Source organism: Gluconobacter frateurii, assembly GCF_002723955.1.
GTDB lineage: Bacteria > Pseudomonadota > Alphaproteobacteria > Acetobacterales > Acetobacteraceae > Gluconobacter > Gluconobacter frateurii.
In genome coordinates this window covers 1-55414 of record NZ_BEWN01000002.1, presented here as the reverse complement: position 1 = coordinate 55414, position 55414 = coordinate 1, and the positions used below count along the sequence as shown (strand labels likewise).

The window sequence follows — 55414 nt, the reverse complement described above, 5'->3', positions numbered from 1 at the left end:
GCGGTCAAGAACTCCTGCGAGTTCCTGACACACCGGGAGTATATTCTCCGCCTCGTTTAATACCGCCATGACAATGGAAAGAGTCACGGACGTCTGCGATGGACGGAGGGCTGTCATAGGCTCAGGCCGCGGAACGGCGCAGAGCTTCCGGAAGGTTCTGAATGCTCTGCTCAATCAACTGGGCAGCAACGTCCGGGCTTTCGGAAAGGCGGGAAGCCACAACGTCACGTGCTGCGGAAATAGCGATTGCCGTTGCACGTTCCTGAACTTCGCGGATGGCAGCACGTTCAGCTGCTTCAATGCGATCGTGAGCCATTTTCTCGTAACGAGCAGCAGCAGCTTCCGCTTCGTGACGGGCGCGTTCTGCAAGAGCAGCAGCTTCCGTCTCGGAGCGGGCGATCATGGCCTGCGTTTCAGCAAGCGTCTTTTCGCGTTCGCGGGTTGCATCTTCCAGCATCTGCTCGGCTTCACGACGAAGGCGTGCTGCTTCGTCGAGATCGCGACGGACGCCTTCTGCGCGGGCATCAAGATGGCTCGTGATGACGGCCCAGAGCTTGCGACCGAAGATCACAAAGAACAGGACGAAAGCCAGGGCGGTCCAGAAACGGGGTTCTTGGAACATCGTCGTCTCCTTAAGCGCTGACGCGTTTGACGGCGCTGGCGATAGTCTGCTCGTCCTGCTCCCCGATCAGACGGGAAACGAGGTTCTGGGCGGTACCGGTAGCGATGGCGGGCAGGCTGGACAGTGCCTGTTCGCGGGACTGGGCGATCCGTGCTTCGGCATTCGCAATATCAGCTTCAAGACGCTTTGCGGTTTCCCGTGCGTGCGTTTCGGCGCTGAGGCGAGCCTCGTTCTGGATGCGCTCCACATTGGCCCGGGCCTGTGCGGCCGCTTCATGGCGGGTGCTCAGAAGTTCGGCGCTTGCGCGGTCGGACTCTGCTTTCGCACGGCGGGCAATATCGAGGTCATTTTGGATGCGGGTGCGTCGGTTGGACAGCACGCGCTCGATCCGCGGCAGAGCGGAGCGGCTGAGGACAATGTAGAAGCCGGCAAAGATGACGGCTCCCCAGACGACCTGTCCGATCAGCAGCGGATCATGGACGTTCAGCTGGGGCATGCCCGCAGCCACAGCTCGGCCCGGCACAGCCGCCAGCGGAGCGGCGAACAGGAAAAGACGTGGCGTGCGGTGCATGTTCGACCTCAGGCGAACAGGATCAGGAAGGCGATCAGCAGCGCGAACAGAGCAACAGCTTCTGTCAGCGCGAAGCCGAGCATGCCGAGGCCGAAAACGTGCGGGCGGGAAGCCGGGTTGCGAGCGATGGAGCTCACGAGCGTCGAGAAGATGTTGCCGAGGCCGATGCCGACGCCTGCGAGGGCGATTACTGCAATACCGGCGCCGATGTCACGAGCGGCTTGAACGTCCATGGTCAGGTTCCTTTAGGGTCGATACAGGGGTTGTGCAAAACCGCGCTCAGTGAGCGACGGCCTCGCGCAGATAGATGCAGGTGAGGATGGCGAAGACGTATGCCTGAAGCACACCCACCAGCAATTCCAGAGCCGTCAGTGCGATGTTGATCGCGATCGGGGCAACGGCCAGGATATGACCGAAGAAGCCCAGACCGGCGAGCATGATCGTGAAGCCGGCAAACACCTCGAGCAGAACGTGACCGGCCACCATATTGGCGAACAGACGGATCGACAGGCTGACGGGGCGAGAAAGGAAAGACAGGATCTCGATCGGCACGAGCAGCGGCGACAGCCATACAGGGGCGCCAGCTGGCATGAAGTGCTTGAAGAAGCCCAGACCCTGGAAACGCAGGGAGGCCAGGATCGAGATCAGGAACACCGTGACGGCCAGTGCAAGGGTGACTGCAATGTGGCTCGTGTAGGTGAAGGAGAAGGGAAGGAGGCCGAGATAGTTACCGGCGAGAATGAAGAAGAACAGAGCGAACACGAACGGGAAGAAAGCGGTGCCTTCTTCGCCCATCGTGCCGATGGCAAGGTCGTGAATGAAGTCGTAGCCGATTTCGGCTGCAGCCTGGAGACGGCCTGGAACGACGGAGGCCGGGCGCATTCCGATGAAGAGGAATGCGAGCACCAGCACAACGGCGATCAGCATGAACAGTGGAGACTGTGAGAACCGCAGAGCTTCGCCCAGAGATCCGAGAACCGGATGGAGCTCGAACTGTCCGAGCGCGTCAATCGTCGATCCGGCTGCCACGCTGGCTTCTCCCGTCATCTTTTGGCTCGGGTACCATGCCCGGCCCATTCAACACCCGCCAGACATTCATCATGCCGGCACCAAAACCCAACAGGGCAAAAATCAGCAGGAACAAGACCCTGTAACCCAGCCAGCGGTCAAGAGCGTAACCTAACGCCACACCCACCGCCAGACCAGCTACGAGCTCTGTTCCGACCCGGATCGCAACACCGAAAGAAGCAATGGAACTGCTGTCTTCTTCGGTGGACTTTGTAGAAAACTCTTCCGAATGGGGGTTAAGCTTCTTCCTTGCGCGGTTAAGGCGCTCATCGAAGTTGCCATCCTCATTGGAAGGGGCGTTTCCCACGCTGTCTGATCCCTTACCCTGTGCGCATCCTTCTTATCCGGGCGAAATGTCCGGATTCCTTCTCAGCGCAGGCGCTAGCTACCGACGAGTCCGCGGGCTGTCAATGTATTCCAGCCACACGGAGGTCTGTAGACGCCATTTCTTCATCAACTGACCAGTCTGAGGCGCCGACCGCGTGGGGTGTCGCCAGAAGAGTGATCGAACGGCAGCATGGGAGATGGATCTTCCGAGCTGGGTTCGATCTGGGGAGCGTCTGGCATGTGCTGCCCGAGATAGGCTTCGGACAGCGTGCGGAACGCGTAATCCAGCATCGACGACGCATATGCGGTGCCTGGATCGCCCTCGACCGTTCCGGCGGGGCCGAAGCGGGTGTAGGCGAATCGCTCCACAAAAACTTCCAGTGGCGCGCCAAACTGCAGCCCAATGCTGACGGCCTGCCCCAGGCAATCCATCAGGCCACGCGCCATCGGACTTTCGCGCGTTGGAATGATGCTGATTTCGCCCAGTGTGCCGTCTTCAAATTCACTTGTGCGCATGAACAGGTTGTGTCCACCGACGGCCGTTCTCTGCGTGAAGCCGGTCTGCCGCATAGGAAGGGGACGACGGACGCCACGCTCTAGCTTTGCCCTGAGATTCGCTAGCTCTGGTTCTGGAAGTTCCGGCAGGAAGTCAACGGAGCGTTCCAGCGCACGGTGCATTGCGGTGTGTGCCTCGGGGCGCGTAGGCGGCAAAGGCGTTTCACCTGCAAGCGCCATGGCGAGAGCAGATTCGGGGGTCAGGCCGCGATGGGCGAGGCGGGCAAGCGTCGAGGGGCGAAGGTGCCCATCTTCCCGTAATGGGGAAAAAACAGGAGCCAGTCCGCAGGATTCTACACCAAGGAGGGCATCTATGGGCCCGGGCGCAGAAAAGCCTGTTTCAATGGGAGAGAGACGTCGCCCTTCCAGAGAAGCGCATGCCTGAGCGGCCAGACCGCGAAGGTCGGGAAGTGCGGGGCATGCAGGAATTGGGGGCAGCGACAGATCTGTGCCTGCGCGGGCTATGCTTGTTGCGAGCGCTGCAATGGCCTTGGCGGCATTGCGTCCTTCGTCGCTGTCATAGTCCAGACCCATGGATGCAAGGCAGGCATCCAGATCCGTAAGCAGAATGAGACCGGCGGGTTCATCCGAGGGGTCAACGGGCAGGTCGAACAGTGGAAGTTCGCCGGTGCGCTCAATGCGGGTTGCAGCATGCAGACGACGCAGAGAATCACAGGCCAGCTTCAGGCAGGCGACAAAGTGCTCTGGTGCGAAGCCGTCATCCTGAACAAAGCCGGACAGGCGAATAATAAAGCCAGGTGTTTCGTCCGGATGGCATTCCCAAAGCGCGATATTGGGAGCGAGCTGCCTCATGAGCAGCAGACATGACAGGCTTCGCCCCGGTGCCGGGGTGTTGGCTGGCGTACCTGGAAGTGGCGGACACGCATCGATCATGTCGACCCAGTGTGCAGCTTCCGTCGAGAGGCGAAGGGGGCCACCGTTCTGTGTGATCTGGGCCAGAGCCTGGGCGGCATCATCCTCCCAGGCAGCCGGAAGGGTGACGGAGCGCGTGGCGCTGTCGTCCGGATCGGTCGTGACCCGAAGCGTTCTCATCCGAACGCCGGTCCAATGAAGACGGGCTGTCATGCTGCGAATCTACGCTTCGTATCCGGCGCCCGGAAGCCGGAAAACAGGTCTTTTTGTCCCGTTAATGGGTGGGAACATGGGGATATGGGGGATAACATTTTCAGAGGGGGATAATCTCTGTTTCTCAAGGGAGGGTTGGACGGACGCCACGGAGTCCGCTAGTGCAGGAAAATGATTTTTTCGAAGGTGACGTCATGAGCGCAGCCATGGGAACAGCGCGTCCCGCCGCTCGTCAGGACCGGCTGGAACTGCTTGCCGGACTGCTGGTGCTGGTTTTTCTGGCCGGAATGCTTGTTCTGGCCATGCTGGGGCATCATCAGAGCAATGATGGTGGCTATCAGGTCCATGCGTCTTTCAGCCAGATTGATGGTCTGAATGTGGGCTCGGATGTGCGTCTTGCCGGTATTACGGTCGGGCATGTGACGTCGGAAGTCGTCGATCCGAAGACCTTTCAGGCGAAGGTGACGTTTACATTGTCTCCGGACGTGAAACTGCCGACGGATTCTGCTGCGATCGTCACGTCTGACAGCCTGCTGGGGGGCAAATATATTGCTCTGTCTCCTGGTGGAGCGGATGCGACGGTCAAGGCTGGTGGTGCTCTGACAGAGACGCAGGGGTCCATCAGTCTGGAGCAGCTTCTGAGCAAGTTCATCTTCTCCGTGACAGATACGCTTCAGAAGGCCCAGAAGACCCAGGGTGCCCAAACTCAAAAGCCTGCTGGCAGCCTGTCGGACGAGCCGTGACATCGGGTAATTTCCCTTGGCTGGATCACCAAGGGCAGCCGGTGGCCTGTGTTGAGAAGGTGCGTGTTCTGAGGGAAAACGATGCCGAATTGCGGCAGGCTCTTCAGGATGCGTTTGAGGATGGGATTCTGATGGGGGTTTCGCCGGAGGCCATGCGTCGTTCCTTTGCAGCGATGCTGGCAGATCTGACGGATCCGACGGCCAAAGGAAAAGAGTGATTATGGCTAAGCGTTCTTTTTCCCTTGGCGTGGTTCTTCTGGCTCTAAGTGCGCCTTCTTTTGCGCAGGCGGCAGTCGGAGTTGCGCCTCCCGCAATGTATCCCGCCAATCTCTGGCAGGGGCGTACCCAGGCGATCATTCGCGTGCTGGATCGTCTGGATGCGCATATTGAGACGTTGACTGTTCCGGTTGGGGGCACGGCGAATTACGGTACGCTTTCCGTGGCTGTTGAAGCCTGTGTCAGCCGGCCTGAGTCCTTGCCTGCGGATGCAGGTGCTCTTCTCCATCTTCGTGATACGAGAGATTCGGCGCGCGCGCCGTTCGATGGGTGGATGCTGCAGAATGAGCCCTCTGTCGCGACTTATGGCAGCCCCCTGTATGATGTGCGTGTTGTGTCTTGTGCCGGGGACAAGGTTGCGCCGGATGCTGGTCCGCTCCCAGCCACAAAAACGCCGCAACTGAATGACACAAATGCACCAGAGGAAGAGGGAGGGGACGATCAGTCTCATTCCGCGCCCTCGTCTGAGGGTGGTCCGGTGCCATTGGCTCCGGATACTCATGCTCCCATTCCTCTCGCACCTCCGAGCGGCGGGGCACAGTCTCTTGTGCCGTCTGCGCCGCAGGCTCCGCCTTCCGGGCAACCGTTGCCCCCTCCTGAGGCTGATCCCGGTCTCGAGTAAAGGGAGACGGGCGGAGCAGGGATAATCCTGACACTGGAAAGAGATAACTGACTCATGATCCAGGTTCCTTTTCCGCCCTCCAGAGCAGCCTTGCTGCTGGATTTTGACGGAACGCTTGTCGATATTGCTCCGACGCCGGAGAGCGTCACGGTTCCCTCCGGTCTGAAAGAGGATCTGCTTCGGCTTAAGGATCTTCTGGGTGGGGCTTTGGCGATTGTGACAGGGCGCCCAATTGCCCAGATCGATCATTTTCTTCCGGGAGTTCCGCACGCTGTTGCCGGTGAGCACGGTGTAGCCGTGCGCAAGTCACCGGTGCACGACGTTGATCATCGGGTTCTGCCTGCTGTTCCCGCTGATTGGCTGAGCGGTGCGGAAGAGATTGTGGCGCGGTATCCAGGTGCCAGTGTTGAGCGCAAAAGAGCGGGTATGGTCCTGCATTATCGGCAGAATCAGGACGCGGAACCGGCTTTTCGGTCTCTGGTTGGGGATTGGGTGGCTGAGCCGAATGGTTTTCGGCTTCAGGATGCGCATATGGCCATCGAGTTGCGCCCGCTGGGGGTGGATAAGGGCGGAGCGGTCCGCGAACTGATGGCTGAAAATCCTTTTCGGGGTCGGCTGCCACTCTTTGTTGGTGATGACGTTACTGACATGGATGGAGTGAGGGCTGCCCGCCAGATGGGGGGAGATGGCTGGCTCATTCCTGATGATTTTCCTGATGCAGCCACATTCCGCCGATGGCTGCATGATTTGTCGGAGGGACATGGATGGGGCGCCTGATTGTTGTTTCCAATCGTACACCAGCGCCCGGAGAGCGGACACAGCCTGCTGGTGGTCTGACCGTCGGGCTGTATGATGCCGTTCAGACACGTGACAGCCTGTGGTTTGGCTGGTCCGGAGAGCAGCGCGAGGATGCGCTTGAGCATCCTGTCACGGAGGAGCGTGTAGGGAATGTGACTTACGCCACATTCGACATGACGCCGCGGCAGTATGACCGGTTTTATCTGAACTTCTCAAACGGAGTTCTCTGGCCGCTCTGTCATTATCGGACGCAGCTCATCCGCTATACGCGTGAGGACTGTGAGGCGTATTACGAGGCTAATGCCGTATTCGCTGACCGTCTCGTCCCTCTGTTGAAAGAGGACGATACGATCTGGATTCACGATTATCATCTCTTTCCGCTAGGGCGGATGCTGAGAGATCGTGGAGTGACAGGGCGGATTGGTTTTTTCCTGCATATTCCGTTCCCGCCATGGAGCGTGGCGCGTCTTCTCCCACAGCTGAAGCGGTTGCTTGAAGGATTGGCCGGATGTGACCGGATTGGTGTTCAGACACCCGAGGACGCTCAGAATCTTCGGGGTTGCTTTGATGCCTACGGTTTGGAAGCGGATGTGGAAGCTGTGCCGATTGGTATTGATCCGATCCGGTTCAGGCAGCAGGCTATCGAGAGTGCCGCCGCGGAGGACGTCGAGCAGATTGTCGACAGTCTGGTTGGCAAGCGTCTGATCATTGGCGTGGACCGTCTGGATTATTCCAAGGGGCTGCCGGAGCGGATGCGCGGCTATGAGATGCTTCTGAAGAACTATCCGGAGTATCGGGGGAAGGTCACGTTCCTTCAGATTACGCCGGTCTCACGCACGGGGGTCGAAAGTTATCGGCTGCTCAAGGAAGAGCTGGACGGTCTCGTCGGAACAATTAATGGCGCGTACGGGACACCGGACTGGGTACCGATCCGCTATACGACGTGGCCAATTTCCCGGAATGTTCTGGCGGGGCTCTATCGGGTTTCGGATGTCGGGTACATCACGCCGCTGCGTGATGGCATGAATCTGGTCGCCAAGGAATTTGTGGCGGCGCAGGATTCCAAGGACCCCGGGGTTCTTGTGCTGTCACGTTTTGCGGGGGCTGCGCCTGAGATGCCGGAGGCGTTGCAGGTGAATCCGCTGGATGCTGAAGGGATGGCGGATGCGCTTCATGCGGCACTGACCATGGACGTGGAGACCCGTCATAAGGCATGGTCCGCACTCTATGGCGAAGTGTCCCGCAATACGGCGGGAAGCTGGGCCAAACAGTTTCTTGATAGCCTGGAGGCTTCCCGACCATGACGCTGACTGGAACAAAACAGCCCGATATGACCAGGATTTTGGGAGGGTTGTTTGTTCTGGCTGGTCTGGCTGCTCTGGGGACCGCATGGTTCGCAGAGCACAAGCTTTTGCTTGCGCCCTGTGAGCTTTGTCTTTGGGAACGCCGCCCTTGGCGCGTTTTGATTGCGATTGGGGTTCTGACGTTAGCAGTGCCGCGACGTTATGCGCGCTACCCGGTTTTGGCCGGGTTAGTGTGTGTAGCTGTCAGTATCGGTCTGGCAGTTCTACATGCCGGAGTAGAGCACAAGTTTTGGCCAAGCCCGGCTCCCGAATGCCGTGCGCCGGTTTTTCATGGGGGAAGTTTCAAGGACTGGATGGCCAGTATGCCAGCTCGTCCAAACAAGCCCTGTGACTCACCCGATTATCTGTTCGGGCTTCCTGTTTCCATGACGGAACTGGGTGGGCTGTATGCGATCGGTGTTTTTCTGTTGGGTAGTCTCGGGACCGTGCGACTGCTTCGGTCCCGAGACTGAGCTCCTTAGAGTCTTGTCCGTCCACGGCCGAAGATCAGGCTGATGATCAGTAGGACGAGGAAGATGAAGAACAGGATCTTGCCGATATAGGCGAAATCTGCCGAAATCCCCCCAAAGCCGAGAACGGCTGCACACAGGGCAAGGATGAGGAAGACAATCGTCCAGCGAAGCAGGTCCATGGGTAGTGTCTCCTGTGTCATGATGTTCTGCCATCTGGAAGAACGGGGATGAGGAACGCAGAACGGCACAGGACCGCTCCGGTTCAATTTCGCAACGGCTCTTTCGTGATACAGGCAATAAAATACGAAACCCGGCGATCGGGTTTTTCTGTTCCGAGAGGATCATCATGACCAGATTCCGCTCTCTCTATCATCAGGGCTTTGCGCGGATTGCGGCCTGTACGCTGCCTGTTTCTCTGGCCGAAGCACGGGTCAATGCCGAGCGGATTCTGGGCGTTCTGAAGGCCTGTGACCAGCAACGGGTCGCTGCTGTTGTTTTTCCGGAACTTGGACTGACCGGGTACACGCTTGATGATCTCCGCTTTCAGGATGTGGTGCTGGAGGAGGCGCAGGCCGCCCTGATCTGGCTGGCGGAGCAGACGGTATCTCTTATGAGCGTGGCTGTTGTTGGGGTTCCGCTGTGTCGGGGGGATTTGCTCTATAACTGTGCAGTTGTGTTGCATCGTGGGCGTATTCTTGGTGTGGTTCCAAAATCCTATTTGCCCCGGTATCGGGAGTTCTATGAACCGCGCCAGTTTACATCCGGGTTGGGGACGACGGGCAATATCCGGATTGATGGGACGGAAGTGCCGTTCGGGGCTGATCTTCTGTTTGCAGCAGAAGATCAGGCTGGGCTGACACTGGGTGTTGAGATCTGTGAGGATCTGTGGGTGGCCAATCCGCCGAGTGGTCGGCTGGCGCAGGCGGGTGCGAGCATCATTCTGAATCCATCTGCGTCTCCGGTGACGATCGGGCGGACGGATGATCGATCGCTCCTGTGTCAGGCGCAGTCCATGCGGACGTTGACGGCTTATGCTTATGCGGCTGCTGGCGAAGGGGAATCCACGACGGATCTTGCTTGGGACGGGCAGGTCTCCATCCATGAGAATGGGCGCCTTATGGCGCAGTCAGACCGTTTTCCTCAGGGCGAGCGGTTGGTTGTTGCTGATGTTGATCTGGATCTGTTGCGGCAGGAGCGTTTGCGGACCGGGCAGTTCGGGGTGGGATGTGAGAGCATCCGCACAATTGGTTTCGAACTGGGAGCGCCGGTTGAGGATCTTGGACTGAAGCGGGACGTTCCTCGTTTTCCGTTTGTGCCTTCTGATACGAAGACGCTGGCCCGTGATTGTTATGAGGCCTGGACCATTCAGGTCAGTGCGCTGCGTCAGCGTCTGAAAGCCAGTGGCGCGCAACGGGCTGTTATCGGTGTTTCGGGTGGTTTGGATAGTACGCTGGCCCTTCTGGTCGCTGCCAGGGCCGCCGATGAGCTGGGTTGGCCTCGAACCCATGTGCTGGCGTATACGATGCCCGGTTTTGCAACAGGCAGTGAAAGTCGTGGGCTGGCTCATGCTTTGATGGATGCGCTGGGCGTAGAGGCCCATGAGCTGGACATCCGACCGGCTGCGGAGACCATGCTCGCGGGTATTGGCCATCCGTATGCAGAGGGTAAACCCGTTCATGATATTACCTTTGAGAATGTTCAGGCAGGATTACGAACCGATTTTCTGTTCAGGTTGGCCAACCATCGGAATGGGATTGTGATTGGTACGGGAGATCTGTCTGAGTTGGCGCTGGGCTGGTGTACCTACGGTGTGGGGGATCAGATGTCCCACTACAACGTCAATGCCGGGATGCCGAAGACGCTGATTCAGCATGTTATCCGGTGGCTGGCGCGGGAAGGGGCGTTGGGGAGTGGCACGGCTGAGGTTCTGGAGAAGATCGTCAGTGCCGAAATCTCGCCGGAACTGGTGCCCGATACGGGGCAGGGCATTCAGAGCACGGAGCAGATGATTGGCCCGTATGCCCTTCAGGATTTTACGCTCTTTTATGTTCTGAGATACGGTTTCCGTCCGTCACGTATCGCCTTTCTGGCCGAAAAGGCGTGGGGTGATGTTACAATTGGCTCCTGGCCTGCGCATTACCCTGAAGATCGGCGGATTTCCTATGATCTGAAGGAGATCTGTCACTGGCTGGAAGTGTTTATCCGTCGGTTTTATGGCACCAGTCAGTTCAAGCGTTCAGCCATGCCGAACGGCCCGAAAATCGTTGCTGGTGGCTCGCTTTCGCCGCGGGGGGACTGGCGGGCTCCATCGGATGGTAACGCACGATCCTGGCTAAAAGAGCTGAAACAGAACACGGCTATGTGAACTTTCAAACTTTTCGGGGGTTGGGGGTTCCGTACCGTGGCTTTCATGCCAATATGTTGAAGTACCATTTTATCTAACGGAGATTTGTCCGTCATGGCTTACGCTACGACCAACCCTTATACGGGTGAGACGCTGAAGACTTTCCCGGAAGCAACCGATCAGGAAGTTCAGCAGGCGATTACCGACGCGTATGAGGCCTTCAAAAGCTGGCGTGATGTGTCTTTCGCGGAGCGCGCCAAGGTCATGAGCGCTGCTGGTGCCATCCTGCGTCGCGATATCGACAAGTATGCCAAGCTTCTGACCCTTGAAATGGGCAAGCTCTATGAAGAGGCCAAGCTGGAGACGATCCTCTCCGCTGAAATCTTCGAATATTATGCCAAGAATGCTGAAGAGCTTCTGAAACCGGAGAAGCTTCCGGTTGCTGATCCGAAGGAAGGCGAAGCCATCCTGATCCATCAGCCGCAGGGTATCGTCTTTGCGATTGAGCCGTGGAACTTCCCATATTATCAGATCGCCCGCATCATTGCGCCGCAGCTTTCTGCTGGTAACACGGTTCTGCTGAAGCATGCTTCGAACGTCCCGCAGTGTGCGGCGATCTTCGACGACCTGATGATCGAAGCCGGCTTGCCGAAGGGTGCGTTCAAGAACCTTTATGCGGCTCGTCATCATACGGCGGTCATCCTGAACGACCCACGCGTTTGTGGTGTTGCTCTGACGGGTTCCGAAGGGGCTGGTGCCATTGTTGCCAGCACGGCAGGTCAGGCCCTTAAGAAGGCCACCATGGAACTCGGTGGTGCCGATGCTTTTGTGGTTCTGGAAGATGCTGACGTTGAGAAGGCTGCGAAGTGGGCGGCATTTGGTCGTCACTGGAATGCTGGTCAGGTTTGCGTGTCGTCCAAGCGTCTGATCGTTGTGGATTCGATCTACGACCAGTTCCTTGAGATCTACAAGGCTGAGGTTGCCAAGCTGAAGGCCGGCGATCCGATGGATCCGTCCACGACGCTGGCTCCGCTGTCTTCGCAGAAGGCTGCTGACGATCTGAAGGCTCAGGTTGAAGAAGCCAAGAAGCATGGCGCTGTTGTTGAAGTGATCGGTGCACCGGTTCCAGAGAAGGGTGCATTCTTCCAGCCGCTTCTGATGACGAACCTGCATGGTGATAACGAAGCCCGTCACTGGGAATTCTTCGGTCCGGTCACGCAGCTTTATCGTGTGAAGGATGAGGCTGAGGCGATCCGTGTTGCCAATGACTCCCCATTTGGTCTGGGTGGCTCCGTCTTCACGAAGGATACGGCTCGCGGCGTGAAGGTTGCCGAGAAGATCTACACGGGCATGGTCTATGTGAACCATCCGACGATGGTGAAGGCTGATCTGCCGTTCGGTGGCGTGGCCCGTTCTGGCTATGGGCGTGAACTGATCGGTCTGGGCATCAAGGAATTCGTCAATCATAAGCTGATTGACGTCGTTGATATCGACGCTCCGTTCTGAGGTTGTGCGGCTAGAGTTTTCTCTGGCTTCTCAATTATGGAAAAACCCCGGGCAGATTATCTGTCCGGGGTTTTTTTATTGTTTTCGTGGATAAGCGTTTACAGACGTTGCACTGGGGCTTCGGCTGTCAGATTGATCCAGGGGTGACGCGCTTTCACATATTCGACGACGCGCGCTTTGTGAGCGGCCCGTTCCGTGGACATGTTGGTCATGGAATGGCCGTGTTGTCGGTAATCAGCCAGAATTGCTGGAACCTGACGCCCCGGCAGGCCGAGTTCGGCCAAGGTGCACCACAGGTCGAAGTCTTCCCATCCCATTGCTTCACGTGAAACATAGTATCCGCCTGCAGCGGCCCAAGCCCATTTCGCTACCATGGCCATGGCATCCACGCGGTTTCCTGAGACAAGGGCCAGCGGATGGAAAGGAAGGTCTCCCAAAACGGCGAATGAATGGGTGCTGCCTAAGGTTTCCTGAGGGGCAAGCGGAATAGGGCCGTTTTCATTGAAGCACTGAATGATGGGATAGGCGTAGGCAATCCCGAATGTCATGGAGGCATGAAGTGTTTCACAGGCATCGGGGCGCAGGAGGTTGTCTGCATCAAGCTGCATGACACAGTCTGTTTCTGCAGCATCCATTCCGATGTTTCTTGCGCCTCCCAGGCCGGCGTTGTGAACAGAGCGCTTCAGGATCAGTCGGTTGAAGCGAGTTGTGTTGCGCTCCATCCAAAGACGTACCAGGTCCACAGAGCCATCTGTTGAGCCGTCATCGACAACAATCAGATCAAGTTGAGAGAGGCTCTGCGCGGAAACAGAATTGAGAGCATCCAGGATATAATCTGAGTAGTTATAGGACGTGATAACAACGGTGACGTCCGCCTCACCAAATGCATCATGATGGAAAAGTGTTTCACTTTCGGGAATTACGGGAAGAAGGCGACGTTCCTGACGTTCGCGCGCGAGAAGAAGCTCGCTTGTTTCGGCGGCTTCTTCGTCATCCTGTAGAGAAGAAAAAGCGAGCTTTATGCGTCGTGTCTGGGCTTCTGGGCTGAATGGCCAAAGCACATCATGATATGCGGCTCGCGCCATGCGTCGTCGTAAGTCAGGGTTATCAATCAGAGTCAGGAGAGCGGCGGTCCATTCGTCGGGTGTGCTGGCCAAAAAGCCGGTTTCTGCGTGACGAACGAGCCGCTTGAACGGGCCGGTTGGAGAAACGATGGATGCACTTTCTGCGAGAGAGGCTTCCAGGAATTTAATTTCGCTTTTTGCCTCACAGAAGACGTTCCCAACCTCCAGGGGAGCAATGGAAATATCGAGCCGTCCAAATTCATTTGGGAGGTCTGATAAGGGAACAGTATCACGCCATTCGATCTGATGTGCCAGTTCCTGGAATTCTGGAAATTCCTCTAATGCCAGGAGGCTGGATTGTCCCTCCGGATCCCGGAACAGAACCAACCGCACATCCGGCCGCATTTTCAAAACATGCGCGAGGGAGGGAGAGGCGACGGCGAAGTCACGTTGGTGGGTTCTGGTGCCTGTTGCGTATCCGATCCGGATCAGTTGATCTCCGGCAGCAGAAAGGTGCAGTTCCTCACGCATGCGGGGGTGCAGGCGAGAACGGCGATGGGTAAGCCTGTCATAGGTGTTGGGAAGTAAATGCACGACGGGCTGCAGTTCGTGCATGGCGTGAGCCAGTTCGGGGGTTGTTGCAAATCCTTGATCGCAGCGCAGCAAGGTCCGGCGGATGTCAGTAAAGAAGTGCTCGGTTCTTTCTTCGGTTGTACCGATTGAACGGATACCGTCAATCAGGTCTATCCGGGCGTATCGGGGAACAAAAACAATATCGTCGGCGTCAAAGATGGTCTTGACGCCTTCCTGATGCGCCAGATCAAGCATGGTACTGACATGGCCACTATACTCTACGCGCCATAATACCATGACATCTGCCCAACAGATATCGTCATAACTGACGGCAGCGCAGTCCTGAACGCGTGCGTCGAATCCGGCGTGGCGACTGGCTTCTGCGTTGCGGTAACAGCGATAGGTCGTGCCCGGGATACTTGTTTCCCCGGCGATAAACAGAATGCGGCGTATTCCGGGGAAGGCTGGGTTGTCTTCTTCAGGAGAAGAGGCAGGGTCCACGGAAATTATTTCTGCAGGGTCTGGCGTGACGGCTGGGATTGCCTCCGTAGGGTAGGCAGGAAGGTCCCTGAGCGTGAATGTTTCGGGAAGTGTTGGCACATAAGGAATGAAAGGCGTGCGCAGCGCTCTTGTCAGCCTGCGCCAAACCGGTGCTGGGTGATGGAGAAATTCTTTGAGTGCTTCCAGTGCTGCTTGGCTTGAAGCCAGCTTGGTATTGAAGGTAGCAGCGTCTTGCTGGGCTGCTGCATACGACCGCTCAATCTGCGCCTGTTTGAGAGAAGCGAGCTCAAGTTGAAATTCAGCCTTTTCAAGTTGCTTCTGACTGTTGGCTAATTTTTCACAAATAAGAATATTTTCAGATTGAAAATGGTGATTTTTCTTGGACAGGGATTGAAGGGCAGATCTTTGTTCAGAAATATTTTCTGTAAGAAGTCGTGTTTCGATCCGGAGAGCGTGTGTGGAGGTCTCTGCAGTATGAAGGGCTTTGGTCGTTGTGATCAGGGCGCTTTTGGCGCGGCGTCCTTCCAGGTCATGTGCTAGAATTTGACGTATTTTCTGACGAAAATTCAGTGCTTCTTCGGATGTTTCACTCAGGAACGATAATGCCGTGTCGAGCGCGGAGCTTCGAATGTTCAGGCAGTCTGAAAGGGATATGAAGTCGCCCGAAGTATTCCGGTTCTGCCCGATGACAAGCGTTGTAACGGGAATTTGACTTGATGGGATGTCTTGAGAACTTTGGCAGACCAGTAAAATTCCATCAGTTTCCGTGCCAGTAGAAAATATGTTTCTCAAGTCTGGAATGAAATTTTTTTGAATATCTTCCAGCTGTATTCCTATCTGTTGGTCCAAGCGGGGAGACAGTAGGATAAGAGGCCTGTTTGACTGTTTGTTTTTTTTAAGCAGTGACGCCAACCAACACAGAACGCGTATGGCTTGCTCTTCACAAGCGAGCGTTGGAGCATTTTTTTCTGTTCCTTTCGAGTGAGTTGAAAGGAAAAGGGCCAGTTCGGCCAGAGCTTGGTCTTGGCGAGCGGGGGAAATGCAGGGCGAATGATCAGTCACGGGATACAGCTTAAGGATTCGAAAAGAATTGCACGAGGGATACTGTGAAACAAAATATTTAACGTGCTCCATAATACTCTGTTTTTTTGCAAAGTATTGAGTTTTTTATAATGAATGTGCGCCGTAAATTTCACGTAGTCGTTGCAACCTTTGCTAAAATGCAATCTTGTGCTCAGGGGCATTCCAGCCCCAGCTCATTCTGTGGCTTCGGCGACGGAACGAGATACAAGCACTGTCTGCGGGTCTGTATGTTATCTAAATGAACGCGGGACATTCTTACGGATGCCAAAGCGGAATCCTGATTGCTTTTTGGGAATAGGCTTTGATATATGCAAGACTCGTCGCTCGATCATTTGGGTGGTCTGAGGGCCGCCAGTGCGAGGCAACCTTTGTTTAGGAGTGCATGGTAATGGCAATCACTACCGTGGTTGGCGCCTCCGGCCAGACCCTTGCGGTCACGGTCGATGGTGCACAGGCCCAGGCTCTGGCCAGTCAATATTCGTCTGCTGTCTCAGGTGTGAGCGGTCTGACGAGTTATGATCTGGTTCCAGGAAGCAACAGCTCATTTTCTGCAGGTGTTTCTCAGGGTGTTATCACCCAGAGTGGCAGCTACAGCATTAACGGTGACGTACAGTACATCGCCGCTGGCAGCTATGCTGCCCAAGACACGCTCAGTGGTTCCGTTTCCATTGATCTGAGCAAGGACACAGCATCGTCTGTCAGCCTGCTGACGGGCGCATGGGATGGTGCAACTGTTATTGCTGGCAACCAGAACGGTTCGTTCGTGGGTGGCGTTGGTAACAACGTGTTCCTCGGAACGGGCAAGACGGGTAGCTGGAACATTGCTACGGGTTCCGGAAACGACACGATCCTCGGAACGAATGGCAACACGACCATTGACGGTGGAACGGGTAACAACCTGATCTATCTCGGCAGTGGTACGAACGTTGTTCGCTCTGAAGGTCAGGACACGATTGACGGTTCCAACGGCACCGACACCGTTACCCTTCTTGGCGGCAGCTCGGTTGTTAACCTGCATGCAAATGCAACGGTTTACGACACGACTGGCTCCAACAGCGTGACTGTTGGTAACAACAGCTTTATCACGGGTGGTAGCTCCAGCACGTACTTCACGACTGGTGCAAGCGCTACGGTTTCCGGTGGTCTTAACGATACCATTTCTGCTGCAGGCGATCTTCAGCAGATCCGTGGTACGGGTAACACCATCAGCGTCGACGGTTCGCTGTCCTTCCTGAATGGTACGGGCAACACGACCATTACGGCTGGCAACGCAACGATGTTCGGTGCGTCTGGCCTGAATGCTCAGTTCGACGGCACGTCAGGTTACAGCCTGTTCGTGGGTACGGGCGGTGATGAAACGATCTCTGCCGCTTCTTCCCACGGTGTTCTTCAGGCCTTCGCTTCCAACGGCGGTAACACGACCGTTGTTGGTGGTACGGGTGCAGACACGCTGGTTGGCGGCACGGGTAACGCAACCTTCACGGGTGGCTCGGGCAGTTCCAACCTGTTTGCTCTGAACAACGGCACTGCCGGTGGTGACTACACGGTTACCGACTTTGGCAGCGCAGCTGGCAACCTCATGGCTCTGTATCAGTACGGCCTGCAGAACAACAATGGTCTGCAGAACGTTCTGAACGCAGCAACTGTGGCTGGTGGCAACACGACCATTGCTCTGAGCGACGGCTCCAAGATCACCTTTGTTGGTGTGACGGATCTGAAGGCTTCGGACTTTGCTCTGAGCTGATCTAGTTTGTTAGTTCGCTAACATCTATAAAAAGAGCTGGGTTCGAAAGAGCCCAGCTCTTTTTATTTGTACTTAACAATTTCCGGACTTTGAGCTTTTTGTCTGATGACCGTGCCGATTAAAGATGTAGCGCTTCTTCCTGCTGAAGTCGAAGAGGACTCTCAGAAGGTTCTGCTGGAAAGCTATCGTAGCTCTGCCCGGCTGAACGGTATGCGTGCTGATGGCTTACAGGGCGAGAGCGCTCATTTGCGGCATCAGATTTCCCTGATTCATCGTTCTCTGTCCTGGCGCGTAACCATGCCCCTTAGGGCAGTTCGCTCTCTTAGCCTGGGACGCTTGCCATCTGGGCGTCCGCTCAAGGAGTTGCCGGAAAGGCTTTCTACCCTTTGGGAAGAAGGTGGCGTCAAAGCGATCGGCCGGGCGGTTGAAAAGCGCTTTCCCGTTCGGGCTCGGGGGAATAAGAAAACCAAGTTTTCTCCACAGCGGGGGCAACCATCTCCTGCGGTGCCAGGTAAGGTAATTGTTCCGGCAGCGTCTTCGAAGCCTGTCTCCCCGTTGTCTGTTTACAGCGATATTCTTGATAAAACCGCAGTTACTCTGGCACCCCGCATTCTTATTATTGCCGAGGTGTCTCTCCGTCAGTGTGCGAAATATCGCGTCTGGCAGAAGCGCGATCTTCTTGAGCGTCTTGGGTGGAAGGTGCAGGTTGTAGACTGGCGTGACATCAATGTTGCCATGTCAGCCTTGCAGATTTGCACGCAGGTTATTTTCTACCGGGTTCCGGGCTTTGACGATGTCATGAAGCTCGTCAAGGAAGCGCATCGTCTGCGTCTTGAGCCGCGTTGGGAAGTCGACGATCTGATTTTTGATGCGGAAGAATATCTGCAAAATGGAAATATCAGTAGTCTTCCGCGGTCTGAGCAGGACTTGCTCATGTCGGGTGTTGTTCTGTTCAAGCGCTGCATGTTGGCATGCGGGCAAGGTATTGCTTCCACACGGGCTTTGGCTCAGGCGATGCGAGATGCCGGGCTGACGCATGTCGATGTGGTTGAGAACGCCCTTGATCGTGAGACACTGGAGATTGCGGCATCGTTGCCTTCTCGTGGGGAAGTGGCGGATGATCGTGTCTGGGTGTCTTACGGGTCGGGCACCAACACGCATGATGAGGATTTCCGGCAGGCTGAAGCGGGGCTTATTGCGGCTCTGGATGAAGAGCCCCGTCTGTGCCTGCGCGTTATTGGTCAGCTCAAGCTTTCGAAAGAATTTGACCGGTTTGGTGACCGCGTCGAGCGTCTGACGGAACTGTCTTATCGCGATTATCTTGCGGCGCTGGCGCAGACGGACATCGCAATTGCACCGCTGGAGCCTACGCTCTTCAACGATTGCAAAAGCAATATTAAGTTCCTGGAAGCGGCGGTGGTCAAGGTTGCTGCCATCTGTTCCCCTCGGGATGCCTTTCTCGCGGTTATGCGCCATGAAGAGAACGGATTGCTGGCGGTCACACGCGACGAATGGAAGAACTGCTTCCTGACGCTCGCACGGGACAAGGCTCTTCGTGATCGGCTTGCGGGTCAGGCCTGGCAGGATGTCACTGAGCGTTATGCGCCTGAATCGATGGCGTTTACGCAGGGCAAGGCTCTTTTCGGTTTGCCGGTGGAGCCGGAGCGCAAGGCACTCCGTGTTCTCATGACGAATGTTTATTACGCACCACGATCCTTTGGTGGCGCGACAATCGTTGTGGAAGAACTGGCTCTCCGTTTGCGGAAAAGCGGCGTCGAGGTTGGGATGCTGACCTCTCGGCCGCATCTGGATGGCAGGCTGTCTGGTAATATCCGTTATGTTGCCAATGGAACTGATGTTCTGGCGGCGATGATTCCGGACGGTAACGACGTTATCGGCTCAATGGATAATCCGCATATGGCGGAGCAGTTTGCAGACTGGTTAGATGCCTATCAGCCGGATGTTGTGCATGTTCACGCTGCGCAGGGGCTAGGAACAGCCATGTTGCGGGTCTGTCAGGAGCGCGGTGTTCCTTATGTTCTGACGCTTCATGATGCGTGGTGGCTGTGTGACCGGCAGTTCATGGTTCGCGGCGACGGGCGTTACTGCTTCCAGACCACGATAGATCAACAGGTTTGTCAGATGTGTGTGCCGCATGCCCGCCATCTGACGGACAGGTGGTTCCTGATGCATCAGGCTCTCTCGGAAGCGGCGCTGTTGATCAGTCCTTCCGAGGCCCATCGTCAGCTTTATCTGGCGAATGGAGTTGAGCCTGAGCGTATTGTGGTGAACCGGAATGGTTTCCGGTGGCCTGAACGTCCTCGCACTCCGCGTATTCCGGGCTCGCCGGTACGATTTGGATTTGTGGGTGGTACGGAAGCTGTGAAGGGCTATCCGCAGCTCAAGAAATGCATGGAATCCCTTGATCGTTCAGACTGGGAACTGGTGCTGGTTGATAACAAGCTCAACCTTGGTTTCAGTTCCATTCACGCGCGGGACTGGTCTGTCAAAGGGCATCTGGAAATCGTGCCGGCATTTAGTCAGAACGGGCTGGATGATTTCTATGACCAGATTGATGTGTTGCTGTTCCCGTCACAATGGAAAGAAAGCTACGGGCTGACGGTGCGTGAAGCGCTGTCGCGGGATGTCTGGGTTGTGACGACAGCGCCTGGTGGTCAGTCAGAAGACGTCGTGGATGGTGTGAATGGCACTCATCTGCCTATTGATGGCCGTGCGGAAACGCTGGCGGCTGCTATTGAGGCTATTCTGGATCAGCCGGGCAAGTTTGATGGGTATGTGAACCCCTTCAAGGATTGTCTGGCGACTTATGAAGCTCAGACAGAACAATTGCTTGGCTTCCTTGAGATGGTCGCCAAGCGTAAAAACAAGAACTGATTATCGACCGAGCAGCAGGGCCGGCAATGCGTGTAGCCGGTCCTCGCTGGCAATCGCCTGTACTAACCGGGCGCGAAAACTTGCCTTTTTGTACTGCGCGCGGGGCGGGTGGTTGGCCAGATACTGAGCGATCCAGTCTGGGTTGAAAAAGGTGGGATCCGGGATTTCCTGACGCCAGAGATGTACGGATGGGATTCCGCTGGGATTGTCTCTCAATAATTCTGTTTTGATGAAGGGGGCTTTTCCTGAACGCAGGACAGCCCGCCAATCCGTGTGCATGGGGTTTATGGCGAGAAGGCGCGCTATGCCGCGTGTGCCGCTCCAGGAGGCGGCCATGTCCATTTCTGCGGCCTGCATGGCCAGACCGAGGCCCAGTTCGCCGTGGAGGACGATTTCCGGCTTGCTCATGTCGCAGAAGGGCTGGTTGAAGACGCGCTGGATGGCGGGATGTTCGAATGCCTGACGCGTCATGACCAGAAACCACGACTGGAGATGACGGTTGATGGCTTCGGAGCGGACCATCCCCCAGATTGGGTGTCGTTCTGCACGCATACGGGTCACGATAGGCAGTAACGGCGTCATCGGGCCGAAAACGCTGTCATTGGCGAACAGGATCTCGTCAGCGCCAGCGTCACAATGTCTTTTGATGAGTTCTTGCCAGGAGCCGAAATCAAGCCCGGCATTTTCCCGTGGATAGAGTTCTGCCTTTATGGGCATGGGGCCGGACGCGAAGCTGAGCTTCAGGGTTTCCAGTCCATGCTGATCCTGTGGTGACAGGCTGGTGACGGCGATATGGATCTCAAAACCACATTCTTGGATCTGGTTAAGAAGGTGGCGGGTATGTGGAGCCAGGGTTCCCGTAGGATCGTGATAGGCAAAAAGACAGACAGAACGCGACATGGAATTCCTACTGATGGGAACGCTGGAGCACCTGCTGCGATTATATCATTGTTCCTTGGTACCGTTGTAAGAAATACTGAGGAATGTTGTACTAAAGAAAGCAAAAGCTTCTGGGTGTTTTGGGATGCAGCCTGAGAGAAAATCGAATCAGAGGAGAATCATGCATCCATGAGTAAAGCATTTCTCGCCGCAGTTCTTCAGGATTCTATTGACTGCACAGGGGTCGCCGCGCAACGGGCCGCGAACGATCTTATAGAAGCGATTATTGACGAGTTGAAGCGCGAAGGCGGCTTCACTATTCCGTCTTTTGGCACGTTCACTGTGTGTGAGACGAAGGCCCGACAGGCGACGAACCCGCGGACTGGTGAGCCGGTTGCTGTTCCTTCCGGGAGGACGGTTCGGTTCAAGGCCAGTCCGGGATTGAAGCAGAATTTGTAGGGAAGTGGTGTTCGTGAAAGAGGTGAGTACTGGCTTTCGGGGTCAGTACTCATTTCTCTGCGTTAGATTTTGATGTGGTACGGGGATAATCCGTAGGGCATCAGAGGATGTCCCTAAAGTAGGTGTTTTTGGGACGGAAGCACCATAATATTAGAAAATATTAGTTGTTTTTTTTGATTCAAACCCCAATTGGGATATTGAGGAGAATATAAAATGACTACATTCATTGTTCGAATTGAACTTCATAATGCGTTTGGCTCTGACTACACAAACTTGCATCACGCGATGTCAAGCGAAGGTTTTTCCAACACCATTCATGGGGATGATGGGAAAACCTATAAATTGCCAACGGCCCAATACTCCGCAACGACGGATTCCACTCTTAATACAGTGTATGACGCAGCCAAAAGAGCTTCTCAAAAAACTATAAATCAAAGCAATACATCTAATAGATTCTCAATATTGGCATCCAACACAAATGGAAATATGTGGATTGGGTTGGACACTATCTGATATATTAAAAAATTTATATTATAATACTGCCATAGATTGAGATTTATGGCGGTTATTTTCTGGCTGTTTTCTGCGGCTCTAAAGTACCGCCATAAATATCAATCTATTGCGGTATTGTAGCATATTTAATAATTTAAAATGAGATAATCAGTCATTTTCTTTCGTGCCGAAATCATTACTTTGATTAAAAAACGCTGATAAAACTATCGACTTGCATTTCTAAGATTGAAAGAAAATTCTTTATCCTTTTGATATGTGCTCGACAATTCGGGATAAATATGATCCTAATCAGGAAAATTCTTCCATGCTGATCAGCCGTATGCATTTAACACCTTATGAATAGCTATGCCTCTGTAGGTATCTGATAGGAAAAACTGAATGTATTAGTAATATTTTTACTTGGAAATAGAAAAATATTTATTAGGAATGATAAGAGGAATCTTAATTCGTGAGCAGAAAGAAATCTACAAAAGCTTTATTGGAAGTTTTCGGATTCGACCCACTGGACCATACTTCTATAGCCCGACAATTCTGGAAATTAAGCGCTTGTCCATTTACTAAAAAATCATGTACAAAATATGATCATACTAGATCCATATGTTATGGTACGTGCTCGGTTACCAATTCTATAGAAAATGTTATCATATGCCCAAATCGATTATATGAACAGGATTATCTTGCAATACAGAGAGTTAGTGAAGATGCTTTTGGTGGAAAAGAATTTTTCTTGTTTGATCAATACATTAAGCATACTATCGATGGAACATTACCTTCTGAATGCGTAGTAGCCCTAGGGCATAACTCTGGAAAAGAAGTTAAAATTACGAATATGAGTATGGATTGGGTTCTGGCATACATAAAAGATGGGGTATTATTAAATTATGTTGGTATAGAGGTTCAGAGTATTGACATAACAGGAAACTATAGAGACGCTTGGTATGCAGCGAAGAGTAAGAGTAATGATATTCCTGCTGCACAGCATGGATTAAATTGGGCAAATGTTCATAAAAGACTTATTCCGCAAATAATAAGGAAAAGCCTTATATACTCCAAGTCAAACCTTGTTAAAAACGGCCTATATTTTGTTGTGCCAGACGCAGTTTATAAGAGATTTGAAAATATTATTGGAGCTGATATTCCGCAAACTCAATCAGTTAATAAGGAAACTATAACCGTTCATACTTATGATTTAGGGCCGCCCCAACCATTTGGTCGGCCTCGAAAGCTTATTCCTTGTCGCTCTCTTCGGTTCACATTGGCAGAATTTTCGGAGCGATTTATTGCAGGTCCTAACCTGCCATCTTCAAGCGTACTAGATAATAAAATAAAAAATATATTAGCATGTAGTTAATTATTTTCCGCTTCGCAACGAAATTCAAAAAATTATAACGTAAGGCGCTTAAGGTAGAGAAATTTAAAAAACTTTTCTACCTTAAATAAAATAGAATGATGGATATTATTTTAGGCAAATAACGGAAGATTGTAGCAGTTTTCAGTATCTATTTTTCTGAGAAAGGCTTGATTCTTTAGTGTAGGTATTTTTTTTGCTATAGCTCTTCCTAAGAGAGGGGGGACTGCATTACCTACTTGAATAAATTGTTCTGTCCTATTCCCTTGAAAGATAAATTTATCAGGGAAAGATTGTAATCTAGCAGCCTCACGAACAGTAAAGCTTCTATTTTGTTCGGGGTGAATATAAGCTCCCCAATGAATGTCGCACTTTGTTAAAATTGTGCAGGACAAATCCTCTTTTTTTGGACGTCCATAGCGTTTTGTATGGTCGCTTCTTTTGGCCTTTTTCATTCCAGCTGGAAGTAATTCAAACGGAATATCTCGCCAGGAACCGCCTTCCGGTATGTGCTCCATCCGTTGAATATTAATAGAGGAGAGACGAGGCGCGGAGTGATTTTCTACTCTGCAAGCGTCTTCTCTTAGTGTTTTTTGAAAACTATTCTCTGGTTTCGAGCGATAACTATGACCATCAGCAGTCTCACCATTTTCCAAAATAGGCAAGTCTGAAATTGCATCCCAAACCGTTACGTATGGCAATAATCCTATCCCATGAGTGGGTTTTGGAAATTTAATAGGGTGAGTGGTATTTGTGGCAATGAATATCATACGCCGTCGTGCTTGAGGGACACCATATTCTTCCGCCTTAAGGACTTGCATATCCACTCGATATCCAAGTTTTTCCATTTCACGATAGATTTCTTCTACAATTGCACCTTTAGCTACGCTTGTTATCCCAGAGACGTTTTCCATAACGAGCCACTTTGGCTTTAACCCCGAAACAATACGAAGATATTCTTTGAAGAGACTGGCGCGTGGATCATGTAGGCCGCGCTGATGGTTGTAGACAGAATAACCTTGGCATGGAGGCCCTCCAATGAGGACATCAAGTTGTCCGGGCCTTAAGCCAGTGCGGAACAGCAAGGATTCAGGGCTCACCTCTTGAATGGGCCCTCCAATAAAGATAGCATCAGGGTGTGTCAGAGCAAATGTTTTCCCAGCATTGACATCTATGTCCTGTCCGGCGAGCACTTTAAAGCCCGCTTGCCTGAAACCTTCGCTAAGGCCTCCTGCTCCACAGAAAAGGTCAATTACCGTTCCACGCATGACGTATTATAATGCCCCAATTTACGATTTGGCGCCTCAGATTAGGCTACACTGTCAGAGTTTATCAGGCAAAGTTCTTACAAGGAAGTGTAGAACAAAAAAAGAACTGATTGGATCTTAACTTTTTATAACAGGAGATTAGGTTTCCATGTCATTGGAAACCTTAAAAATATGTTTATGAGAGGCTATCTTCAGGACGGCATAATTGTAATTTTCCTAGATTCCAGTCACTCATAACCTTTTTGATTTGCAGATCGTTAGGAAGGTTACGCGTGACTGAAACCCCCTTAAGTCTATAAAAAATATCTTTACCAAGCAATTTTTTTCTTCTCAAAATTTATGTATTTTTTTTGGATAAAAATATTTAATAAAGTAAATTAATTAGATATTTTTTCTTATTATGAAAAGAGAATTTTACTAATTTAGGGTTAGAAGAATAGTAGCCTCAATGTATTTGTCAGAAAATCGTCCCAGAAACACCTGATTTGGGAATAGGGTGATTTTGCATGGCTGAGAGTCCGGTTCTGCAATTTTGGTACGGGAATTGCGGGACGGATTTCAGGAGTTCATGGCCCGCCAGGCCGTCATCTTGGAGACGTGCAGGAGTTTCGCGACTTCTCTGGCAGACAGGCCCTGAGATTTGAGACGACGCGCCTGAGCGATGTCCTCGTCTGTCAGCGTCGGCTTTCTCCCGAGGCGGATGCCTTTTGCCTTGGCCGTCTCCAGACCTGACAGCACACGCTCGCGGATGATGTTGCGTTCAAACTCCGCAAATCCCGCCAGAAGCAGCAGGAACAGCTTGCCGCCAGCGCCTGCGGTATCAATCCCCAGATTGAGAATCCTGACAGAAATCCCCCGCTTTTTCAGCACGTCGATGAGGGTCAGGACATCGAGGGCGTTACGGCCCAGACGGTCGAGCTTTACCACCGTCAGCGTGTCGCCAGCCTGAAGCCGTCTGACCAGTTTCTTCAGGGCTGGACGCGATTTCCACGCGGTCGCCCCTGACACTGTTTCCGTCACAATCTGCGTTTCCGGCACGCCCTCTCGCAGAAGGTCCGTGACCTGATTGTCCGTCTGCTGTCGTGACGTACTTACGCGTGCATAGCCATATTTTCCCATAATCCCTGTCCTGTTGTTCCGGGACACCTTTGTGGGACCCTTTCAGGCCCTTCCGGTCTCCTCCCTGAATCATAACAAAATCAGGTGTTTACGGGATATGTTGCAGAGCAATTCAGCACGCACAGGGGGCTGGATGCCGCTCTCACGATAACGGGGGAGGTCATGTTTTTCCCCTGTTTTTCGGAAGGTTTCGGGCACGGCATGGATATCGAACTCTGCGGAAAACCCTTCTGGCTTCACGGAATCCGGGGAACGGTTCACAGCGTCCGCCAGTGGTCTGAAGACATTACGTACCGGCCCCCCGCTAGCAGCATGAAGGTCGGAGATACGCTGTTTGTGGATATTCCTGCCGAGAAAACCTTCTCCACCCGCCACTACCAGAAGTTCTGGGTTCGCGCGTCTGACGGTCGCCAGTTTCAGGTGGATGTGCCGTGTCATGTGGGAGAGGGCCAGCAGGTCTGTCTGGTCTGGGGCAATGTTCAGGGCAAGAAAACCGGACGCATCCTCTATATCCGCAACCTGTCTCTCGGTCAGTCTTCCCTTATCCACAATACCCTGCCGTGGTCGGTTCTGTTTGCCTCCGTGGGCAGAATGACGGTCCGCGCCCTGATGGTTCTGCTTGTCCTTGCCCTGATTCTGAAGGGGGCAGACATCGTCCAGAATCTGGCTGGTCATTACACCCGTCAGGGTACCAATCCGCTTTGGCTCGTGACGACTTGGGTCATGGTCGCTGTCATCCTGTTTGGCGCTCTGTTCGTGGTCATCGGGTTTCTGCGCGTTCTGTGGCGTCTGTTTCAGAACAAGCGACAGGCCATCAAGACCCTCAGCGACACCCTCAACGGCAATCCCCGCTTTCTTGAGAGCCTGTGAAAATGAGCCTCGTCTGGTGCTTCCCGGCTCTGCCTTTCCATCAAAAAGGAAAACCATCTTGAAGATGATGAAAACAGCGGCTCTGGCTGTGATGCTGGGCTGTCTGAGTGCCTGCTCCTCAGCGGGCAATGCCTCCCTGAAGAGTGTGACGGCAGCGGATATCGACCGCTCCATTCGTGATGGTGTCACAACCTCGTCCCAGCTCCGGCAGCTCTATGGTGAGCCGTCCGAAATCGCCAACGAGAACGGTAATGAGGTCTGGACCTACGAATACAGTTCCGACCAGGCAGATGGGCTGTCCGTTGCCCAGCAGGCGGTGGGCCTCGGTTTTCTGGGAACGAGAACGACCTCCAATACGCATGTTCTCAAGGTCACGCTCCACCGGGATATCGTTCTCCATCACAGCTTCATCACCAGCCATGTTGGTGGCGGTAGCGGACTGAGGCAGTAATCATGAGCAGGTCTTTCCTTCCGGCTTTCGCTTTCGTGCTGGCTGCCAGTGCTGTTCCGCTCTCCGGTCATGCCCAGAGCCTGACCCAGTGTCTGCTGGCTCATAATCAGGGACTCATCACACCGGCCTGTGCCCATCTTCTGGGATTGTCCGTGCAACCTTCCCAGCCGCAGACGCCTCCCGACAATGGCGGAGTGCATCTCAGGCAGAGCGTGACCTATCAACCCCTCGACAACGTGTTCGGGCAGGACAGCATTCTTGGCCTCAAACTGGGGATGACACAGGCTGATGCCACCAGCACCATGACATCCTACTGTGGCAAAGCTCCTCAGGTGACGAACACCTATCTGTCCACCACCTACAAAGGGGTCGGGGTCAACACGCAGTATTTCCCCAGCACCCTGACCTGTCAGAAGGGACAGGACAGCCTGACTGTGCGCCTGTCCATTCCTGTCATGGGGGCGGTGGTCACGAAGATTGAACGGTCTGCGTCCTTTCCGATGGAAGCCTCCCCGCATTACGCTGACCTTCAGGCGGATATCGCGTCCAAATACGGTCTGCATCTTCAGCCCATGACCCGCTATGGCACACCGTCCGGGACAGCCTATGCCGGACCGGATGGAAAGGTCGTGACGACCCAGACCGGGACGACTGCGGAAGCGAATGAACCGCTGACCTACACGACACCCCATGAGATGGCCTATCTCTCGGTGACGGTCATTCCGGTCGGTGAAAACCTCTCCAATGTCTCCAGCCTCCGTCTGACACTGGAAGATTTACGGGCTGAAGAGGTCATGTATGCTGAACTGTTCAAACAGATGAATGGCTCGGTCGATGCCAAGCTCTCCGGTAGTACGGTCAAGGCAGCGCTTTAAAGCGAGAAGGTCTGAACGGGAGAACGCTTTTGCCGGGGCTGGTCAGGAGATTGAGTGTCCCTGACTGGCCGGGCGTGTCTCTCGTTCTCCTTCAGTGCTGCCAGACGTCTCAGAGCCTCCTCCGGGCTGGTTCTCGCCAGGAGCAGCAGTTCCACATCTTTTGTGGCTTTCAGATGAGCCACAAGTCTCTCCATCCCGGCTTTCGCTGTCAGGTAACGGCGAACCTCGGGGGTTTTCTGCCATGCCCTGTGCTGACGCTCCCGACCTGACGCCACACGTTCCGCCATCCAGTTCACGGCATAGGCAAAATTGTCATCGTCCAGCAGGTCGAGTTTTCCGACTTCGTGGCGGTCATAGCCATAGCGATGCAGCAGAGCCTCGAACGCGGCTCTGGCTCTTTGGATGTCAGCTCCGTTCCAGAGATTCCAGACACTCGCTTTTTCTTTGGCCTGTTTCCATGCCTGACGGGCTGGTTCCAGTCTCTGTTCCTGCGTTTTGCGAAGAACAGAAGCCTCCCGGCTTTTCGGGTCGGGGTATGGCTCGGACGGCAGGTTCTGCCACTGGCTTTGAAAGCTGGTAAGGATTTCGGTCAGCAGGGCCGCAAAGCGTTTCTGGTCGTGCAGTAATTCACGGAGCTGGTTGTCTCTTTCCGCTTCCTGAGCATTGAAGTCGATGACCGACTGGATTTCCGCGTGTGACATGCCCTCTGTGATGGCAGAGCGGGACGAGTGCAGAAGCGGAGCAATGGGTCCCAGCCAGTGAGGCTTTGGAGACAGAGAGTTCGGAGAAGGGGAGGGGAGTGCAGACCCGGAAGAGGAGCCAGCCTTTTCCTTTTCCTCCGAAGTCTCATCGGAATCCTCAGCTCTCTCGCTATGGGGGTCAACGGGGGCTTCCCCCTTGCCAGTTGGGTCTCGTGTGTCACGAGGGCCAGGGCTGGCTACTCCCTTTTTCTTCATGGCCTCCGGGTCTGTTCTGAGTTGCTGAAGCTCAGCTTTCTTCAGGCCCAGCAGACGGGAGAGCGAGCCCACAAAGACCCCGTTTTCGTCCTTCAGAATGAGAACATCCGGTTTCTTCTGTCCCGCTTCCAGAGACCAGCCACGGTCTGTGAGGGTCTGTTCAAATGCCTGCCAGCTCTGGCTACGGGAGAACAGCTCCCGGACCTCGTATTTGATGTCGAACGGACTGGCGCCCTGTCTCTGGGACAGTTTCGATTGCGGGTCTGACAGGCAGGAGTTCGGAAGCGGTCCTTCGCACAGCCCCTTCAGACGGTCACGGTATTCCTCGGGAACAGCGTGATACACCGCCACGTTATGGCGTCCCCTGGTCAGTTCCAGACCGTGTTTCAGTTCGAACAGACGGGCAACCTTCTCCTGACGTTCATAGCGATGCGAGACATCCAGAACCTTGCCGGTCTCGGCATGCGTGGTGCGAACCAGAAACTGGCAGTGGCGATTGTCTGCCTTGCCATCGTGGCGGGTCTTGGTGTGAATGACGGCAAGACACACATCCGAGGCCTGAAATCCGAACTCTCTGGCGAGCATGGTGATGCAGTCGGCAAACTGTTCGTCGGTCAGTTTCTCTTTCGAAGAGACCTGGAAGTGCTGGACTGCGTTCACTCGATGAAAGGCGGCGGCATCCGCGATACAGTCATCGACATCCTGACGTCTGCCTTTCCACAACAGGATGTGCTCGTTCTCGTCTGTCTTCTCCACAAGATGATGGAAAATGGCTCCTGACCCCGAGGAGGTTCTGATGGGGTTGCTCTTGAGTATCATCGTACCCGCCTCAGAACCCTGTTGATGCGGGCTTTCAGGGTGTCGATGTCAGCAGGGAGGGCAGCGATATCGACCTGCTCTCCTGTGTTCAGTCGTCTGGCTATCTGGTTCAGGTTGTTCCCGATGGCAGACAGCTCACGACGCAAGGCTAGAAGCTCTTCGGCAATCGCAGCCCCCCCTGCCAGTTCGTTCAGCAGGACTTTCCTGCACCAGACAGACAGTCTGCGTGCTCCTGCTGTGGTTTTCAGTCTCTCCCGTTCTTCCGGTTTCACCCGGATATGTAATGTCTCCGTTTTCATGATGCCCCTCGCGCGCGTGAGTCATTATAGCTCTGAGAGATGCAGGGGAGAGTGTATGGTCTTCTGTATTCGGGAGTGATTTCGGAGTGATGCAGAAGTATTTGTATATATAGGTTCATCAAAAAGCATTTATTTTTCGAAATGACCAAATAAATACTTGACATCGAGGTCTGTATGGGCTATACGTCTCCTTGCCCCACAAACGGAGGCGAAAGATAAAGGAAGATGTCATACGTATATAATATAATGAAACAGTTCGAACTTGCGGAAATGAACGCAGTCGAGAGAGTTAAATCCCTTGGAACATCAAGCCATATAGGCAATGCTCCCCTGTCAGTGGCAGAGGTCGAGCGTATTGTTTCCCTCATCAGGACAGACCTGAAGGGACAAGAGTTCACAACAGCAAAACGTGCGAATGCGTAGGCTGAAACTCTTAGAAAATCTGCATATTTGAGAGATGTGAAGCCTGACCATATGCTGAACTTCTTTCTGGATTCACGCATTCCAGCGAGTGAAGTCAGTGCTTTGGGATGGGAGCAGGAAGATATTAAGGCGGAGCGAAAAGGCTTCGGAAACGCGCTCTTTGTTGCGTTGGGATTACTGGTTTTCCGGGATTGGGAACGATATCACGGACATAGCTGGGATTGTGAAACCCAGTATGTGCAGTGGTTTATCCGGTTTGCTCCGGATGAGTTCAATGCAGGGGCATCCATTGCCTTCCATGCCCATTTCGACCTCGGTTTTTCTCTTCTGGCAGAGATGAAGGGCAAGAAGCCTCTGTCCTGGTCCTATGAAGGACAGGGAGGTCAGTCGTGAGTAATCTTGCTACCACAACCACCGAACTATGCCGCGAAATGAAAGCTCTGGAAGCGGAAGCCTCTCGCTTTAAAGAAGCACGTCTCCTTTTTGAGATGTGTGGTAAAAAAGATAAGGCTCAGGCTTTGGGTAAAAGAGAGCAAAAGATTAGAAAACTCATTCGTTCTTTTGAGTGTGTGACGAGCCATCTCGATGAAAAGCGGGAACTCGATGACTAGAGGTGTCAGCGAGGTTATGAGCTGATGTGCTCATTTGGCCGCCACCTTCACTTATAAGGTTTTCTGGTAAATGAGAGGCCTCACGGAATGTGAGCCTCTCTCCATAAAAACAGTAATTCTGCGCCGTTAGGCTCTTTTTTGCGTGGAAAATATTTATGTCTGACAGAGCGTGCGCGCCAATTGGTCTGCTTTTGTCCAGTAACGCGCTCCCACAGGGCTTTCCCGGTGCATAACGATGTCCAGAGACACAAGGCGTAGATTGGCAAATCCTGCAATTCAGGAGCAGGCGTTTCCTGAAATGGAGAAACGTGGCGACAGGAGGTATGGCCTTGAACCGCGACCTACCGACACTTGCGTTCGACCCCGCCCTTGCCCGTTTCTGTCCATTCTGCACTGTGTTTCCAGTCAGATTTCAATGTCCTATGCCTCTGTAGGTGGGGGCTGACTCCTGGAACATAGCCGTTCGTAAGGGAGGCCAATATGGGGGACACCTTCTTGGTAATCATTTAAACAAGTTGGAACAAAATCAGAATGAACCCCTGTTTTCCCTGCTGAAACCTGATGTCTGACCATGGAGGTCTGGCTGACAGGGGATGTATTGAAATCCTTCACTGTCCTGAAATGCATGACATGCACCAGAGCAGTCAGAACCCTTGGCATTCCTGTGCGGACATAATGGAAATCGGGATGGCGTGCTGATATTCGGTTTACTCTCTCATCGGAAAATCCCCGCATCAGAAGCAGTGCTGTTCCGCCAAAGGCTTTCCGCTTTATCAGTCTGTGAGCTGTGGCAATCCTGGCATCTGACAGGGTTCCGTATCGCTTGCCTGCGTAGATACTCGTGTAACGGGCTCGGATGTCGCGTGTCAGACCGATGAAGGTCAGACTGGTCTCAGGCTTGCCGTAGTCCTTGGTGAGATAGAGGGAGACGGACAGCACATCGCGGATGTCCTTGATGGCTTCCGACTGTCGTTCAATCTCGTTTGGGAAGGCCTGAAGTATCTGCTCCTCAAGCCATGCTCTCTGTGTCGGGTCGATATAGAGCTGGATATGATAGTGAGGTGTTTCGTCGTCCTGGAGTTCGAGCGCTGTCATGCCCAGCAGGAGGACATCTTTCTCCCGTGCCTTGCGTCTGACGGTTTTCCAGCGTCTGGAGATTTCTGCCTTGGCCTCTTCATAGGAACAGGCGTGATACTCTCCGGGTAACGTGAGGGTCAGGAACAGCCCCTGATAGCCCAGAAATCCGGTAGCAAAATCATGCAGGCTGTCGGCTATCGCCAAAGTGACGGCATAGTGTTTTCTAAGCTGCCACTGACGCAGCGTATGCGCTGACAGGCCAGTATTCGGATTCTGTCTGTCTGGAACCACGATGAAGGACTTGCTGGCTGCCAGCTTCTCGTCATCAAAGGCCTTCTGAACCCTGTCGTGCTCAGGGGAGAGTTCCAGCATTCTACGGAGATTGCGGCGTAACCTGTTGGCTTTGCGTGTGAGAACCTGCCCTGTGATTCGCTGGGTCTGCTTCAGTTCACTGTATGACTGGGAAAGAAGGTCAAAGCTGGAAACGAGGTCTGGTGACAGGGTTTCAACCCAGTCCACGACTTCCATGGCGACCTGTTCGGTCTCTTCGAAACAGGCAAGGAACGCGCAGTTTTCTGCGACCTTGCGGGTAATTTCGTTCTTGTAAATCCCATGCAGGGGTAACAGCCTGCGCCAGACATCGGGTCTGGTGGTTCTTATCCAGTGGTCTATCTCGGCATACTGCACATCATCCTGCATCTTCCCCCGTGTAATCGTAGAGAAGGGCAGAATGGTCTATAATGGTTCTGTCGTAGAAACATGTCGTACTTCCTTCTCCTGACTGGTCTCCGGGATGTTTTCCAGTCACGAGAGGGAAGTATAGCAGACAGTTATGCAGTTTTGTTTCAGTGCAGCGTTATCGGTTTTTTATTTCCATGGGGTCCCAGCTTTCGAACTTCACTGTTCGAACGACTTTCATTAGGTTCGATGGTGTTGTCCCTGCATTGTAATGGCTTCCCATTCCGGCTGTTTCATGGCCCAGAATCTGGTCAATCCACTCTACCGGCTAGTTCAGTCCATCGCTTCGGTGACCAAGCATGGTTCGGAACAGATGTCGGAAACTGTGAAATGTTGTCTCACGAGGCAGACCCGCATCTTTCTTGAACTTGCTAAACCTTTGAGAGAAAGCCGCTCCATATTTATTAGTGGAGGCAGCATAAGGAAGGTCGAAAAATATCCGGTCTCTTTTGGATTTCTCGCAGTTTTTGGCGCGTTCAATCAATCCGGTAGAGTTCTTGATATAGGAATGAACGGGAATGAGACGTTCACCGGCCTCTGATTTTGGGTTCCAGATTTCCTTCCCATCCGCATCTCGATGAATCCGGATATCGAAACAGAGAACACCCTCAACTTCATGAATATCGCATGGGCGAAGTCTGCAAATTTCTTCCAGCCTCATGCCTGTATAGGTCGCAACGGATATAATCTGTCTGACTGTGTTGATATTAATCCGTGGCTTCCACAGGGTTTCCATGAGAGCTGCCAGCTCTGTTTCCTTGAACGGCCTTCTGTCCACGGTCTGTTCGTTAATGGCCGTTACCATATGCTTCGACCAGATATCGTATTCCTTCTTGTCGTCCAGTTCTCCAATCGAGATGGCATAACTCCAGATTTCGGCCATCTTGTTGATGTGTCGGCTCATCGTGTCTGTTGATAAAGTCACGTATCCAGGATTTCGCGTCCGGTGGTATGCGACAATTTCTCCCAGAGTCATCGTTTCTTCTTTGGGAGATTTCCCCCAGTATTTGGGCATCTGTCTCAAGACGTTGATGAAAGCTGATGAGTCTTTACGGGTAAAAGTATGCAGCTCACGGGTGGTGTCAGTGAATCTGCCAAACAGACTGCACGCGGCTACAAAGTGGTTATAGGTCTCTATGGAGACGCTTGCCCTCTTAATTTCCAGATACCTGTTGGCAATGTCTCTGAAGGGGACCGAGGAGATTCTTGACGGAATCTGGTGGTGCATGACAGGAGCAGCGGGAGCCTGCTGGCTCATATCGGGTATCTTGGAGATGGCCTGACCCAGCAGGGCTAACAGTTGACCTTCCCGCTCATGATTGCCTGCTGCTTTGGCAGCTTCCAGTTCTGCACCCAGACGCTGGATTTCGTTCAGAAGGTGAGCGTTTCGGCCATCCACGTCCTGCACGAACTGCTGAAGGAATCTGTCAGAGGCTCCCGAGAGATATTTTTTCTTTACGTCAATTCCGGCACTAGCTCCTGCCAGCCAATCCTCTTTGAAATCCGACGGGTGGAGCTTCACCATCTCCAGAAGGTAATTCTTAAGGTCAAACTTTTCAGGCAAGGCACCACCACCCGACAGGAAACAGAACAGGTTCTCGACCTGTCCATATATCATGCCCGCACGGGACGTGGCGTCTCTCTTCCTGTGCGTGCCTAGAGAGAGCCAGATTTCAGTCTGCCCCAAAACATCACGAATATGTGAAGGGACTACTCTGCGGAAGTGGTAACAGCCATTTTTTCGTTTGAGCATTGGAGCCAGTTTTGGGGACGAAAATGGAGAAAAGTCCCAAAACTCAATTTTTTACCCGAATAAAATCCGTTTGATATCAATGATTTATATCGGAGTTTGGCTGGGGCGGGAGGATTCGAACCTCCGCATGGCGGAATCAAAATCCGCTGCCTTACCGCTTGGCTACGCCCCAGCAGACGCGTTTCAGAAACGCGCTGGAACGGCTTTTAATCCGAACCAGCATGTCTCGTAAAGCCCAATATCAGGATTCAAGTTCCAGTTCGTGATCGGGCAGGCCGGTGTTGCGCATGGCGTCGTCCATTTTACGACGTGCGGAAGCTTTGAGGACGCCGAGCCGTTCGGCGCGGTTCAGGGCGCCGTCGAGGGCAGCCATGGTGCTGCCGAGATCCTGGCTCTCGTCTTTTTCCCAGGCGCGCAGGGCGTGGCCCCATACTGCGGTCAGGGCGTTAACGCGCCAGAGGCCACCCAGTCCAGAGCAGTCCATGCCTGCGGCGTCTGCCAGCCAGCGCATGGAGTCCATGGTGGCGCCCGCCAGAAGAGCAGCGAGGGGAGGATCGTAAGGGAGGGCGTGCAGGACGGCGCGGACGCCTTCGCGGTATTCTTCGAAAATATCGAAGCGTCGCATCATCAGGTCGAAGAGGTATTCGCGCAGGGTGCCGCCGTTACCGTCGTCCCGGAGCGCGCTTTCGTCTGCCAGTCGGCCGAGGCGGAGGAGGAGCAGGGGTTTGACGGGGTAGCGGGAGCGCACGGCATCGACCGGCAGGCCTGCGTCACGTGCGGCATCCACGAGCGAGAACCGGTGCCAACCGTCCGTTCCTGCCAGGCTTAACGCGGATTGCAGGAGGGCGATGTCGAAGGCTTCCCTGTCCAGTTCCGGTGTGCTGTCTGGTGTCAGCTCATCGGTGTCAAATGGGTCCTGCCGTTCTTCCATTGCCGGTCTCCTGTCAAAAACATGTTTCTTATGGTGGGAGCGTTTGCCTGGGGCGGCAAGTTCCCACCAGAAAGAAACGGTTATCCGGCGAGTTCGTCGGCCCGTTTTGTCGCGGCGTCAATGGCTTTTGCAATATTTGCAGGCCAGGCGTCGGGTGCCATGAGGACGCTCAGGGCTGCGGCGGTTGTTCCGTTGGGGCTGGTGACGGCCTTTCGGAGGTCTTCTGCGTCATCGGGCAGGTCGTCGAGCATGCGGCCTGCGCCGTAGATGGTGCCGCGTGCCAGACGGCGTGCTGTTTCCTTGGAGAGGCCGTGGGCTTGCCCGGCTTTTTCCAGCAGTTCTGCGAGGAGGAAGACGTAGGCTGGTCCAGATCCGGAGACGGCTGTTACGGCGAGGAGGTCTTCTTCTTTTTCCACTCGGACCACGTCGCCCACGGCGAAGAGGAGCTCATGGCAGAGTGTGGCCTGTTCGGTTGTGGCGTTGGGTGGAGCGTAGAAGCCGCTGATCCCGGCGCCGATAGCCGAGGGGGTATTGGGCATGGCGCGGAGGACTGGGATTTCTGCTCCGGCTTGGGCTGCTGCTGAAGCGAGCGCTTCGCAGGTACGACCGGCCATGACGGAGAGAAGGGCTGATTTCTGGAACCGGCTTCCGAGAGCTTTGCCGATGTCTTCGATGGTTTTGTCCGCGCCTGCTGGCTTGACGGCGAGAACAATGATGTCGGGTGTGAAGGATGCCGGGATTTCGGCGGGGGTGTTGGCGATTGTCAGGGTGTCGTCCGAGCCCGTTCGGTGACGGTCAAGGACGACAATTTTTGGAGGTGTGGGGGAGGCGAGCCACCCGTCGAGTAGCGCGCCTCCCAATTTGCCACAGCCAGCCAGAAGGATTGAGGGCGTAGAAGGCAAGGTCAGGCGTCTCCAACACAGTCTAGCATTGCGGCATCCAGTGCATCCTGAGGGGATTTTCCACCCCAGAGAGCAAACTGGAAGGCGGGATAGAATCTTTCACATTCGGACATGGCGATGTCGATCAGGTCTTCCATGCTTTCACCAGGAAGTGTGGCGACGCCGCGCATGAGGAGCGTATGGCGGAAGGCTGGGGTTCCGGTTTCGGTATCGATCGTGAAATGGCCGACCCAGAGGCGGTTATTTGCCAATGAAACCAGTTCGTGGACATCGGCGCGGCGTGTGGCGGGAGAGCGGAGGTCCAGCGTGCAGTTCAGATGCAGCGCGGAGAGTTCGTCCGACCATGTGAAGTAGAGAGAATAATCACACCACTGGCCTGGGGCCTGGGCTGCCATTTCGGACTGGCCGAGGCGTTCGAACTCCCATTCATACAGGCCCATGACCTGTTCCATGATGTCGAGCGGGTGGGATTCGGTTTCGGTGGTGAGTGAGGTGCTCAGGGCAGGCATGTCGGATCTCCCAAGGCCGTGGAGCCTGGCACCGGCCGTGCGCCGGTGCGGCGCTCCAGATGTCTGCGTCTGGGGGCAGGGTGCCTGCCTCCAGCACTCATCACGTTATGGGGCCTTTTGAGACTGCGCAAGTATTACGAGCATCTTCAGTGAGTTCGTACGAAGATGTGTTGCAGTGCTGGCGCAGTCGAATGGGCTGGATCAGCCCTGCGGGCCGCCTTTTTCTTCTGTTGCCAGTTCTTCAAGGGCGGTCAGGCGCGATTCGATGGCGGCAAGGCGGGCTTCTGCTTCGTCCTGTGCCATGCGGGCGCGGGTGGCCATTTCCTGCACCGCGTCGAACTCGTCCCGGCGGACCAGTTCGAGAGAGGTCAGAATTTCATCGACGCGGGTGCGGATGATGGAGTGCAGTTCTTCGCGGGCACCGGTAACAGCGGAAAACGCATTGCCGGCGAGGCCTGCGAGGTCGTCGAAGAAGCGGGGTCTGTCAGACATGGGAGAAACTCCTGCAGAGAGGCGGCGTGTCGTGTGTGGCGCGTCGCTTGGATCGTTTTCGGGGGCAGACTATACAGGAAGGATGATTATCGTCACCGGCGGAGCCGGATTCATTGGATCGTGCCTTCATGCCGCCCTGCGTCAGCGCGGGCTGCGGACGGTTATCGTGGACCGGCTGCATGAGGGGGTGAAGTGGCGGAACCTGGCCTCGCATGCGCCCGATCAGATCATCACGCCTGAGGCGCTTCCGGGTTTCCTTGAAAAAGCGCCAAAGATTGAGGCGGTGTTCCATATGGGAGCCATCAGCGCCACGACGGCGCGGGATGGGGATCTGGTGTGGTCGACCAATGTGGCGTTGTCGCAGTTTCTCTGGCGCTGGTGTGCGCAGAATGATGTCCGGATGATTTACGCTTCTTCGGCGGCTACGTATGGTGCGGCGGACAAGCCTGAGATGTTCCGGGATGGTCTGGAGGCGATTGATCCTCTGAAGCCACTCAACCTTTATGGCTGGTCCAAGCAGGCGTTTGATCTGTGGGTGAAGCGGGAGCTTGCAGCGGGGCATCCGGCTCCGAAGCAGTGGGCTGGGCTCAAGTTTTTCAATGTTTACGGACCGAATGAATACCACAAGGGGTCCATGATTTCGGTCGTGAAGGTCAAGTATGATGATCTTCAGCGTGGGGCAGCCGCTAAGCTGTTCAAATCCGATATTCCCGGCCTGCCGGATGGTCAGCAGAAGCGCGATTTCATCTGGGTTGGTGATGTGGTGAATGTCATGTTGTGGCTGTTCGACCATCCGGATGTCAGTGGGCTGTTCAACTGTGGAACCGGCGTGGCGCGGAGCTATCTGGATCTGGCTTATGCGGTCTGTGACGCGGCGCATCGGGCTCGGGATGTCGAGTTCGTCGAGATGCCTGAGAAGCTGCGGGGGCAGTACCAGTCCTATACTTGTGCGGATATGAGCCGACTGCGGGCTGCGGGCTATGATCTGCCGTTTACAACTCTTGAAGATGGTATCCGGCAATATGTCCGGGATTATCTTTCCCGATCGGAGCCAAACCTTTGAGCCAGCCACTGATGTTCCCGGGGTTTGACCCTGTTGCGTTCCATGTCGGGCCTTTGCCTGTGCGGTGGTATGCGCTGGCTTATATGGTGTCTTTCATCATTGCTCTGCCTATTGCGCGGCGGTTGAATCGTCTTGCGCCAGAAGTAGCGACGAGTGAGCAGGTCGATGATTTCCTGTTCTACGCCATTCTGGGTGTTTTGCTGGGTGGTCGTCTTGGGTACGTGCTGTTCTACCGGCCTTTGGATTATCTCGCGCATCCGGTGGACATTATCAAAACATGGGACGGCGGGATGTCGTTTCATGGTGGGGCCTTGGGCGTCATTCTGGCTCTGGCGTTCTTCTCCTGGAAGAACCGTCTGAGCTTTCTGGCTTTTGCTGACCGTATTGTGCCAGTTGTTCCGATCGGGCTGGCGCTGGGCCGGTGTGCGAATTTCGTGAATGGGGAATTGTGGGGGCGCCCGGCGTCTCCGGATCTGCCTTGGGCGATGGTGTTTCCGACGGGTGGGCCGGTCGCGCGGCATCCTTCCGAGCTTTATGAGGCGCTGACGGAAGGTGTTCTGCTGCTGTGCGTGATGTTGTTTGCGGCATCGCGGCCCCGACTGCGGGGGCATTTCGGATTCCTGTCAGGGTTGTTCCTGTTCGGGTATGCCTGTGCACGGAGTTTCTGTGAGTTCTTCCGCGAGCCGGATGCGAATATTGGCTTTCTGGCGGGCGGCGTGACGATGGGGCAGATCCTGTGCATTCCCATGGCGCTGGCCGGGATTGGACTGATGACCTACGCCTTTCGTCGCCCTCGGCAGGAGACGGCACATGTCTGAGGCTGTTCTGGGGAGTGATCTGCTCGGCGTGCCGCATGGGTTTTTTACCCGTCTGGGCGGCGTTTCTCCCAAGCCTTATGACAGTTTGAACTGTTCTCTGTCGTCCCCTGATGATCTGGCTAATGTGCGGGAGAACCGGGCGCGCGTGGCTCGGCAGCTTCAGGTTGAGCCTGATATGTTGCTGGGTCTGAAGCAGACTCACAGTGACATTACAGTTCCTGTAACTGTCGAGACGCCTCTCTGGGTCATGGGTGCTGGGCAGAATGGCGATGCGTTGGTGACAGACCGCCCTGATGTGGGTGTCAGCGTCATTACGGCGGACTGTGGGCCTGTGCTTCTGGCGTCGGGCGATGGCCGTGTTGTCGGGGCTGCTCATGCAGGGTGGCGCGGGGCTGCTGGCGGAATTCTGGAATCCGTTGTGGCGGAGATGGAAGCTCTTGGGGCTTCTGAAATCCGGGCTGCTGTCGGGCCGTGTATTGGGCCGGAAAGTTACGAAGTGGGTCCGGATATGCGAGAGGCAGTTCTGGCGCAGGATCGGGACGCTGAGGCGTTCTTCCGTTTGGCAGAGCGTGCCGGGCATTTCATGTTTGATCTGCCTGGTTACTGCGCTGCGCGCCTGCGGGCCGCTGGGGTTCAGAAGATCGAAGTGCTTGGCGTTGATACACTGACAGATCAGCGGTTCTTCAGCCATCGGCGCCGGACGCTGGCAGGCGGGGGCCATATTGGGCATCAGATTTCGGCCATTCGACCCCGTCTTTCATCATAATATTTCTGCGGCATTGTAAGCTTGTTCGCGGAGCGGTGAGTGTTATCGTTCCGGGATGAAAATGCTTCGTCCTGTCCAGATTCTGTGTTCTGCCGCGATGGCGGTGTGTGTGTGTGGTGCGGCTTATGCTGCGCCGTCGCATCTTCTTGTTCGTAATGCCCTGATTTTTTCGATGGCCGATGGGCAGAAGGCGCCTTTCAAAGGGTATTTCTCTGTCCGTTCGGATGGCGTGATCGATCATATCGGGGCGGGTGCTCCACCCAACGGGCTGAAAGCCGACCAGGATGTGGATCTGCATGGGCATTGGGTGATGGCGGGCTTCATTTCTGCACATAGTCATCTCTGGCAGGCTGCTTATCGGGGACTGGCGGCGGATCAGACGCTAATGGGCTGGATTGAAGCTCTCTATTCCGGAAAGGCGAGCGTTGCTCGGCCCGAGGATATTTACTGGTTCACGTTGGATGGGGCGCTCGACCATCTCGCGCATGGTGTGACGGCGGCTTACAATTTCAATTACGGTGGGGCGAACCCTGCTGTTGTCGAGGCGACGGACCGGTTGCAGTTCCAGGCAGAGACGGCTTCTGGAATTCGGTTCGTGCATGGTCTGGAGCCATTGCCTGGTCAGTCCGATATCTCACTCGCCACAGCCCGGCAGCATGTGGGCGATTTTCTGGCGTGGTCCGCCGGGCAGCATGTGGGGTCCACGTTCCTGTCCGTGATGATCAATGGTGGGACGGGATTTCACGACACCGGAGAGGTTGCGAAGATCGAAGGGGCATTGATGCGGGAGTATCATCTGCCCAACCAGAGTCATTATCTGGAGCCGCCTGAAAACGTTTCAGCCCAGCAGGCCCGGTTCCACTGGTTTGAGGATGAAGGCATCCTCGGGCCGCATCTGATTTTCGGACATTTCATTCATACAACGCCTGAGATCCTTGCCCGGTCTGTAAAGGCTGGGGCGTCTATGGTCTGGAATCCGCTTTCAAATGGTCGTCTGGCATCAGGGACGGCGGATATTCCAGCTTATCTGAAAGCCGGTTTGCGGGTTGGTATGGGAGAGGACGGGGAAGCCAGTGCGGATCTGGCAGACCCGTTTGAGAACATGCGGACCGGGCTTTATGCCATTCGGGACAAGTACCAGAGCGCTGCAATCATGAGCCCGTATGATGTGGTGCGCCTGCACACGCGAGGGAGTGCGGATGTGCTGGAGGTCGGGGATCGTCTTGGGAGTCTGGAAGTTGGGAAATTTGCGGATTTTCTTGTGATTGATCCGACTAATCTTGGGTATGTGTTTGACCCGTATGCCACGCTAGTTTTTGCTGCGGCTCATGAAAATCTGGAGCAGGTCTATGTGGGGGGCGTGTTGATGGTGGAGCATGGCAAGCCGCTGAAACAGGATTTTGCGCATGTTCGGCAGGAAGCTGATCGACGGGTTGCGGCCTCTGTTCAGCATTAAAAAAAGCCGGGGTGTGATCCCCGGCTTTTTCTGTGTGTCAGACGCTGTGTGTTTTGGCTTCACGATCCCAGAAGCGGAGCTTCCGGCAGGTTGTGATGAAGGGTTTGAAATCGCCATCGTTCTTGATGGCGATCACACCATCGTCCATGTCGTCGGGCGTGATGCCGCCTTTTGCCAGAAGCGGGGCAGTGTCCGGGCCGTAGGCGATGAATTTGGCGTGGGCGAAAGCATCTGCCACGAAGTCACGGGCTGTTGCTTCCTTGCTCAGAAGCTTTGTTCCCTCAGCAGAAGAGAGCAGCACGACGGCGTCGTAAAGTACGGACGGCGCACCGACGATTTTCTGGCCTGCCGGGACGGTTGTGCCGTCTGTCAACGTCACGCCTCCGACCACGGGGGCGACCAGTTCAATCAATGTGCCTTCCGCCTTTGCAGCTTTCTGGAGAGCGTCCAGCAGGGCTGCATCCGTACCGTCTGTAATCACCACGCCCAGTTTACGGCCTGCGAAAGAGGCTGGCCCGTTCTTGAGGATGCTGAGCGCTGTTGAGGCGGCCAGGTCGGTGATGGGTGTACGGGCAGCCGGAGCCGGGGCAGGCAGGTCTTTCAGGCCCAGACCTTCAGCTACTCCCTTGGCCAGCGTTTCATCCACATTTAGAAGATGAGCGACGACGCGGGAACGGATGTTTGGCGTCTCAACCTTGCTGAGTTCGAACACGAACGCGTTTTTGATGTGCGTTTGTTCGGGCTTTGTCTGGCTGATGTAGAACTGGCGTGCCTGGCTGTAGTGATCGGCGAAGAGTTCACCGCGTTCGCGGGTCGTGCGACCGTTGTCATCCGGGAAGTGCCGGTAGCCGGTTTTGGGGTTTTCACGCGGACCTGCACCCCAGGAATTGGGCTCGTAATTCACGCGGCCCTTCGGGTTGTGCATGGCAGCGTGGCCGTCCTGCTGGAAGTTGTGGAACGGGCATTTGGGCGCGTTAATGGGGATATGCGTGAAGTTCGGGCCCCCGAGACGCTTTGTCTGCGTATCCAGATACGAGAAGTTCCGGCCTTGCAGGAGCGGATCGTTGGTGAAGCCGATACCGGGAACGACGTTCTGGGTGCAGAAGGCGACCTGTTCGGTTTCGGCGAAGAAATTGTCCACCACGCGGTCCAGCACAAGGCGGCCGATCCGGCGGACAGGGACCAGTTCTTCGGGGATAAGTTTGGTCGCATCCAGAATGTCAAAGTCGAATTTGTCGGCGAAGGCGTCATCAAAGAGCTGTACGCCCAGTTCCCATTCCGGGTAGTCGCCGGATTCGATGGCTTGCCAGAGGTCGCGACGGTGGAAGTCAGGGTCGGCGCCGTTGATCTTGACGGCCTCGTTCCAGACAACTGACTGAAGGCCTTGCTTCGGCTTCCAGTGGAACTTTACGTAGGTGGATTTTCCTTCGGCGTTTATGAGCCGGAAGCTGTGGACGCCGAAGCCTTCCATGAAGCGGAAGGAGCGGGGGATGGCCCGGTCTGACATGATCCAGAGGAGCATGTGGACGGTTTCGGGCGAGAGGGATGCGAAGTCCCAAAAGTTGTCATGGGCAGACTGCGCCTGCGGGAAGCCGCGATCGGGCTCTTCCTTTACGGCATGTACCATGTCCGGGAACTTGATGGCGTCCTGGATGAAGAACACGGGCATGTTGTTGCCCACAAGATCCCAGTTGCCCTCTTCGGTGTAGAGCTTCACGGCGAAACCACGGACGTCGCGCGCGAGATCGAATGAGCCCTTGCCACCTGCGACGGTTGAGAAGCGGACGAATGCCGGGACGCGGGTTCCGGTTTTACCGAGGACGCTTGCGGTTGTGTAGTCAGACAGGGAGTCTGTGAGTTCGAAGAAGCCATGAGCGCCGTAGCCGCGGGCATGAACAACGCGTTCTGGAATGCGTTCGTGATCGAAGTGGAAGATCTTCTCCCGGAAATGGAAGTCTTCCAGAAGCGTTCCGCCGCGCGGGCCAGCTTTCAGGGAATTCTGGTCATCCGCGACGGGAACACCCTGCTGGGTGGTCAAGGTTGGGATGTCGCCACCTGCGGTCTGATGGGTTGCACCCTGGGGGCCGCGCTCGAAGGTCTGGTCACCGATGGTCACGGTGGTGCGTTTATCTGCCGTGTCGCTCATGGTTCGGTCCGATCTGCTGTCGTCGCGAATGTCCGGACTGAATAATGCCGGGCACGTCGTTTCGAATTCGGTAAGTCGATTTCCGGTTTGGGAAATCCTTCACTCTAGAAGTCTGAGTCCCCGGTAAATGTTCCGGAAAATAATTTGCTGAAATGTTCTGAACTGAATGAAAGAGTGTGTCGTTAGGGCTCCTTACTTGCATCTTTCATGCAGTTCAGGAGGCTTGAATGCCTGTCGATCCTCGCAATCGTTATCCTCAGCCTCCTTTTGAGGGGCAAAGCCAGCCTTTTCCGGGTCTGTCATCAAAAATGACGCCACAGCCTGATTATGGAGAAAAGACCTATCAGGGCTCCGGGAAGCTAACGGGGCAGGTGGCTCTGATTACAGGTGGCGATTCCGGAATTGGACGTGCTGTAGCACTGGCTTTTGCCCGGGAGGGGGCGGAGGTTGCGATTTCCTATCTCGAAACCGAAAGTCAGGATGCAAAGGATATTGCAGGGCAGATCGAAGCAGAGGGACGTCGTTGCCTTCTGTTGCCGGGAGATATCCGTGAGGCGACGCATTGCAAACTGCTTGTTGGCAGGGTTCTGGAAGAGTTCGGTCGTCTCGATATTCTCGTGAACAATGCTGCGTTTCAGAACTGGGCGGAGCATCTGGAGGATATCAGCGACGACGAGTGGCGGCGTCATTTTGATACAAACACGCATGCTCTTTTCTATTTGACGAAGGCTGCTTTGCCTCATCTGAAGCCGGGGGCGTCCATTATCAACACGTCCTCGGTTAATCTGAAGACGCCGCCTCAGATTCTTGTGCCATATTCCATGACGAAAGCGGCCATTGCGAACTTTACGGTGAGTATGGCGCAGCAGCTTGCATCTCGCGGCATTCGGGTGAACGGCGTTATGCCTGGCCCGATCTGGACGCCGTTCATTGCGACGGGAATGCCGGAAGAAGCGCAGAAGAGTATTGGGTCTGATGTTCCGCTGGGCCGACCGGGTCAGCCAGCAGAACTGGCTGGAGCTTATGTATATTTTGCTGATCCGCTGAACAGTTACACGACGGGTGCTCTGTTGCCTGTTAATGGCGGGATGCCGATGCTCTGATCGGGCCGGATATTTTGGATTTCAGTGGAACGCCTGCTCCTGATCGAGCGGGCATTTTTCTGTTTTGGGTCCGAAGAGCAGGGTGATGCAGGCTCCTGTCAGAAGAACACCGGTTGTGAGGCCGAAGACACCGGGGAAACCGGCTTTCGGGTAAATCCAGCCAATCAGGACGGGGGAAGAGATGGCGCCCAGACGGGCGATTGCGGAAGCCAGTCCCATACCTCTTCCCCGCAGGGATGTCGGGAAGAGTTCGGGGGTGTAGGCGTAGATGCCGCCGTAGGTTCCATTCATGAACATGGACAGCATGATTCCGAAAAGCAGGACCTGTGTGGGTGTCTGGCTTGCGGCCATGCCGATGGCACTGATCCCGCCACCGATCATGAAGGTAGCGACCGTGGCGCGTCGACCAAGACGCTCGGTGCAGAAAGCCGAGGCCAGGTATCCGGGAAGTTGTGCTGCGTAAATCGAGATGGCGTAGGCAAAGCTGCGGGTCACGGTCATGCCACGCTCGATCATGAGCGTCGGGATCCAGGTAAAGAATGCATAGAAGCAGAAGGTGATGCTCAGCCACATGGCCCAGCTCATGAATGTGGAGCGTCTGAGATCGGGGGCGAAAAGGTCGCTCAGGGGGCGGTGTGTTTTTTGGGCTGTGTCGGGAGTTATCGAAAGACCTGCGGCCAGTCCGGCGCTTTGTTCGATAGTTCCGACAATTCGGCAGGCTTCAGGGGTTCGTCCCTGCTGGTCGAGCCATCTTGGAGATTCGGGGAGAGTGCGTCGCCACCAGAGGAGCATCAGGACGGGTAGTGCTGTGGCAACGAGGGCCCATCGCCAGCCATCTGGTGATGAAGGGACGATCATGAAGCCTAGAATGGCGGCGGCAACGTAACCGAAAGAATAGAAGCCGGTCAGGCTGGCCGTGAAGGCGCCGCGATAACGGGATGAGACGAATTCGCTCAGATAGGGGGCGATGATCGTGGCTTCTGCGCCGGCGCCCAGTCCAGCGAGAAGACGGGCACTGAAGAAGCCGCTGAATGTGCCGGAGACTGCCGAAAGAAGGGACCCGATGGCATAGAGCGCGAGGGCGCTCATCATGACGGAGCGGCGGCCCGATCTGTCAGCCCACCAGCCGGCCAGTAGGGAGCCGAGGCCATATCCCAGATAAGTGGCGCTTCCCAGAACGCCCAGGGCCGGGCCAGACAGGTGCCATTCCGTTTTCAGAACCGGGAGGGTGAAAGCAACGATGGCGGAGTCCAGACCGTCGAACATGTATCCGCAGCCACCAAGGATCAGAAGCCGGCGGTGGAAGGGGGTGAAGGGCAGGCGTTCGAGGCGCTGGGCAATGCTCATGGATTCTCTGTGACGGGGTCAGCTATGGGACGTGCGACAGACTATCCGGCGGTTTGGGGGAGGGTCCAGTCATGGTGGGGCTGGTTGGAGGACGATGGAATCCGGGAAAAAGGTTGTGTGTGGCGCAGTTTTCCGCTATTTCGCCGCTCGCACAGGCACCCCTGGAGGTCTGTGTGGTGACAAAATTCAATACGCAGGAGCGTAACAGTGGCTAATTTGACGACACTTGCTGTCTCGACGCGCGCGAAGGCTGGTAAGGGGGCAGCGCGCGCAACGAGACGTGCCGGGCTGGTTCCGGCAGTAATCTATGGTGGCAAGCAGGAGCCTTCCATCATTGCTCTTGATCCGCGCGTGATCATGAAGGAACTGCACCGTGGTGGCTGGTCCTCCCGCGTGTACAACCTGGCAGCAGAAGGCGCAGAGCCGGTTGCAGCTCTGATCCGTGACGTGCAGCTACACCCGGTGACGGATGCTCCGATCCATGTGGACTTCCAGCGCGTTTCCGCTGGCACGAAGGTTCACGTTGAAGTCTCCATCGTCTTCACGGGCGAAGAAAAGGCTCCGGGCATCAAGCGCGGTGGCGTTCTGAACGTTGTCCGTCACTATGTTGACGTTGCTGCTGACCCAGCCAACATTCCTGAGCACTTCACGGCTGACCTGAGCGCTCTGGATATTCATGACAGCGTTCGCTGGGCTGACCTGAAGGGCACCGAAGGCGTTGCTCTGACGGGTGGTCAGGCTACGGATATCGTGATCGCTTCCGTTGCTCCGCCGACCATCGATGCAGAAATGGAAGCTGAAGCTGCTGCCAAGGCTGCTGCCGCTGCTGAAGCCGCTGCAAAGCCGGGCGCAAAGAAGAAGTAAGTCATGAGGCTCTGGACCGGTCTCGGCAACCCCGAGCCGGGGATGAGCCGTCATCGACATAACATCGGCTTTATGGCGGTTGATGAAATCGCCAGGCGTCACGGGTTTTCCCCGTGGCGCAAGCGCTTTCGGGGGGAGACTTCCGAGGGTGTTCTTGGGGGGCAGAAAATCCTGCTCCTCAAGCCGATGACCTACATGAACCTGTCGGGCGACAGCGTTCAGCAGGCCGCGCAGTTCTTCAAGATCGCGCAGGCCGACATCACCGTTTTCCATGATGAACTCGATCTTGCTTTCGGCAAGCTGCGCATCAAGCGCGGCGGCGGTGCGGCAGGGCATAATGGCCTGCGCTCAATGGATCGCTGTCTTCCCGGGCCGGATTACTGGCGTGTGCGGATGGGCATTGGCCATCCGGGGCACAAGGACCGGGTACACGGGCATGTTCTGGGAAATTTCGCCAAGGCGGAAGAACCGGAGCTGGAGCGGTGGCTTGAGGCGGTTGCGGATGCTGCGCCTATTCTGGCCAAGGGCGAAAATGAAGCGTTCATGACAAAAGTGGCGCTGCTTACGGCCTGAGTTCCTGGAGACTTCACGTCTCTTATGGTCAGATTTTTTCACTGTTATAATGTGCGGGTATCGTTACCGGAGAGAGATCTCAGGCGGGAATCGTACTCTGCCGCCTGTTTTGGGGGCGGCAGGTGTTGTCCGTGGGCGCGGATTCTGCGAACACAGGGCAACTGAATTCTGAGACTGGGCTGACCGATCTGGCGGCCTGAAAGATGGAGAGCACAATGGGTTTCAATTGCGGCATCGTTGGTCTGCCCAATGTTGGCAAGTCCACGTTGTTCAATGCCCTGACGGAAACAGCCGCAGCGCAGGCAGCGAACTACCCATTCTGCACCATTGAACCGAATACGGGCCGTGTTGCCGTGCCGGATCCGCGGCTGGATATTCTGGTGAAGATCGGCAAGTCCCAGAAAGAGATCCCGACCAGCCTTGAATTTGTTGATATTGCGGGTCTGGTGCGTGGTGCGTCCAAGGGCGAGGGGCTGGGGAACCAGTTTCTGGCGAATATCCGTGAGACGGATGCGATCATCCATGTTCTGCGTTGTTTCGAGGACGATGATATCACGCATGTCGAAGGTGGGGTGGATCCGGTTCGGGATGCGGACATCATCGAGACTGAACTGATGCTTGCGGATCTGGAAAGCCTTGAGAAGCGCCAGATCAATCTTCAGAAGCGTGCCCGTGGGAATGACCGCGAAGCACAGGCCCAGCTTGAGCTGATGGAGCCGCTGATTGCTGCGCTGCGTGATGGTAAGCCTGCACGTACGGCGGTGCCAAAGGGCCAGGAGGAGGAGGCTGCGCGTCTTCAGCTTCTGACGACGAAGCCGGTTCTGTATGTTTGTAACGTTGAGGAGGCTTCTGCGGCCACTGGAAACGCGCACTCGGAGGCGGTTCGCAAGCGCGCTGAGGAAGAGGGCGCTGGGGTTGTGATCGTGTCTGCGGCGATCGAGGCTGAGGTCAGTCAGTTGCCGCAGGAAGATCGTACGGAGTTCCTGGAAGGGCTTGGTCTGAGCGACAGCGGCCTGGATCGTGTGATTGCGGCTGGTTACCGCTTGCTGGGTCTGCGAACATACTTCACGGTTGGTCCGAAAGAAGCGCGTGCCTGGACGATTACGGCAGGAACGAAAGCGCCTCAGGCTGCTGCCGTTATTCACAATGACTTCGAACGTGGCTTCATTGCCTGCGAAACGGTTGCTTTTGACGACTATGTGGCCTGCAATGGTGAAGCAGGAGCCAAGGAGGCCGGGAAGTTGCGGATTGAGGGCAAGGAATATGTTGTGCAGGACGGAGATATTCTCCTGTTCCGATTCAATGTCTGACGCTTCGGCTATCCTGAAAAGCCTGACGGACAAGGCCCGTCAGGCGAGCCGTGGCTTGGCGCGGACTGATGAGGCCACGCGGAACCTGGCGCTTGTGGCTGCTGCTACGGCACTTCGTGAAAATTCTGAAGCGATTGTTGCGGCCAACCAGCAGGATCTGGCCACACTGTCTGCTGACCGGACGGCAGCGTTCCGGGATCGTCTGACGCTGACGCCCGAACGGATCGAGGCTATGGCGAAGGGTCTGGAAGACGTTGCCAGGCTGCCAGACCCACTTGGACGTATTCTGGCGGAGTGGGAGCGACCAAACGGGTTGCTGTTCCGCCGGGTTGCGGTGCCGCTTGGTGTTATTGGCATGATTTACGAAAGCCGGCCGAATGTTGGCGCTGATGCTGCGGCGCTTTGCATTAAGTCGGGCAATGCCGTCATTCTGCGCGGGGGGGGCGAAAGCCTGCATTCGGCGCGTGCCATTCATGCTGCGATGGTTTCTGGGTTGGAGCAGGCGGGTCTTGATCCGGCTTGTGTGCAGATTCTGCCTTCTGCTGATCGTGCGCTGGTTGGGGCTCTTCTTCAGGCGGCTGATGGGGTTGATCTCATTATTCCGCGTGGTGGGAAGTCCTTGGTTGAGCGCGTTCAGCGTGAGGCGCGTGTGCCTGTTCTGGCGCATGCGGATGGGCTGAATCATACATATGTTCATGCCAGTGCTGATCCGGAGATGGCGCGTCGGGTTCTGCTGGATGCCAAGATGCGGCGGACGGGGATCTGTGGGGCGACGGAGACGCTGCTGATTGATCGGGCTATTGCTCCGTCACTGCTGCCGCTGATTGTAGACGATTTGGCTGCCAAAGGTTGTACGTTCCGGGCAGATGACGCTGCTCGGGCGATTGTTGCGTCTTTACCGGCGGCCAGTGCGGCGGATTTCGATACCGAATGGCTGGATTCGATTCTGTCCATTGCGGTTGTGGATGGCGTTGAAGAGGCTCTTGAGCACATTACACGTCATGGCAGTGCACATACGGAAGCCATCATTGCCGAAGATCCCGAAGCTGCTGCCGTGTTTCTGAATGGGACAGACAGTGCTGTGGTGTTGTGGAATGCATCTACGCAATTCTGTGATGGTGGTGAGTTTGGATTCGGGGCGGAGATCGGTATCGCTACAGGGCGGATGCATGCCCGTGGGCCGGTCGGTCTCGAGCAGTTGACCTGCTATCGCTACGAAGTCCGTGGCAATGGACAGGTGCGCGGCTGACCGTGATCCCGACATTTGGGGACGGGCGCCGGATGCGGATTGGCCTTCTGGGAGGGTCTTTCAATCCGGCGCATATCGGGCATCTTCAGGTGGCGCAGCGTGCCTTGCGCGCTCTTCGGCTGGACCAGGTCTGGCTTATGGTGTCACCGGGAAATCCGCTGAAGCCTCGCAAGGGTATGGGGACGTTCAGGGCGCGACTCGCCTCGGCGCAGAGATTTGCTGACGGACGGCGCATCTGTGCGACGGATATCGAAGCTCGTCTGAAACAGCGTTATACGGTAAAGACTGTGGCGTTGTTGAAGCAGCGTTTTCCGAATGTGCAGTTTGTCTGGCTCATGGGTGCTGATGGGCTTGCCCAGTTTTCCCGATGGAAGAACTGGCGTGCTCTGGCCCGGATGATTCCGATCGCGATTCTGCCCCGGCCAGGAAGTGTAACCCCGGCATTACATGGGGCGGCAGCCTCGGTTTTGCGTCGGAATCGGCGGCCATCGAGAGAGGCCCCCATACTGGGGCGGAGAAAAGGAAGCGCTTGGACGTTCCTTTCTGCGCCGCAGAACGATATATCGGCTACAGCGTTGCGTGAGTCTGGGCAAACCTGTCTGGACGCGGATCAGGAGTAAAAACCATCACCAAGACGACCTCAACCGACCCGAAGGCCAAGACCACGCGTCGGAAAACCAGCACCCCTGATGCGGCACTGGCCGAGGCTGCCAAGGTGCCGGGAACGCCTCGCAAGAAGGCTGCTGCTGCTGGTCCGAAGAAGACAGCAGTCAAGCGCGAGCCTGTGCAGCCGGACGTTCTGACGAAAATGCTCTCCATCATCACGGCGAGCCTTGAGGAAGACAAGGCAGAAGACATTGTGGTGGTGGATCTGGTGGGACGCGCCAACTTTGCTGACCGCATGGTTGTTGCGACAGGTTTGGCGGACCGTCAGATTGCGGCCATGGCTCATCACATCGAGAAGAAGCTGGGTGAAGAAGGCTTTAACCGCGTTCTCGTTGAAGGGGCTAATGGCAGTGACTGGGTACTGCTTGATGCTGGCGACATCGTTGTCCATCTCTTCAAGCCGGAAAGTCGTGAACTCTACGGTCTTGAGAAGATGTGGAGCGCTGATCTTGATTCGAGCGAATCCGAAGTGGCGGTAGGCAAGGGCGAAGAGCAGGGCTGAATGAAGCTCGTTGCTATCGGGCGTCTAAAGTCTGGGCCGGAACGGGAGCTGTTTGACCGTTACGCGGCTCGGATTCGTCCTGCTTTGACTGTTACGGAGCTACAGGCTTCCAAAGGCTCGGTTCAGGAGCAGAAACGGCGAGATGCCGGTATGCTTCTGGGGGCTTGTCCTGAGAACGCATTCGTCGTTGCCTTGGATGAGGGTGGCAAAACGCATGGTAGCTTGCAGTTCGCTACTCTTCTTTCGCGATGGCAGGAAACAGGCCGGCCTCTTCATTTCCTCATAGGAGGAGCGGAAGGGCTAGATGGTTCTGTTATTCAGAGAGCGGATGCCGTCATTTCTCTGGGGGCCATGACGTGGCCTCACATGCTTGTACGGGTCATGATTGCAGAGCAGATTTTCAGGGCTCAGGCGATTAACTCCAATCATCCGTATCATAAGGATACGCGACCTGATTGAAGTTCGACCACTTGTCTGAACACAAAAAAAGCGGGGATCTACCCCGCTTTTTTTGTGAACTCAATCTTAGCGGATTGAGCGGTTGGGAGCGTCTGAAGTGAACGCGTCGTCCGGGGCCTCAGCAACTTCCGTGTTGCTCATCGGGTGACCCAGAGCGTTCGATCCGTGGAAAACGGCGCGATGACGGAAGGTCGTGGGGCGGCTTTCGCGAGCTACCATCACCTGCGGAGCAGGGCGTCCGTCATCCGGACGGCCGTAGATAAAGCCATAGGTGGGGTAGATGCTGCCGAATCGTCCGCTGCGGTCATTCAGTGCAACGCGGACTGCGCTCCAGTCATTGTTGGGCGAGACGTCTACAACGCGCACATTGTGTGCGATGCCGTTGGAGGCCCAGTGAGACTGGTCGATGTAGATGGTGCGGCTATTTTCTACCGAACGAACAACGGCCACATGACCCAGTGGCATGCGGCGGATACCTCGGAAATTCAGGACTGATCCTGCTTCAGGGGCGTTGCCTCGGGCGTAGCGGCCAGCAGCATTATACCACCAGTCACGGGCATTGCCGTGAAGGACAACGTCAGAAGCTTCTTTTGCGTAGGCTACGCACTGAATGACGTGTGCCGTGGAGAATGTGTGGTGGTGATTGGAATGGGATGCCCGGTGAGAGCGGAAGACACTGTGACCGCCGTGTGATCCACGGAGGTGTTTGGCCTGTGCATGACTCGAAAAGAACATGACAGCTGAGAGCGCCAGGGCGGAGAAAAAAGTTTTCCGGCAACTTTTATGCGTCACGATCTTTTTGATCCTGAATTGGCTTGTGTCGTTCGGGTGACAGGGAGCTAACAATCTTCATGCAACCCTGACAAGGGCAGAATGCATTGCTGAGGGTTAAATTTTCATTTCCATTGAAAATCTTTCTCGCGTCGCATTCTGCCTTAATTATGCCTTATTGACCAAGATTGGCTTATTTGGTCGTCGTCAGCATGATTTCCACGAGGATGCGCGGGTCAGCCATGACCGCCTGAACGCAGGCACGTGCAGGAGCCAGACCTTCCTGAAGCCATGCGGACCAGTGCGTGTTGAGAGCATCGCGGTCGGCAATGTCCTTCAGCCAGATCTGTGCCTGAAGAATGCGGGTGTTGTCCGTGCCGTGCTCTTCGAGGATGGCGTCCAGCTGGGCCAGCACGTCCTTTGTCTGTCCGTTGATGTCCTGAGACAGATCTTTGGCGACGACACCCTGCGTAAAGATGAAGCCGTGATATTCCACAGCCTTGGACAGGATGGCGTTGGGTTCTGTGCGGATGATGCGGCTCATGGTGTGTTCCTGATCCTGAGGGAAGAAAGGTGCAGAGTGATGTGCCTTTGAGGGCGGGTCAATCACCCCGCCGGTCCCTTGTGGTAGGGGGAAGGACGCGGTATCGCCGGGAACGATGGATGAACCGGCCGGTCGGGAGACAGAACCGTGGTCCCTTTGAATGTCAAAAGAGTAGCTGTGACGCCGATCCGGCAGAACTGCACGATCCTCTGGGATGAACGGAACCACGCCATCGTTGTGGATCCGGGCGGGGACGTGGATCACCTGCTTCAGGAGCTCAATGGTCTGACAGTTGATGCGATCCTGCTGACCCATGGGCATCTTGATCATGCGGGTGGCGCTGATGAGCTTCGAGCGCGTTTGACTGAAGCACAGGGGCAGTCTGTTCCAGTTCTGGGGCCTGATCGTCGGGATGCGTTTCTTCTGAGTACTATTGAGAAGCAGGCGGCTCATTTTGGTTTGAATGGCATGGTCAGTGTCGTGCCAGACCGGTTTCTTGAAGATGGAGAGACGCTGCGGCTTCTGGGGCACGATATTGAGGTGCGGCATCTTCCGGGTCATACGCCTGGTCATGTGGTTTTTATTGACCATGCCAATGGTAGAGCAATCGTCGGGGATACGCTGTTTCGTCGGACAGTAGGTCGCACTGATTTTGCATACGGTGATTCTGAAGCCCTGATTGCTGGTATTCGCCAGCAACTGCTGAGTTTGCCGGATGATACCGTAGTGCTGTGTGGGCACGGAATGCCGACCACGATTGGCGAAGAGCGTCGCTCCAATCCGTTTCTTGTTGCTGGTCTATAAATTTTCAAAGGGGTTTTTCATGCGACTTTCTGTGTGTTCCGTGTTGGCGGCTGCATGTTTTGCTGTTGGTGGTCTATCTGGTTCCGCTTATGCGGCGGAGGAGCCGATCCGTCAGGCACAACCGGTTCTGCCGACAGCCCCTCTGACGATCACCACGCATGATGGGGTCAAGCATCAATTCACGGTGGAGCTTGCGAAAACATATCGGCAGCAGGAAATCGGCGAGATGTTTCGCAAGGAGTTGCCGAAAGACAAAGGCATGCTCTTTCTTTGGCCGAGCCCGCAGGTGTCGGATATGTGGATGAGGAATACTCTGGTGTCTTTGGACATCGTGTTTATTGATTCCACCAACCATATTCATGCGATTGCTGAAAAGGCTGTGCCCTTGAGTGAGGCAATTCTTAGCAGCAACGGTTCTGTTGCCAATACGCTTGAGCTTGCTGGTGGTGTCACGGAAGAACTTGGTATTCGGGTGGGTGATGCGGTCAGCAGTCCGGCTCTGAAGCACTGAGACGGTTGTGAAGGTTCTTGTTACTGGAGCGGCTGGCTTTATCGGGTTTCATGTTGCGGACGCATTGCTTGCTCGCGGGATGGACGTTGTCGGTGTTGATACGCTCAACAGCTATTACGACCGTTCTTTGAAAGATGCGCGTCTGCAGCAATTGCAGGGGCAGGCCAGATTTTCGTTTCTGCAGATGGATGTGTCTGACAGGGATGGGATGAAGTCTGTTGTGGCGGCTCATCCGGATATTGAGGTTGTTATCCATCTGGCCGCGCAGGCAGGTGTTCGGTATTCGCTGGTGGATCCTTACTCCTACGTGCAGACCAACGTCATGGGGCAGGTCGTCCTGTTGGAAGCCTGTAGAGACCTGAAAGACCTGAAGCACTTCGTTTATGCGTCTTCGTCGTCTGTCTATGGCAGAAACCGGTCATTGCCTTTCAGGGAAGGTGATCGGGTAGACGAGCCTGGCTCTTTGTATGCCGTTACCAAGAGGGCGGGTGAGCTTACGGCGTCCACTTATGCGTATCTTTATGGAATTCCTCAGACAGGGTTGAGGTTCTTCACTGTTTATGGGCCATGGGGGCGCCCCGATATGGCTTATTATGGTTTTGCCGATGCGATCTGCACGGGAAAGCCTGTAACTCTTTACGAGGGTGCTAACCTGTCGCGGGATTTCACATATATAGATGATATCACCGCAGGCATTCTGGATGTCATGGATATGCCGCCCGCGAGAGGCGAGGCGAGGCTTCTCAATCTGGGGGGAGATCGACCTGAGCGTGTGACCACTCTGATTGGTCTTCTGGAAAAATATCTCGGTAAGGCTGCGCGGATTGAACTTCAGAAGCGGCCTGTCGCTGATATGGAGAAGACGTGGGCCTGTCTTGATGATGTGAAGGGGCTTTGCGGATGGGCGCCGCGAGTTTCCCTTGAAGAGGGCGTTATGAAATTTGCCGCTTGGTACCGGGAATTTCATAAAAATTGA

Annotated in this window: 58 protein-coding genes, 1 tRNA gene and 2 pseudogenes (1 of these 61 cut by a window edge); 34 read left to right on the top strand and 27 right to left on the bottom strand. The window is 55.1% G+C overall.

Features of this window, described 5'->3' with window-relative positions; genetic code table 11:
• From GFR01_RS05685 to GFR01_RS05655, 7 genes are all read right to left on the bottom strand, one after another.
• A protein-coding gene (locus GFR01_RS05685) for a glycosyltransferase family 2 protein (RefSeq protein WP_099181664.1) crosses the window boundary here: on the bottom strand, nt 1–117 show its beginning. Its footprint begins 636 nt before the window's first position; only the first 117 of its 753 coding nucleotides appear in the window; the start codon lies at nt 115–117; its stop codon lies beyond the left edge, outside the window.
• Between the two features lie 4 nt (nt 118–121).
• On the bottom strand, nt 122–622 hold the full coding sequence (locus GFR01_RS05680; RefSeq protein ID WP_015072828.1) for a F0F1 ATP synthase subunit B family protein: 501 nt from the start codon (nt 620–622) through the stop codon (nt 122–124).
• Nucleotides 623–632: 10 nt separating this feature from the next.
• The gene (locus tag GFR01_RS05675; RefSeq protein ID WP_063904865.1) at nt 633–1193 is read right to left on the bottom strand and encodes a F0F1 ATP synthase subunit B family protein; all 561 of its coding nucleotides are present in this window, start codon (nt 1191–1193) and stop codon (nt 633–635) included.
• An 8-nt stretch (nt 1194–1201) separates the two neighbouring features.
• Nucleotides 1202–1426: an ATP synthase subunit C family protein gene (locus GFR01_RS05670; RefSeq protein ID WP_007284348.1), complete on the bottom strand. Its 225-nt coding sequence runs from the start codon at nt 1424–1426 to the stop codon at nt 1202–1204.
• A 46-nt stretch (nt 1427–1472) separates the two neighbouring features.
• Nucleotides 1473–2222, bottom strand: a complete 750-nt coding sequence (locus tag GFR01_RS05665; protein WP_063904866.1) for a F0F1 ATP synthase subunit A — start codon at nt 2220–2222, stop codon at nt 1473–1475.
• On the bottom strand, nt 2200–2568 hold the full coding sequence (locus GFR01_RS05660) for an AtpZ/AtpI family protein (protein ID WP_063904868.1): 369 nt from the start codon (nt 2566–2568) through the stop codon (nt 2200–2202). The genes GFR01_RS05665 and GFR01_RS05660 overlap by 23 nt, the downstream gene beginning before the upstream one ends.
• Nucleotides 2569–2714: 146 nt before the next feature.
• On the bottom strand, nt 2715–4229 hold the full coding sequence (locus GFR01_RS05655; RefSeq protein WP_099181663.1) for a TSCPD domain-containing protein: 1515 nt from the start codon (nt 4227–4229) through the stop codon (nt 2715–2717).
• 161 nt (nt 4230–4390) lie between these two features.
• On the opposite strand from GFR01_RS05655, the gene mlaD reads away from it, so the two are divergent.
• The 6 genes from mlaD to GFR01_RS05625 are packed head-to-tail and all read left to right on the top strand — an operon-like array spanning nt 4391 to nt 8484.
• Complete coding sequence (gene mlaD, locus GFR01_RS05650) at nt 4391–4972, top strand: outer membrane lipid asymmetry maintenance protein MlaD (protein WP_010504508.1); 582 nt, start codon at nt 4391–4393, stop codon at nt 4970–4972.
• Nucleotides 4969–5190 (top strand): ubiquitin family protein, encoded by a 222-nt coding sequence (locus GFR01_RS05645; protein WP_099181662.1) that lies wholly within the window; start codon nt 4969–4971, stop codon nt 5188–5190. Before mlaD ends, GFR01_RS05645 begins: the two co-directional genes overlap by 4 nt.
• 2 nt (nt 5191–5192) lie before the next feature.
• On the top strand, nt 5193–5870 hold the full coding sequence (locus tag GFR01_RS05640; RefSeq protein WP_099181661.1) for a DUF2155 domain-containing protein: 678 nt from the start codon (nt 5193–5195) through the stop codon (nt 5868–5870).
• A 54-nt stretch (nt 5871–5924) separates the two neighbouring features.
• A complete protein-coding gene (gene otsB / locus GFR01_RS05635) occupies nt 5925–6647 on the top strand; it encodes a trehalose-phosphatase (protein ID WP_063904877.1) in 723 nt (240 codons plus the stop codon).
• Nucleotides 6635–7972 carry an alpha,alpha-trehalose-phosphate synthase (UDP-forming) gene (locus GFR01_RS05630; RefSeq protein WP_063904879.1) on the top strand — a complete coding sequence of 446 codons (1338 nt, stop codon included), beginning with the start codon at nt 6635–6637 and terminating at the stop codon, nt 7970–7972. The genes otsB and GFR01_RS05630 overlap by 13 nt, the downstream gene beginning before the upstream one ends.
• Nucleotides 7969–8484 (top strand): disulfide bond formation protein B, encoded by a 516-nt coding sequence (locus GFR01_RS05625; RefSeq protein WP_099181660.1) that lies wholly within the window; start codon nt 7969–7971, stop codon nt 8482–8484. The genes GFR01_RS05630 and GFR01_RS05625 overlap by 4 nt, the downstream gene beginning before the upstream one ends.
• A gap of 5 nt (nt 8485–8489) precedes the next feature.
• Here the strand turns inward: GFR01_RS05625 and GFR01_RS05620 are convergent, their stop codons facing one another.
• On the bottom strand, nt 8490–8663 hold the full coding sequence (locus GFR01_RS05620; RefSeq protein ID WP_082872746.1) for a DUF1328 domain-containing protein: 174 nt from the start codon (nt 8661–8663) through the stop codon (nt 8490–8492).
• A 167-nt stretch (nt 8664–8830) separates the two neighbouring features.
• On the opposite strand from GFR01_RS05620, the gene GFR01_RS05615 reads away from it, so the two are divergent.
• Both GFR01_RS05615 and GFR01_RS05610 read left to right on the top strand, forming a co-directional pair.
• Complete coding sequence (locus GFR01_RS05615) at nt 8831–10849, top strand: NAD(+) synthase (protein ID WP_099181659.1); 2019 nt, start codon at nt 8831–8833, stop codon at nt 10847–10849.
• A gap of 93 nt (nt 10850–10942) precedes the next feature.
• Nucleotides 10943–12334: an NAD-dependent succinate-semialdehyde dehydrogenase gene (locus GFR01_RS05610; protein WP_063904887.1), complete on the top strand. Its 1392-nt coding sequence runs from the start codon at nt 10943–10945 to the stop codon at nt 12332–12334.
• A gap of 98 nt (nt 12335–12432) precedes the next feature.
• On the opposite strand, the gene GFR01_RS05605 is transcribed toward GFR01_RS05610, so the two are convergent.
• Nucleotides 12433–14472 (bottom strand): glycosyltransferase, encoded by a 2040-nt coding sequence (locus GFR01_RS05605; protein ID WP_244902184.1) that lies wholly within the window; start codon nt 14470–14472, stop codon nt 12433–12435.
• A gap of 1471 nt (nt 14473–15943) precedes the next feature.
• Between GFR01_RS05605 and GFR01_RS05600 the strand changes: the two genes are divergently transcribed.
• Both GFR01_RS05600 and GFR01_RS05595 read left to right on the top strand, forming a co-directional pair.
• Complete coding sequence (locus tag GFR01_RS05600; RefSeq protein ID WP_099181658.1) at nt 15944–17299, top strand: beta strand repeat-containing protein; 1356 nt, start codon at nt 15944–15946, stop codon at nt 17297–17299.
• A 105-nt stretch (nt 17300–17404) separates the two neighbouring features.
• Complete coding sequence (locus GFR01_RS05595; RefSeq protein WP_174694670.1) at nt 17405–20194, top strand: glycosyltransferase; 2790 nt, start codon at nt 17405–17407, stop codon at nt 20192–20194.
• Here the strand turns inward: GFR01_RS05595 and GFR01_RS05590 are convergent, their stop codons facing one another.
• Nucleotides 20195–21094, bottom strand: a complete 900-nt coding sequence (locus GFR01_RS05590; RefSeq protein ID WP_099181657.1) for a rhamnan synthesis F family protein — start codon at nt 21092–21094, stop codon at nt 20195–20197.
• 168 nt (nt 21095–21262) lie between these two features.
• Between GFR01_RS05590 and GFR01_RS05585 the strand changes: the two genes are divergently transcribed.
• The 3 genes from GFR01_RS05585 (at nt 21263) to GFR01_RS05575 (ending at nt 23396) form a co-directional block, all read left to right on the top strand.
• On the top strand, nt 21263–21532 hold the full coding sequence (locus GFR01_RS05585) for an HU family DNA-binding protein (RefSeq protein WP_063904893.1): 270 nt from the start codon (nt 21263–21265) through the stop codon (nt 21530–21532).
• Nucleotides 21533–21745: 213 nt separating this feature from the next.
• Nucleotides 21746–22045, top strand: a complete 300-nt coding sequence (locus GFR01_RS05580; RefSeq protein WP_099181656.1) for a type V toxin-antitoxin system endoribonuclease antitoxin GhoS — start codon at nt 21746–21748, stop codon at nt 22043–22045.
• A 448-nt stretch (nt 22046–22493) separates the two neighbouring features.
• Nucleotides 22494–23396, top strand: a complete 903-nt coding sequence (locus GFR01_RS05575; RefSeq protein WP_099181655.1) for a NotI family restriction endonuclease — start codon at nt 22494–22496, stop codon at nt 23394–23396.
• Between the two features lie 110 nt (nt 23397–23506).
• Here the strand turns inward: GFR01_RS05575 and GFR01_RS05570 are convergent, their stop codons facing one another.
• A complete protein-coding gene (locus GFR01_RS05570) occupies nt 23507–24661 on the bottom strand; it encodes a DNA cytosine methyltransferase (RefSeq protein ID WP_099181654.1) in 1155 nt (384 codons plus the stop codon).
• A 558-nt stretch (nt 24662–25219) separates the two neighbouring features.
• Nucleotides 25220–25780, bottom strand: coding sequence for a recombinase family protein (locus tag GFR01_RS05565; protein WP_099181653.1), 561 nt, complete (start codon nt 25778–25780; stop codon nt 25220–25222).
• Between the two features lie 162 nt (nt 25781–25942).
• Between GFR01_RS05565 and GFR01_RS05560 the strand changes: the two genes are divergently transcribed.
• The 3 genes from GFR01_RS05560 to GFR01_RS05550 all read left to right on the top strand — a co-directional run bounded on the left by GFR01_RS05560 (nt 25943) and on the right by GFR01_RS05550 (nt 27976).
• Nucleotides 25943–26650 carry a hypothetical protein gene (locus GFR01_RS05560; RefSeq protein ID WP_244902183.1) on the top strand — a complete coding sequence of 236 codons (708 nt, stop codon included), beginning with the start codon at nt 25943–25945 and terminating at the stop codon, nt 26648–26650.
• A 64-nt stretch (nt 26651–26714) separates the two neighbouring features.
• Complete coding sequence (locus tag GFR01_RS05555; RefSeq protein ID WP_099181652.1) at nt 26715–27101, top strand: hypothetical protein; 387 nt, start codon at nt 26715–26717, stop codon at nt 27099–27101.
• A gap of 2 nt (nt 27102–27103) precedes the next feature.
• Nucleotides 27104–27976 (top strand): hypothetical protein, encoded by an 873-nt coding sequence (locus GFR01_RS05550; RefSeq protein ID WP_099181651.1) that lies wholly within the window; start codon nt 27104–27106, stop codon nt 27974–27976.
• Here the strand turns inward: GFR01_RS05550 and GFR01_RS05545 are convergent.
• The 3 genes and pseudogenes from GFR01_RS05545 to GFR01_RS05540 all read right to left on the bottom strand — a co-directional run bounded on the left by GFR01_RS05545 (nt 27973) and on the right by GFR01_RS05540 (nt 30050).
• Entirely contained in the window at nt 27973–29283 is a 1311-nt protein-coding gene (locus tag GFR01_RS05545) for a hypothetical protein (RefSeq protein ID WP_373317626.1), read from the bottom strand. The two genes, GFR01_RS05550 and GFR01_RS05545, sit on opposite strands and share 4 nt — an antisense overlap.
• An 84-nt stretch (nt 29284–29367) precedes the next feature.
• Nucleotides 29368–29751, bottom strand: a pseudogene (locus GFR01_RS16225) (relaxase/mobilization nuclease domain-containing protein); the annotation flags it as partial.
• On the bottom strand, nt 29748–30050 hold the full coding sequence (locus tag GFR01_RS05540; protein ID WP_099181649.1) for a MobC family plasmid mobilization relaxosome protein: 303 nt from the start codon (nt 30048–30050) through the stop codon (nt 29748–29750). The gene GFR01_RS05540 and the pseudogene GFR01_RS16225, both read right to left, overlap by 4 nt.
• A gap of 474 nt (nt 30051–30524) precedes the next feature.
• Here GFR01_RS05540 and GFR01_RS15920 point away from each other — a divergent pair, with 474 nt between their 5' ends.
• Together GFR01_RS15920 and GFR01_RS05530 are read left to right on the top strand one after the other, a co-directional pair.
• Nucleotides 30525–30866 (top strand): hypothetical protein, encoded by a 342-nt coding sequence (locus tag GFR01_RS15920; protein ID WP_244902182.1) that lies wholly within the window; start codon nt 30525–30527, stop codon nt 30864–30866.
• Nucleotides 30863–31084, top strand: a complete 222-nt coding sequence (locus GFR01_RS05530) for a hypothetical protein (RefSeq protein ID WP_099181648.1) — start codon at nt 30863–30865, stop codon at nt 31082–31084. The genes GFR01_RS15920 and GFR01_RS05530 overlap by 4 nt, the downstream gene beginning before the upstream one ends.
• A 420-nt stretch (nt 31085–31504) precedes the next feature.
• On the opposite strand, the gene GFR01_RS05525 is transcribed toward GFR01_RS05530, so the two are convergent.
• A complete protein-coding gene (locus tag GFR01_RS05525; RefSeq protein WP_244902181.1) occupies nt 31505–32860 on the bottom strand; it encodes a replication endonuclease in 1356 nt (451 codons plus the stop codon).
• Between the two features lie 307 nt (nt 32861–33167).
• Nucleotides 33168–34157 (bottom strand): tyrosine-type recombinase/integrase, encoded by a 990-nt coding sequence (locus GFR01_RS05520; protein ID WP_167384218.1) that lies wholly within the window; start codon nt 34155–34157, stop codon nt 33168–33170.
• A 42-nt stretch (nt 34158–34199) separates the two neighbouring features.
• On the opposite strand from GFR01_RS05520, the gene GFR01_RS15695 reads away from it, so the two are divergent.
• Nucleotides 34200–34559: a hypothetical protein gene (locus tag GFR01_RS15695; RefSeq protein WP_167384217.1), complete on the top strand. Its 360-nt coding sequence runs from the start codon at nt 34200–34202 to the stop codon at nt 34557–34559.
• Here GFR01_RS15695 and GFR01_RS16175 read toward each other — a convergent pair.
• The 6 genes and pseudogenes from GFR01_RS16175 to GFR01_RS05495 all read right to left on the bottom strand — a co-directional run.
• Nucleotides 34548–34652: pseudogene (locus GFR01_RS16175) on the bottom strand (DUF6538 domain-containing protein); the annotation flags it as partial. The gene GFR01_RS15695 and the pseudogene GFR01_RS16175 overlap by 12 nt on opposite strands.
• 97 nt (nt 34653–34749) lie before the next feature.
• Nucleotides 34750–34824: transfer RNA gene (locus GFR01_RS05515), tRNA-Gln, on the bottom strand.
• 69 nt (nt 34825–34893) lie between these two features.
• The gene (locus GFR01_RS05510; RefSeq protein ID WP_062502763.1) at nt 34894–35583 is read right to left on the bottom strand and encodes a hypothetical protein; all 690 of its coding nucleotides are present in this window, start codon (nt 35581–35583) and stop codon (nt 34894–34896) included.
• An 80-nt stretch (nt 35584–35663) separates the two neighbouring features.
• Complete coding sequence (gene proC / locus GFR01_RS05505) at nt 35664–36485, bottom strand: pyrroline-5-carboxylate reductase (protein WP_099181646.1); 822 nt, start codon at nt 36483–36485, stop codon at nt 35664–35666.
• Nucleotides 36486–36487: 2 nt separating this feature from the next.
• A complete protein-coding gene (locus GFR01_RS05500) occupies nt 36488–36994 on the bottom strand; it encodes a type III secretion system chaperone family protein (protein ID WP_007284260.1) in 507 nt (168 codons plus the stop codon).
• Nucleotides 36995–37195: 201 nt separating this feature from the next.
• The gene (locus tag GFR01_RS05495; RefSeq protein ID WP_010504534.1) at nt 37196–37486 is read right to left on the bottom strand and encodes an accessory factor UbiK family protein; all 291 of its coding nucleotides are present in this window, start codon (nt 37484–37486) and stop codon (nt 37196–37198) included.
• An 82-nt stretch (nt 37487–37568) separates the two neighbouring features.
• On the opposite strand from GFR01_RS05495, the gene rfaD reads away from it, so the two are divergent.
• From rfaD to GFR01_RS05475, 4 genes are read left to right on the top strand one after another with little or no spacing between them, the layout of a single operon-like run.
• Entirely contained in the window at nt 37569–38549 is a 981-nt protein-coding gene (gene rfaD / locus GFR01_RS05490; protein WP_099181645.1) for an ADP-glyceromanno-heptose 6-epimerase, read from the top strand.
• Between the two features lie 11 nt (nt 38550–38560).
• Nucleotides 38561–39367 carry a prolipoprotein diacylglyceryl transferase gene (gene lgt, locus GFR01_RS05485; protein ID WP_063904935.1) on the top strand — a complete coding sequence of 269 codons (807 nt, stop codon included), beginning with the start codon at nt 38561–38563 and terminating at the stop codon, nt 39365–39367.
• Nucleotides 39360–40133: a peptidoglycan editing factor PgeF gene (gene pgeF, locus GFR01_RS05480; protein ID WP_099181644.1), complete on the top strand. Its 774-nt coding sequence runs from the start codon at nt 39360–39362 to the stop codon at nt 40131–40133. Before lgt ends, pgeF begins: the two co-directional genes overlap by 8 nt.
• A 55-nt stretch (nt 40134–40188) precedes the next feature.
• Nucleotides 40189–41589, top strand: coding sequence for an amidohydrolase family protein (locus GFR01_RS05475; RefSeq protein WP_099181643.1), 1401 nt, complete (start codon nt 40189–40191; stop codon nt 41587–41589).
• Nucleotides 41590–41626: 37 nt separating this feature from the next.
• Here GFR01_RS05475 and GFR01_RS05470 read toward each other — a convergent pair whose 3' ends face one another.
• Nucleotides 41627–43735 carry a catalase gene (locus tag GFR01_RS05470; RefSeq protein ID WP_099181642.1) on the bottom strand — a complete coding sequence of 703 codons (2109 nt, stop codon included), beginning with the start codon at nt 43733–43735 and terminating at the stop codon, nt 41627–41629.
• Nucleotides 43736–43962: 227 nt separating this feature from the next.
• Here GFR01_RS05470 and GFR01_RS05465 point away from each other — a divergent pair, with 227 nt between their 5' ends.
• The gene (locus GFR01_RS05465) at nt 43963–44838 is read left to right on the top strand and encodes an SDR family oxidoreductase (RefSeq protein WP_099181641.1); all 876 of its coding nucleotides are present in this window, start codon (nt 43963–43965) and stop codon (nt 44836–44838) included.
• 21 nt (nt 44839–44859) lie between these two features.
• On the opposite strand, the gene GFR01_RS05460 is transcribed toward GFR01_RS05465, so the two are convergent.
• Nucleotides 44860–46185: an MFS transporter gene (locus GFR01_RS05460; RefSeq protein ID WP_099181640.1), complete on the bottom strand. Its 1326-nt coding sequence runs from the start codon at nt 46183–46185 to the stop codon at nt 44860–44862.
• Between the two features lie 207 nt (nt 46186–46392).
• Here GFR01_RS05460 and GFR01_RS05455 point away from each other — a divergent pair, with 207 nt between their 5' ends.
• The 7 genes from GFR01_RS05455 (at nt 46393) to GFR01_RS05425 (ending at nt 51808) form a co-directional block, all read left to right on the top strand.
• Nucleotides 46393–47049, top strand: coding sequence for a 50S ribosomal protein L25/general stress protein Ctc (locus tag GFR01_RS05455; RefSeq protein ID WP_016738444.1), 657 nt, complete (start codon nt 46393–46395; stop codon nt 47047–47049).
• Nucleotides 47050–47052: 3 nt separating this feature from the next.
• On the top strand, nt 47053–47622 hold the full coding sequence (gene pth, locus GFR01_RS05450; RefSeq protein ID WP_064275525.1) for an aminoacyl-tRNA hydrolase: 570 nt from the start codon (nt 47053–47055) through the stop codon (nt 47620–47622).
• A gap of 215 nt (nt 47623–47837) precedes the next feature.
• Nucleotides 47838–48932, top strand: coding sequence for a redox-regulated ATPase YchF (gene ychF / locus GFR01_RS05445; protein ID WP_007284278.1), 1095 nt, complete (start codon nt 47838–47840; stop codon nt 48930–48932).
• The gene (locus tag GFR01_RS05440) at nt 48925–50181 is read left to right on the top strand and encodes a glutamate-5-semialdehyde dehydrogenase (protein ID WP_099181639.1); all 1257 of its coding nucleotides are present in this window, start codon (nt 48925–48927) and stop codon (nt 50179–50181) included. Before ychF ends, GFR01_RS05440 begins: the two co-directional genes overlap by 8 nt.
• A gap of 32 nt (nt 50182–50213) precedes the next feature.
• Nucleotides 50214–50801 carry a nicotinate-nucleotide adenylyltransferase gene (locus GFR01_RS05435; RefSeq protein WP_244902215.1) on the top strand — a complete coding sequence of 196 codons (588 nt, stop codon included), beginning with the start codon at nt 50214–50216 and terminating at the stop codon, nt 50799–50801.
• Between the two features lie 95 nt (nt 50802–50896).
• Nucleotides 50897–51349, top strand: coding sequence for a ribosome silencing factor (gene rsfS, locus GFR01_RS05430; protein ID WP_061929063.1), 453 nt, complete (start codon nt 50897–50899; stop codon nt 51347–51349).
• The gene (locus GFR01_RS05425) at nt 51350–51808 is read left to right on the top strand and encodes a 23S rRNA (pseudouridine(1915)-N(3))-methyltransferase RlmH (protein ID WP_063904920.1); all 459 of its coding nucleotides are present in this window, start codon (nt 51350–51352) and stop codon (nt 51806–51808) included.
• 66 nt (nt 51809–51874) lie between these two features.
• On the opposite strand, the gene GFR01_RS05420 is transcribed toward GFR01_RS05425, so the two are convergent.
• Together GFR01_RS05420 and GFR01_RS05415 are read right to left on the bottom strand one after the other, a co-directional pair.
• Nucleotides 51875–52600 carry a CHAP domain-containing protein gene (locus tag GFR01_RS05420; protein ID WP_099181637.1) on the bottom strand — a complete coding sequence of 242 codons (726 nt, stop codon included), beginning with the start codon at nt 52598–52600 and terminating at the stop codon, nt 51875–51877.
• Nucleotides 52601–52772: 172 nt separating this feature from the next.
• A complete protein-coding gene (locus GFR01_RS05415; protein WP_010504564.1) occupies nt 52773–53123 on the bottom strand; it encodes a RidA family protein in 351 nt (116 codons plus the stop codon).
• Between the two features lie 147 nt (nt 53124–53270).
• Here GFR01_RS05415 and GFR01_RS05410 point away from each other — a divergent pair, with 147 nt between their 5' ends.
• Genes GFR01_RS05410 through GFR01_RS05400 form a run of 3 tightly spaced genes read left to right on the top strand, consistent with a single transcriptional unit; the run spans nt 53271 to nt 55414 of the window.
• On the top strand, nt 53271–53927 hold the full coding sequence (locus GFR01_RS05410) for an MBL fold metallo-hydrolase (RefSeq protein ID WP_244902179.1): 657 nt from the start codon (nt 53271–53273) through the stop codon (nt 53925–53927).
• A gap of 19 nt (nt 53928–53946) precedes the next feature.
• Nucleotides 53947–54438 carry a DUF192 domain-containing protein gene (locus GFR01_RS05405; protein WP_099181635.1) on the top strand — a complete coding sequence of 164 codons (492 nt, stop codon included), beginning with the start codon at nt 53947–53949 and terminating at the stop codon, nt 54436–54438.
• A gap of 7 nt (nt 54439–54445) precedes the next feature.
• Entirely contained in the window at nt 54446–55414 is a 969-nt protein-coding gene (locus GFR01_RS05400; protein ID WP_099181634.1) for an SDR family NAD(P)-dependent oxidoreductase, read from the top strand.

Excerpts from the sequence above, each read along its gene's own strand:
- GFR01_RS05465 (WP_099181641.1), top strand. The coding sequence starts at position 43,963 with ATGCCTGTCGATCCTCGCAATCGTTATCCTCAGCCTCCTTTTGAGGGG.
- GFR01_RS05520 (WP_167384218.1), bottom strand. The coding sequence starts at position 34,157 with ATGAGCCAGCAGGCTCCCGCTGCTCCTGTCATGCACCACCAGATTCCG.
- GFR01_RS05670 (WP_007284348.1), bottom strand. The coding sequence starts at position 1,426 with ATGGACGTTCAAGCCGCTCGTGACATCGGCGCCGGTATTGCAGTAATC.
- GFR01_RS05405 (WP_099181635.1), top strand. The coding sequence starts at position 53,947 with ATGCGACTTTCTGTGTGTTCCGTGTTGGCGGCTGCATGTTTTGCTGTT.
- GFR01_RS05600 (WP_099181658.1), top strand. The coding sequence starts at position 15,944 with ATGGCAATCACTACCGTGGTTGGCGCCTCCGGCCAGACCCTTGCGGTC.
- GFR01_RS05415 (WP_010504564.1), bottom strand. The coding sequence starts at position 53,123 with ATGAGCCGCATCATCCGCACAGAACCCAACGCCATCCTGTCCAAGGCT.
- GFR01_RS05435 (WP_244902215.1), top strand. The coding sequence starts at position 50,214 with ATGCGGATTGGCCTTCTGGGAGGGTCTTTCAATCCGGCGCATATCGGG.
- GFR01_RS05655 (WP_099181663.1), bottom strand. The coding sequence starts at position 4,229 with ATGACAGCCCGTCTTCATTGGACCGGCGTTCGGATGAGAACGCTTCGG.
- GFR01_RS05470 (WP_099181642.1), bottom strand. The coding sequence starts at position 43,735 with ATGAGCGACACGGCAGATAAACGCACCACCGTGACCATCGGTGACCAG.
- GFR01_RS05550 (WP_099181651.1), top strand. The coding sequence starts at position 27,104 with ATGAGCAGGTCTTTCCTTCCGGCTTTCGCTTTCGTGCTGGCTGCCAGT.
- GFR01_RS05620 (WP_082872746.1), bottom strand. The coding sequence starts at position 8,663 with ATGGACCTGCTTCGCTGGACGATTGTCTTCCTCATCCTTGCCCTGTGT.
- GFR01_RS05570 (WP_099181654.1), bottom strand. The coding sequence starts at position 24,661 with ATGCGTGGAACGGTAATTGACCTTTTCTGTGGAGCAGGAGGCCTTAGC.
- GFR01_RS05580 (WP_099181656.1), top strand. The coding sequence starts at position 21,746 with ATGACTACATTCATTGTTCGAATTGAACTTCATAATGCGTTTGGCTCT.
- otsB (WP_063904877.1), top strand. The coding sequence starts at position 5,925 with ATGATCCAGGTTCCTTTTCCGCCCTCCAGAGCAGCCTTGCTGCTGGAT.
- GFR01_RS05460 (WP_099181640.1), bottom strand. The coding sequence starts at position 46,185 with ATGAGCATTGCCCAGCGCCTCGAACGCCTGCCCTTCACCCCCTTCCAC.
- GFR01_RS05615 (WP_099181659.1), top strand. The coding sequence starts at position 8,831 with ATGACCAGATTCCGCTCTCTCTATCATCAGGGCTTTGCGCGGATTGCG.
- GFR01_RS15920 (WP_244902182.1), top strand. The coding sequence starts at position 30,525 with ATGCTGAACTTCTTTCTGGATTCACGCATTCCAGCGAGTGAAGTCAGT.
- GFR01_RS05630 (WP_063904879.1), top strand. The coding sequence starts at position 6,635 with ATGGGGCGCCTGATTGTTGTTTCCAATCGTACACCAGCGCCCGGAGAG.
- GFR01_RS05680 (WP_015072828.1), bottom strand. The coding sequence starts at position 622 with ATGTTCCAAGAACCCCGTTTCTGGACCGCCCTGGCTTTCGTCCTGTTC.
- GFR01_RS05495 (WP_010504534.1), bottom strand. The coding sequence starts at position 37,486 with ATGTCTGACAGACCCCGCTTCTTCGACGACCTCGCAGGCCTCGCCGGC.
- GFR01_RS05625 (WP_099181660.1), top strand. The coding sequence starts at position 7,969 with ATGACGCTGACTGGAACAAAACAGCCCGATATGACCAGGATTTTGGGA.
- GFR01_RS05500 (WP_007284260.1), bottom strand. The coding sequence starts at position 36,994 with ATGCCTGCCCTGAGCACCTCACTCACCACCGAAACCGAATCCCACCCG.
- GFR01_RS05475 (WP_099181643.1), top strand. The coding sequence starts at position 40,189 with ATGAAAATGCTTCGTCCTGTCCAGATTCTGTGTTCTGCCGCGATGGCG.
- GFR01_RS05510 (WP_062502763.1), bottom strand. The coding sequence starts at position 35,583 with ATGGAAGAACGGCAGGACCCATTTGACACCGATGAGCTGACACCAGAC.
- GFR01_RS05440 (WP_099181639.1), top strand. The coding sequence starts at position 48,925 with ATGTCTGACGCTTCGGCTATCCTGAAAAGCCTGACGGACAAGGCCCGT.
- GFR01_RS05560 (WP_244902183.1), top strand. The coding sequence starts at position 25,943 with ATGTTTTTCCCCTGTTTTTCGGAAGGTTTCGGGCACGGCATGGATATC.
- lgt (WP_063904935.1), top strand. The coding sequence starts at position 38,561 with ATGTTCCCGGGGTTTGACCCTGTTGCGTTCCATGTCGGGCCTTTGCCT.
- pgeF (WP_099181644.1), top strand. The coding sequence starts at position 39,360 with ATGTCTGAGGCTGTTCTGGGGAGTGATCTGCTCGGCGTGCCGCATGGG.
- GFR01_RS05585 (WP_063904893.1), top strand. The coding sequence starts at position 21,263 with ATGAGTAAAGCATTTCTCGCCGCAGTTCTTCAGGATTCTATTGACTGC.
- ychF (WP_007284278.1), top strand. The coding sequence starts at position 47,838 with ATGGGTTTCAATTGCGGCATCGTTGGTCTGCCCAATGTTGGCAAGTCC.
- pth (WP_064275525.1), top strand. The coding sequence starts at position 47,053 with ATGAGGCTCTGGACCGGTCTCGGCAACCCCGAGCCGGGGATGAGCCGT.
- GFR01_RS05610 (WP_063904887.1), top strand. The coding sequence starts at position 10,943 with ATGGCTTACGCTACGACCAACCCTTATACGGGTGAGACGCTGAAGACT.
- GFR01_RS05640 (WP_099181661.1), top strand. The coding sequence starts at position 5,193 with ATGGCTAAGCGTTCTTTTTCCCTTGGCGTGGTTCTTCTGGCTCTAAGT.
- GFR01_RS05425 (WP_063904920.1), top strand. The coding sequence starts at position 51,350 with ATGAAGCTCGTTGCTATCGGGCGTCTAAAGTCTGGGCCGGAACGGGAG.
- GFR01_RS05595 (WP_174694670.1), top strand. The coding sequence starts at position 17,405 with ATGACCGTGCCGATTAAAGATGTAGCGCTTCTTCCTGCTGAAGTCGAA.
- GFR01_RS05565 (WP_099181653.1), bottom strand. The coding sequence starts at position 25,780 with ATGGGAAAATATGGCTATGCACGCGTAAGTACGTCACGACAGCAGACG.
- GFR01_RS05525 (WP_244902181.1), bottom strand. The coding sequence starts at position 32,860 with ATGCAGGATGATGTGCAGTATGCCGAGATAGACCACTGGATAAGAACC.
- GFR01_RS05675 (WP_063904865.1), bottom strand. The coding sequence starts at position 1,193 with ATGCACCGCACGCCACGTCTTTTCCTGTTCGCCGCTCCGCTGGCGGCT.
- GFR01_RS05555 (WP_099181652.1), top strand. The coding sequence starts at position 26,715 with ATGATGAAAACAGCGGCTCTGGCTGTGATGCTGGGCTGTCTGAGTGCC.
- GFR01_RS05590 (WP_099181657.1), bottom strand. The coding sequence starts at position 21,094 with ATGTCGCGTTCTGTCTGTCTTTTTGCCTATCACGATCCTACGGGAACC.
- GFR01_RS05540 (WP_099181649.1), bottom strand. The coding sequence starts at position 30,050 with ATGAAAACGGAGACATTACATATCCGGGTGAAACCGGAAGAACGGGAG.
- rfaD (WP_099181645.1), top strand. The coding sequence starts at position 37,569 with ATGATTATCGTCACCGGCGGAGCCGGATTCATTGGATCGTGCCTTCAT.